This is a genomic window from Geobacillus sp. CCR (assembly GCF_052906625.1).
In genome coordinates this window covers 1-55771 of the sequence record NZ_JBREBQ010000015.1, presented here as the reverse complement: position 1 = coordinate 55771, position 55771 = coordinate 1, and the positions used below count along the sequence as shown (strand labels likewise).

At 54.7% G+C, this 55771-nt stretch carries 64 protein-coding genes (1 of these 64 cut by a window edge); 8 read left to right on the top strand and 56 right to left on the bottom strand.

Translation table 11 applies throughout. The annotated features are described in order from the left end of the window. Positions 1–260: the end of a YitT family protein gene (locus ACVBDQ_RS09680; RefSeq protein ID WP_011231672.1), read on the top strand. It extends 613 nt beyond the left edge of the window; only the last 260 of its 873 coding nucleotides appear in the window; the start codon falls outside the window, past its left edge; its stop codon occupies positions 258–260. Between the two features lie 137 nt (positions 261–397). Here ACVBDQ_RS09680 and ypjB read toward each other — a convergent pair whose 3' ends face one another. The 36 genes from ypjB to ACVBDQ_RS09500 all read right to left on the bottom strand — a co-directional run bounded on the left by ypjB (position 398) and on the right by ACVBDQ_RS09500 (position 33228). Continuing rightward, positions 398–1186 carry a sporulation protein YpjB gene (ypjB, locus tag ACVBDQ_RS09675; protein ID WP_015375261.1) on the bottom strand — a complete coding sequence of 263 codons (789 nt, stop codon included), beginning with the start codon at positions 1184–1186 and terminating at the stop codon, positions 398–400. Between the two features lie 349 nt (positions 1187–1535). Then, positions 1536–2156, bottom strand: a complete 621-nt coding sequence (locus tag ACVBDQ_RS09670; RefSeq protein ID WP_446663192.1) for a DUF1405 domain-containing protein — start codon at positions 2154–2156, stop codon at positions 1536–1538. 78 nt (positions 2157–2234) lie between these two features. Further along, positions 2235–2999: a menaquinol-cytochrome c reductase cytochrome b/c subunit gene (locus ACVBDQ_RS09665; protein WP_011231675.1), complete on the bottom strand. Its 765-nt coding sequence runs from the start codon at positions 2997–2999 to the stop codon at positions 2235–2237. A 49-nt stretch (positions 3000–3048) separates the two neighbouring features. Beyond that, positions 3049–3723 carry a menaquinol-cytochrome c reductase cytochrome b subunit gene (gene qcrB, locus ACVBDQ_RS09660; protein WP_011231676.1) on the bottom strand — a complete coding sequence of 225 codons (675 nt, stop codon included), beginning with the start codon at positions 3721–3723 and terminating at the stop codon, positions 3049–3051. A 3-nt stretch (positions 3724–3726) separates the two neighbouring features. Further along, complete coding sequence (locus ACVBDQ_RS09655) at positions 3727–4236, bottom strand: QcrA and Rieske domain-containing protein (RefSeq protein ID WP_011231677.1); 510 nt, start codon at positions 4234–4236, stop codon at positions 3727–3729. Between the two features lie 144 nt (positions 4237–4380). Beyond that, the gene (locus tag ACVBDQ_RS09650; protein WP_011231678.1) at positions 4381–4836 is read right to left on the bottom strand and encodes a YpiF family protein; all 456 of its coding nucleotides are present in this window, start codon (positions 4834–4836) and stop codon (positions 4381–4383) included. An 88-nt stretch (positions 4837–4924) separates the two neighbouring features. After that, positions 4925–5458, bottom strand: coding sequence for a ReoY family proteolytic degradation factor (locus ACVBDQ_RS09645; protein ID WP_013144907.1), 534 nt, complete (start codon positions 5456–5458; stop codon positions 4925–4927). Between the two features lie 56 nt (positions 5459–5514). Continuing rightward, on the bottom strand, positions 5515–6771 hold the full coding sequence (locus ACVBDQ_RS09640; RefSeq protein WP_031206411.1) for a tetratricopeptide repeat protein: 1257 nt from the start codon (positions 6769–6771) through the stop codon (positions 5515–5517). 271 nt (positions 6772–7042) lie between these two features. Next, on the bottom strand, positions 7043–8326 hold the full coding sequence (aroA, locus tag ACVBDQ_RS09635) for a 3-phosphoshikimate 1-carboxyvinyltransferase (protein WP_021322190.1): 1284 nt from the start codon (positions 8324–8326) through the stop codon (positions 7043–7045). 27 nt (positions 8327–8353) lie between these two features. Then, positions 8354–9457, bottom strand: coding sequence for a prephenate dehydrogenase (locus ACVBDQ_RS09630; RefSeq protein WP_013144904.1), 1104 nt, complete (start codon positions 9455–9457; stop codon positions 8354–8356). Positions 9458–9544: 87 nt separating this feature from the next. Beyond that, positions 9545–10642 (bottom strand): histidinol-phosphate transaminase, encoded by a 1098-nt coding sequence (gene hisC, locus ACVBDQ_RS09625; RefSeq protein ID WP_021322189.1) that lies wholly within the window; start codon positions 10640–10642, stop codon positions 9545–9547. Between the two features lie 31 nt (positions 10643–10673). Continuing rightward, complete coding sequence (gene trpA, locus ACVBDQ_RS09620) at positions 10674–11480, bottom strand: tryptophan synthase subunit alpha (RefSeq protein ID WP_025039234.1); 807 nt, start codon at positions 11478–11480, stop codon at positions 10674–10676. Further along, complete coding sequence (gene trpB, locus ACVBDQ_RS09615) at positions 11464–12678, bottom strand: tryptophan synthase subunit beta (RefSeq protein ID WP_013524128.1); 1215 nt, start codon at positions 12676–12678, stop codon at positions 11464–11466. The genes trpA and trpB overlap by 17 nt, the downstream gene beginning before the upstream one ends. 365 nt (positions 12679–13043) lie before the next feature. Beyond that, on the bottom strand, positions 13044–13688 hold the full coding sequence (locus ACVBDQ_RS09610) for a phosphoribosylanthranilate isomerase (RefSeq protein WP_025039233.1): 645 nt from the start codon (positions 13686–13688) through the stop codon (positions 13044–13046). Further along, on the bottom strand, positions 13675–14451 hold the full coding sequence (gene trpC / locus ACVBDQ_RS09605; protein WP_014196204.1) for an indole-3-glycerol phosphate synthase TrpC: 777 nt from the start codon (positions 14449–14451) through the stop codon (positions 13675–13677). Before trpC ends, ACVBDQ_RS09610 begins: the two co-directional genes overlap by 14 nt. Then, a complete protein-coding gene (gene trpD / locus ACVBDQ_RS09600) occupies positions 14444–15463 on the bottom strand; it encodes an anthranilate phosphoribosyltransferase (RefSeq protein ID WP_021322186.1) in 1020 nt (339 codons plus the stop codon). The genes trpC and trpD overlap by 8 nt, the downstream gene beginning before the upstream one ends. Continuing rightward, positions 15457–16983, bottom strand: coding sequence for an anthranilate synthase component I (gene trpE, locus ACVBDQ_RS09595; RefSeq protein WP_013524131.1), 1527 nt, complete (start codon positions 16981–16983; stop codon positions 15457–15459). Before trpE ends, trpD begins: the two co-directional genes overlap by 7 nt. 234 nt (positions 16984–17217) lie before the next feature. Next, a complete protein-coding gene (gene aroH, locus ACVBDQ_RS09590; protein ID WP_013144896.1) occupies positions 17218–17598 on the bottom strand; it encodes a chorismate mutase in 381 nt (126 codons plus the stop codon). Further along, on the bottom strand, positions 17595–18695 hold the full coding sequence (gene aroB / locus ACVBDQ_RS09585; protein ID WP_021322185.1) for a 3-dehydroquinate synthase: 1101 nt from the start codon (positions 18693–18695) through the stop codon (positions 17595–17597). The genes aroH and aroB overlap by 4 nt, the downstream gene beginning before the upstream one ends. Positions 18696–18697: 2 nt before the next feature. Further along, the gene (gene aroC, locus ACVBDQ_RS09580) at positions 18698–19864 is read right to left on the bottom strand and encodes a chorismate synthase (RefSeq protein WP_011231692.1); all 1167 of its coding nucleotides are present in this window, start codon (positions 19862–19864) and stop codon (positions 18698–18700) included. Between the two features lie 99 nt (positions 19865–19963). Next, positions 19964–20734, bottom strand: a complete 771-nt coding sequence (locus ACVBDQ_RS09575; RefSeq protein ID WP_011231693.1) for a CheR family methyltransferase — start codon at positions 20732–20734, stop codon at positions 19964–19966. Between the two features lie 72 nt (positions 20735–20806). Further along, on the bottom strand, positions 20807–21256 hold the full coding sequence (gene ndk / locus ACVBDQ_RS09570) for a nucleoside-diphosphate kinase (RefSeq protein WP_011231694.1): 450 nt from the start codon (positions 21254–21256) through the stop codon (positions 20807–20809). A gap of 98 nt (positions 21257–21354) precedes the next feature. Continuing rightward, entirely contained in the window at positions 21355–22317 is a 963-nt protein-coding gene (gene hepT, locus ACVBDQ_RS09565; protein ID WP_011231695.1) for a heptaprenyl diphosphate synthase component II, read from the bottom strand. Positions 22318–22332: 15 nt separating this feature from the next. Then, complete coding sequence (gene menG / locus ACVBDQ_RS09560; protein ID WP_011231696.1) at positions 22333–23037, bottom strand: demethylmenaquinone methyltransferase; 705 nt, start codon at positions 23035–23037, stop codon at positions 22333–22335. A 4-nt stretch (positions 23038–23041) separates the two neighbouring features. After that, entirely contained in the window at positions 23042–23821 is a 780-nt protein-coding gene (locus ACVBDQ_RS09555; protein ID WP_020278302.1) for a heptaprenyl diphosphate synthase component 1, read from the bottom strand. A 115-nt stretch (positions 23822–23936) separates the two neighbouring features. Then, positions 23937–24161, bottom strand: coding sequence for a trp RNA-binding attenuation protein MtrB (gene mtrB / locus ACVBDQ_RS09550; protein ID WP_011231698.1), 225 nt, complete (start codon positions 24159–24161; stop codon positions 23937–23939). Between the two features lie 12 nt (positions 24162–24173). Continuing rightward, positions 24174–24740: a GTP cyclohydrolase I FolE gene (gene folE / locus ACVBDQ_RS09545; protein WP_011231699.1), complete on the bottom strand. Its 567-nt coding sequence runs from the start codon at positions 24738–24740 to the stop codon at positions 24174–24176. A gap of 128 nt (positions 24741–24868) precedes the next feature. After that, positions 24869–25141, bottom strand: coding sequence for an HU family DNA-binding protein (locus ACVBDQ_RS09540; RefSeq protein WP_008879623.1), 273 nt, complete (start codon positions 25139–25141; stop codon positions 24869–24871). Positions 25142–25913: 772 nt separating this feature from the next. Further along, on the bottom strand, positions 25914–27392 hold the full coding sequence (gene spoIVA / locus ACVBDQ_RS09535) for a stage IV sporulation protein A (RefSeq protein WP_011231701.1): 1479 nt from the start codon (positions 27390–27392) through the stop codon (positions 25914–25916). A 156-nt stretch (positions 27393–27548) separates the two neighbouring features. After that, positions 27549–28271 carry a hypothetical protein gene (locus ACVBDQ_RS09530; protein WP_011231702.1) on the bottom strand — a complete coding sequence of 241 codons (723 nt, stop codon included), beginning with the start codon at positions 28269–28271 and terminating at the stop codon, positions 27549–27551. Between the two features lie 17 nt (positions 28272–28288). Continuing rightward, positions 28289–28492 (bottom strand): DUF2768 domain-containing protein, encoded by a 204-nt coding sequence (locus tag ACVBDQ_RS09525; protein ID WP_011231703.1) that lies wholly within the window; start codon positions 28490–28492, stop codon positions 28289–28291. 180 nt (positions 28493–28672) lie between these two features. After that, on the bottom strand, positions 28673–29707 hold the full coding sequence (locus ACVBDQ_RS09520; protein ID WP_011231704.1) for an NAD(P)H-dependent glycerol-3-phosphate dehydrogenase: 1035 nt from the start codon (positions 29705–29707) through the stop codon (positions 28673–28675). 331 nt (positions 29708–30038) lie between these two features. Beyond that, positions 30039–31349 carry a ribosome biogenesis GTPase Der gene (gene der, locus ACVBDQ_RS09515; protein WP_011231705.1) on the bottom strand — a complete coding sequence of 437 codons (1311 nt, stop codon included), beginning with the start codon at positions 31347–31349 and terminating at the stop codon, positions 30039–30041. Between the two features lie 208 nt (positions 31350–31557). Beyond that, positions 31558–31743: a capping complex subunit for YIEGIA gene (locus ACVBDQ_RS09510; protein ID WP_011231706.1), complete on the bottom strand. Its 186-nt coding sequence runs from the start codon at positions 31741–31743 to the stop codon at positions 31558–31560. Beyond that, positions 31733–32635 carry a YIEGIA family protein gene (locus tag ACVBDQ_RS09505; protein WP_011231707.1) on the bottom strand — a complete coding sequence of 301 codons (903 nt, stop codon included), beginning with the start codon at positions 32633–32635 and terminating at the stop codon, positions 31733–31735. The genes ACVBDQ_RS09510 and ACVBDQ_RS09505 overlap by 11 nt, the downstream gene beginning before the upstream one ends. Then, positions 32632–33228: a YphA family membrane protein gene (locus ACVBDQ_RS09500; protein ID WP_011231708.1), complete on the bottom strand. Its 597-nt coding sequence runs from the start codon at positions 33226–33228 to the stop codon at positions 32632–32634. The genes ACVBDQ_RS09505 and ACVBDQ_RS09500 overlap by 4 nt, the downstream gene beginning before the upstream one ends. Positions 33229–33353: 125 nt before the next feature. Here ACVBDQ_RS09500 and ACVBDQ_RS09495 point away from each other — a divergent pair, with 125 nt between their 5' ends. Beyond that, on the top strand, positions 33354–33488 hold the full coding sequence (locus ACVBDQ_RS09495) for a YpzI family protein (RefSeq protein WP_013524139.1): 135 nt from the start codon (positions 33354–33356) through the stop codon (positions 33486–33488). Positions 33489–33846: 358 nt separating this feature from the next. Here the strand turns inward: ACVBDQ_RS09495 and rpsA are convergent, their stop codons facing one another. From rpsA to ACVBDQ_RS09430, 13 genes are all read right to left on the bottom strand, one after another. After that, positions 33847–35010, bottom strand: coding sequence for a 30S ribosomal protein S1 (rpsA, locus tag ACVBDQ_RS09490; protein ID WP_021321978.1), 1164 nt, complete (start codon positions 35008–35010; stop codon positions 33847–33849). Between the two features lie 179 nt (positions 35011–35189). Continuing rightward, positions 35190–35783, bottom strand: coding sequence for a lysophospholipid acyltransferase family protein (locus tag ACVBDQ_RS09485; RefSeq protein ID WP_011231710.1), 594 nt, complete (start codon positions 35781–35783; stop codon positions 35190–35192). Then, positions 35780–36454: a (d)CMP kinase gene (gene cmk / locus ACVBDQ_RS09480; protein ID WP_011231711.1), complete on the bottom strand. Its 675-nt coding sequence runs from the start codon at positions 36452–36454 to the stop codon at positions 35780–35782. Before cmk ends, ACVBDQ_RS09485 begins: the two co-directional genes overlap by 4 nt. Before the next feature lie 99 nt (positions 36455–36553). Further along, positions 36554–36733 carry a YpfB family protein gene (locus ACVBDQ_RS09475; RefSeq protein ID WP_011231712.1) on the bottom strand — a complete coding sequence of 60 codons (180 nt, stop codon included), beginning with the start codon at positions 36731–36733 and terminating at the stop codon, positions 36554–36556. A 53-nt stretch (positions 36734–36786) separates the two neighbouring features. Beyond that, complete coding sequence (locus tag ACVBDQ_RS09470; protein WP_014196211.1) at positions 36787–37455, bottom strand: flagellar brake protein; 669 nt, start codon at positions 37453–37455, stop codon at positions 36787–36789. A gap of 153 nt (positions 37456–37608) precedes the next feature. Then, on the bottom strand, positions 37609–38952 hold the full coding sequence (gene ypeB / locus ACVBDQ_RS09465; RefSeq protein WP_446663189.1) for a germination protein YpeB: 1344 nt from the start codon (positions 38950–38952) through the stop codon (positions 37609–37611). Between the two features lie 15 nt (positions 38953–38967). Further along, positions 38968–39762 (bottom strand): spore cortex-lytic enzyme, encoded by a 795-nt coding sequence (gene sleB / locus ACVBDQ_RS09460; RefSeq protein WP_011231715.1) that lies wholly within the window; start codon positions 39760–39762, stop codon positions 38968–38970. Positions 39763–39852: 90 nt separating this feature from the next. Continuing rightward, entirely contained in the window at positions 39853–40530 is a 678-nt protein-coding gene (gene prsW, locus ACVBDQ_RS09455) for a glutamic-type intramembrane protease PrsW (RefSeq protein ID WP_096224979.1), read from the bottom strand. Between the two features lie 88 nt (positions 40531–40618). Further along, complete coding sequence (locus ACVBDQ_RS09450; protein ID WP_011231717.1) at positions 40619–41590, bottom strand: asparaginase; 972 nt, start codon at positions 41588–41590, stop codon at positions 40619–40621. A gap of 218 nt (positions 41591–41808) precedes the next feature. Next, a complete protein-coding gene (locus ACVBDQ_RS09445) occupies positions 41809–42801 on the bottom strand; it encodes a YpdA family putative bacillithiol disulfide reductase (RefSeq protein ID WP_011231718.1) in 993 nt (330 codons plus the stop codon). Positions 42802–42890: 89 nt separating this feature from the next. Next, positions 42891–44162, bottom strand: coding sequence for a Glu/Leu/Phe/Val family dehydrogenase (locus ACVBDQ_RS09440; protein ID WP_011231719.1), 1272 nt, complete (start codon positions 44160–44162; stop codon positions 42891–42893). Between the two features lie 160 nt (positions 44163–44322). Further along, positions 44323–44913 (bottom strand): genetic competence negative regulator, encoded by a 591-nt coding sequence (locus ACVBDQ_RS09435; protein ID WP_011231720.1) that lies wholly within the window; start codon positions 44911–44913, stop codon positions 44323–44325. 157 nt (positions 44914–45070) lie between these two features. Continuing rightward, on the bottom strand, positions 45071–45463 hold the full coding sequence (locus tag ACVBDQ_RS09430; protein WP_042380375.1) for a hypothetical protein: 393 nt from the start codon (positions 45461–45463) through the stop codon (positions 45071–45073). A gap of 103 nt (positions 45464–45566) precedes the next feature. Between ACVBDQ_RS09430 and ACVBDQ_RS09425 the strand changes: the two genes are divergently transcribed. The 3 genes from ACVBDQ_RS09425 to ACVBDQ_RS09415 are packed head-to-tail and all read left to right on the top strand — an operon-like array spanning position 45567 to position 46658. Further along, complete coding sequence (locus ACVBDQ_RS09425; protein WP_014196217.1) at positions 45567–45797, top strand: spore coat associated protein CotJA; 231 nt, start codon at positions 45567–45569, stop codon at positions 45795–45797. Further along, on the top strand, positions 45794–46054 hold the full coding sequence (locus ACVBDQ_RS09420; RefSeq protein WP_014196218.1) for a spore coat protein CotJB: 261 nt from the start codon (positions 45794–45796) through the stop codon (positions 46052–46054). The genes ACVBDQ_RS09425 and ACVBDQ_RS09420 overlap by 4 nt, the downstream gene beginning before the upstream one ends. A 34-nt stretch (positions 46055–46088) precedes the next feature. Continuing rightward, positions 46089–46658 carry a manganese catalase family protein gene (locus ACVBDQ_RS09415; RefSeq protein ID WP_011231723.1) on the top strand — a complete coding sequence of 190 codons (570 nt, stop codon included), beginning with the start codon at positions 46089–46091 and terminating at the stop codon, positions 46656–46658. A gap of 25 nt (positions 46659–46683) precedes the next feature. Here ACVBDQ_RS09415 and ACVBDQ_RS09410 read toward each other — a convergent pair whose 3' ends face one another. From ACVBDQ_RS09410 to ACVBDQ_RS09390, 5 genes are all read right to left on the bottom strand, one after another. Then, positions 46684–47130, bottom strand: coding sequence for a YpbF family protein (locus ACVBDQ_RS09410; RefSeq protein WP_011231724.1), 447 nt, complete (start codon positions 47128–47130; stop codon positions 46684–46686). Positions 47131–47228: 98 nt separating this feature from the next. Continuing rightward, complete coding sequence (locus ACVBDQ_RS09405; RefSeq protein WP_011231725.1) at positions 47229–47759, bottom strand: LysM peptidoglycan-binding domain-containing protein; 531 nt, start codon at positions 47757–47759, stop codon at positions 47229–47231. Further along, positions 47756–48340 carry a CPBP family intramembrane glutamic endopeptidase gene (locus ACVBDQ_RS09400; protein ID WP_011231726.1) on the bottom strand — a complete coding sequence of 195 codons (585 nt, stop codon included), beginning with the start codon at positions 48338–48340 and terminating at the stop codon, positions 47756–47758. The genes ACVBDQ_RS09405 and ACVBDQ_RS09400 overlap by 4 nt, the downstream gene beginning before the upstream one ends. Further along, on the bottom strand, positions 48324–49847 hold the full coding sequence (locus ACVBDQ_RS09395; protein WP_014196219.1) for a RecQ family ATP-dependent DNA helicase: 1524 nt from the start codon (positions 49845–49847) through the stop codon (positions 48324–48326). Before ACVBDQ_RS09395 ends, ACVBDQ_RS09400 begins: the two co-directional genes overlap by 17 nt. Further along, positions 49835–50881: a helix-turn-helix domain-containing protein gene (locus tag ACVBDQ_RS09390; protein WP_042380384.1), complete on the bottom strand. Its 1047-nt coding sequence runs from the start codon at positions 50879–50881 to the stop codon at positions 49835–49837. Before ACVBDQ_RS09390 ends, ACVBDQ_RS09395 begins: the two co-directional genes overlap by 13 nt. A 254-nt stretch (positions 50882–51135) precedes the next feature. On the opposite strand from ACVBDQ_RS09390, the gene ACVBDQ_RS09385 reads away from it, so the two are divergent. The 3 genes from ACVBDQ_RS09385 to serA all read left to right on the top strand — a co-directional run bounded on the left by ACVBDQ_RS09385 (position 51136) and on the right by serA (position 53848). Continuing rightward, on the top strand, positions 51136–51384 hold the full coding sequence (locus ACVBDQ_RS09385; protein WP_011231729.1) for a ferredoxin: 249 nt from the start codon (positions 51136–51138) through the stop codon (positions 51382–51384). Between the two features lie 164 nt (positions 51385–51548). After that, on the top strand, positions 51549–52052 hold the full coding sequence (locus ACVBDQ_RS09380) for an inorganic diphosphatase (RefSeq protein ID WP_011231730.1): 504 nt from the start codon (positions 51549–51551) through the stop codon (positions 52050–52052). 221 nt (positions 52053–52273) lie between these two features. Further along, on the top strand, positions 52274–53848 hold the full coding sequence (gene serA / locus ACVBDQ_RS09375) for a phosphoglycerate dehydrogenase (protein WP_012820732.1): 1575 nt from the start codon (positions 52274–52276) through the stop codon (positions 53846–53848). Positions 53849–54109: 261 nt separating this feature from the next. Here serA and ACVBDQ_RS09370 read toward each other — a convergent pair whose 3' ends face one another. Then, entirely contained in the window at positions 54110–54922 is an 813-nt protein-coding gene (locus ACVBDQ_RS09370) for a histidinol-phosphatase (RefSeq protein ID WP_011231732.1), read from the bottom strand. 421 nt (positions 54923–55343) lie between these two features. Next, a partial coding sequence (locus tag ACVBDQ_RS09365) for an RNA-guided endonuclease TnpB family protein (RefSeq protein WP_446663188.1) occupies positions 55344–55771 on the bottom strand: 428 nt, incomplete at its 5' end.

Below are 55771 nucleotides of genomic sequence, written 5' to 3'. Positions count from 1 at the left end.
TCTCAGAAAAAAGCGAAGAGATCGCCAACCGGATCTTGACAGAGATGGAGCGCGGCGTCACCGTGCTGAAAGGGCGCGGCTCGTATACGAAGCGCGACCGCGACGTCTTGTATTGCGTCGTCGCCAAAAACGAACTGCCGCGCTTAAAAAGTGTCATTATATCCGTTGATCCGCATGCGTTCGTCGCCGTCACCGATGTGCATGATGTGCTCGGCGAAGGGTTTACGCTCGATGAACAAAAGCGGCCGCTGGAACCATGAAAAGCCGCTGGCGCGAAAGCCCAACCGGGACAAGCCCGGCAAGCGCCGCTTGAAAGTGCCGGGGCGGTGCTTGCACAAAGCGACGGGAAAACAAAAAAGAGGGGGAAACGTTTCCCCCTCGCAAAAAGCGCCGGTGCTTAGTCTTCCGGCTGCCGCGCCCGCTTCTCTTCCTTTTCTCCTTTGTACTTCCGCCAGCCAACGTACGTCAGCGTCAACACGATCACTCCGCCAGTGGAAATCATCACCCAAATCAGCGACGGATCAGCTTCGTCCTTTTTCACCCCGGCAAACAGCGCTTCAAGATCTTGACGCGCATCGGCAAGTTGCTCGCGCTGCTCGTCTTCGCCGCGTTGCCAAAACGCGGCGGCCTGCAACGCCTCAAGATCATCATCGACCTTTGTCGCGATATCCGGCGGCACGTCGATTTTCACACTCGGCTCGATCAATGTATAGCGGTCAAGCAACTGGCGGAGGGCAGCGGCATACGCTTTCTGCTCGCCTTGTTGTGCCGCCTTTTCGACCGCGGCAAACGCCTCCATGACAGCCGGCTCCATCTCCGTCCAAAGCGGCTGGTATGTCGAATGGATGGCGTCAACAACAAGGCGAAACTGGGTGATCGCCGCCACTTTGTCTTCCGCGGAGATCGGCGCCGTCATCGCCTTGACTGCCTGCTCATGCGTCACGGTCACCGCCCGCAATTCATCGGCCGATTTCAACCGTTCTTTTGCCCCAAGGGCGAAAAACCGCTTGGAAAAATAGCGGAGCACTTCTTTTGCTTCGGCAAAACGACCGTTTTTCGCCAATTGCAGCGCCTCGTCGGAAATATCGTCCAACTGCTCCCAACCGTTTGTTTGTCCAGCCGCGCCAATGGGCGCTGGCCATAAAAAGGCGAGCGACAACAACATGGCTAGCCCGATTCGCTTCATCATCGTCCCTCCCTCATCCACTAGTACAATGTATGAAGGAGTGGACAAGAGTAGACCAGGCAACTGCTATATAGATGCAATTCGAAGCTTTACCATTTGCAGCTTTTACCGAGTATCTGATCGACTGTCGAGAGACCGAACAACGCCGCTTAAAGACCCATATATGGGTCTTTAGGGCAGGCGGTTGTTCGGTCTTCCGTCACGCCTTGGCGTGACGGAGGCAAGCCTGTGGCTTGCCTTCGACAGTCGAAAATGGACAAACCGCTTTTCCGTCAAGGATATGTTAAACTTCTTCGTTGCATCTATAATAGAAAGCTGCCGCCCAACGTTCCTCCTTGTGTTCAACGCTCTACTCTGATGCCTGCCGGAAAGACATGCCGCCCGGCAGAAGCGGCTGGCGCCGGAGGCGGACGCCAAGCTGATACGCAGCGGCAATCGATGCGATGCTCAACCAAAACGTAAAATAGCCGATTTCGTTGGCGTAGTCAGCCAGCACACTATAGCGCGGCATCATGCCAAAAACGTAGTCGATGACATCGTTATGCAGCGTCCACACGGCCGCCAGCATAAGGTGAAGGAAGCGGAATCGATAAAACCGGGCGTACAGCATTCCTTCGATCGCCATCGCCCCGTGCGAAACGATCAGCATCCACCCGGCCCAATCGAGCGTGCCGGTGACGCGCCAAACGAGCACATTCATAACGACCGCCCAAATTCCATACTTAACAAGCGTCACCAAAGCCAACGCTTCAAAAAGCGGCGTCGACCTGCCGAAAAGCCATGCCACAAGGACGACAAGAAAAAAAAGGCTCGCCGTCGGACTGTCGGGAACAAACGGCAAAAAGATGGGCGGCGTATCGGCAAGTTGATAACGATACCAATAATATCCATAGATGGTGCCGGCCGCGTTGACGAACAAGAGCAGCCAAACAACCGGCCGGGAAGCCAACAGCGCATAAAGCCATGCCATCATCTGCACCTCGCCTCGGTTTCATGTTGGCACGAAAAAAGCTGACTAACGCGAGTCAGCTTTTTCGTGTCGAAACGATTATTCCGCTTTCAGTCCAGCGATGAATTCGGACAGTTTTTTCAACTCTTCATCCGTGCCCTTAAAGACGCCGGGCGGCATGTTGCCTTTCCCTTCTCTCGCGATTTTCGCGATTTCTTCCGGTTTCAAGCCGGTGCCGATGAGCGACGGACCAGCACCGCCGGACAAGTTTTGTCCGTGGCACGATGTACATGTGTTCGCTTGGGCGATTTTATAGCCTTCCGCGTTCGTGTCAATTTTCACTTCCGCCCGAATTTTCCCTTGTTCAGCCGCTTTTTTCCAGTCGTGTGTGACGACCGCTTCCCATGTCAAATAAATCATCGCCGCAAGCGCCAACAGCATCATCCCGGTCGCGACCGGACGCTTCCAAGGACGGCGCTCTGGGCCGCGGTCCAAAAACGGCGCCAATAAGAGCGCGCCGAACGCCAACCCCGGGATGATGATCGCGCCGACGACCGTATACGGACCAGACGCATACGAATATTTGAGCAATTGGTATAAGAACAAGAAATACCAGTCAGGCAGCGGCACGTACGTCGTGTCCGTCGGGTCGGCGATCCGCTCAAGCGGCGACGGATGGGCGACCGTCAAGCATAAGAAACCGACGAGAAAGACCGATCCGACCAACCATTCCTTGAGCAGGAAGTTCGGCCAAAACACTTCCGTTTTCCCGGGATATTCCGAATAGTCCTTTGGAATATTCGGTTTTCTCACCGCGGGAACACGGGAATCGCCGACGAATTTCATTCCTTTTCCGCGATGCATTGCGTGGTTCCCTCCTTTTTTCTATCGCCTCTAAACGCGGGCCGACCGATCATAGCGGACCGGAAATGCCTTGTCTGCGAATCATTAAAAAGTGCGCTGCCATTAAGCCGAGCAAAGCGGCCGGCAAGAAGAAGACGTGAATGGCAAAAAAGCGCGTCAACGTTTGCGCGCCGACAATTTCCGGGTCCCCAGCTAACAGCGTCTTAATGGCCGGGCCAATGAGCGGCGTCGCTTCCGCGATTTGCAAACCAACTTTCGTCGCAAACAGCGCTTTCATATCCCACGGCAACAAGTAGCCGGTGAAGCCAAGACCCATCATCACCATAAAGATCAATACGCCGACGATCCAGTTCATTTCGCGCGGCTTTTTATAAGCCCCTTGGAAAAAGACGCGCAGCGTATGTAAAAACATCATGACGATGACCAAGCTCGCCCCCCAATGGTGCATGCCGCGCACAATTTGGCCGAACGCCACTTCGTTTTGCAAGTAATACACCGATTCCCACGCGTTTTTAATATCCGGGACGTAGTACATCGTCAAAAACATGCCTGACAAAATTTGAATGACCGTGACAAAAAACGTCAGCCCGCCGAAACAATAGACAAAGGCGGAAAAGTGATGGGCGGGGTTGACGTGCTCCGGAACTTCGTGATCGGCGATATCCCGCCATAAAGGCGTAATATCTAAGCGTTCATCGACCCAGTCATACAGCTTGTTTAACACGCATTACGCCTCCTTTCTTGGTTTCGCCTTGCCTAAATACAGCTTGCCGTCTTTCACTTTGTACTCGTAACGGTCAAGCGGAGCTTGCGGCGGCGTCCCCGGAACGTTCGTGCCGTCCTTCTCATAGCGCCCATAGTGGCATGGGCAGAAAAACTGGTTCGGATGCTCTTTGTCCGTGTTCCAGTCGACCGTACAGCCAAGGTGTTTGCAGATCGGCGACAGGGCGATGATCTCCCCTTTGTCCGTTTTATACACCCATGCTGATTTTGGCTCTTCCGACTCGTACCAAGCGTCTTTCACCTTCACTTTAAAGTCGAAGCGCTTCGGTTCGGTCGTAATCTCTTTGACGTCTGCTACCGCGACCATCTCCGTCCCTGCTTCATCCTTCAAGATCGGATCGAAAGCAAAACGGAGCATCGGCATCAGCATTCCTGCCGCCATAAAACCGCCGACGCCGGTCAGCGTGTAGTTTAAAAACTGACGTCTCGTTACACGATGTTTGTTGTCGCTCATCGTCTTCCCCCCTCTATGCAAAATCAAGTCCGCACCGGACGATTGTATGTATAACACATATGGAAAACTAGGACATTCTAATGATAGCTCAATTGCTGGACAAGGTCAATATCGCAGGCGGCAAAACGTCGGACTTTGCCGCGTCTACTCTTGCGCCCATCGACCGATGAGAAAGCGGAGCAACTCGGCGGCCTGCTCTCTGACAAGCTCGTGCTTGTACGATTCACCCATGCTCTCGAGCGGAACAACCGGAACGAACCAAACGCGGTCAGCTTCTTCGCCCTCTTGCCACGCACGGTCGCACGTCACATAAAACAGATGCTTCATTCCTTCCCGCTTAAGCCGGTTGGTCCAATCCGCCAGCCTTTCGGTAAGCAGCGCCCGCGGCTCATCGGCAAAATACACAAACGACGGCATCAAAAACAACCGGCCCTTCAGCTGCCGCTCGACCTCGGCCGCGATGAGCCCGACAAGCTCCCCGCCGGAAGCGAGCCGCTTCGCTCCTTGGCCGAAAGCCACCGGCAAAAGCGGAAGGAGCGCCGTGTCGATGTAGTCGCGCTCTCGTTCATAGAGGGCGACGTCCTCACCTGTCCACTTCATTCGTACTCTCCTTTTCCTCAAAGTTTCTTCCCTTCATCACCATACCATATTTTTCGGCAAAAGAAAAACCTTGCCGGCGGCAAGGTTTTTACAATTTGTTTAATTCATCGGTCAGGCGGCGGAACGCCTCTTCATCATGGCGGTCAAGCGCCTCATCGATCAGCTTCATGAGCCGCCCGCGCCGGAATTCGTAAATGGAGCGTTCCAAAAACTGCTCGGCGAGGCGCTGGTCGTTTTCGCTCACTTGCGCCTGCTTCGGCGCATACGGGTTTTCCTCAAGCACAGCGACATATTGTGGCGAGTGAAAAGAAGCGCGGAAATTCAGTTGAATGTAAATATCTTCGTCGCGGTTTAAACGGATGTCATGGAACGATTTCTCTGCATCGGTTGTCATCACATTGCCTTTGTAAAAACGGAACGGCACATCGTCGACGCAGTGAGTCGACATAATGATGCCGCGCGGGCAATATTGGGCATTCTCGACAAAATGCACCTTTTGCATGAGCTGGTCATGGCTCATCAAATAGTTTAAAATCCAGACACACTCGCGCCGCTTCAACTGATAGTGGCTTAAAAACCAACGGATAAACTCTTTTTTCTCATTGACGGATACGTGCGTCATTGTGCGCTTCCCCCTCGATCGGTTTCCAAGAAAGAGGTTGGGCCACCGCTTCTCCCCTACTCTTCGAGCTCAAGCAGCATCTCCGCCGCCTCCGTATGGGTTGGGTCGAGACGGACGATCTGTTGAAATATTTCTTTCGCCGCCGCCCGATTTCCTTCCTCGATGAGAAAATATCCGTACTCTTCGAGGAACTCGACATTGTGCTTAAAGAAATTATATGCCTCGCTGTAATGATTTAATGCATCGTCGTACATCTCAAGCCGATGTTTGGCGCGCCCAAGGTCCCATTCAAACTGCGGATCGTACTCGCCATCGGCCATCGCCTGCTCAAGAAGCGCCACGACATCCTCATAGCGCTGTTCGTTTAGCCAAAGCGCCGATAAAACCGTGAGCGCCTCGATGTACCCGCCATCGATCTCAAGCGCTTTTTTCAAATGTTCCTCTGCCTCCTCCGGCTTGTTCAGCTTGAGCGCCAGCTTGCCTGCGTAAAGACGGAGCTCTTTGTTCCATTCGTCGACGCCGATGCCCTCAAGCGCCGTCTCATAGCTTTGCACGAGCCGTCCTTCTTGTTCATACGCTTTCGCCAAATAAAGGTAAAGCGGAGTGTAGTCCGGATCGAGCTCTTTTAAAGCGCTGAGCTTATCGATGGCCGTTTGTGTATAGCCGGCCTGCAACGCGGTGAATCCGTAGGCGAACAGCGTCCGACTGTCCATTTTTTCATTGAGCGCCTCCTCATAATACGGAAGCGCCGCCTCGAATTCCCCGGAACGGCTGAGCGCCTCAGCGATCCGCTCAGTGATCAAGACGCCGGCCATCTCCTTATTCGTCTTCCGCACCTGTTCATAAAGCGGCACGCTTTTTGAGTATTCCCCGTGCGAAAAATACAACTCAGCCAACGCAAACTGCACGATCGGCTCATCTGGAGCTTTCTCGTACGCTTGACGCAGCTTCCGCTCGCTCACTTCCGCCAGCCCTTGCATTTCGTACAAATCGGCGGCAAGAAGGCACGCGCGGACAAACTGCGGATCGTCTTCGTCGATCTCCGACAAAATGGCGAGCGCTTCCTCTTCGGCTTCAAGCTCCGTATACACTTCCGCCAAAAACAGGCGAATGTCGCCGTCATCCGGATAGCGGTCAGCCAGCTCCTCAAGCAGCTCCTTCGCCTCTTCCGGCATTCCCCATCCGTACAAGCAGTCGGCAAGCGCGTATTTTTCTTCATCACTTCCATATTTTTTCACTTTCGGCACGAGCGCCAACGCTTGGTCGACGTTTCCGTTTTCCACTAAGCGAATGATTTGTTCGACGCGTGTCATCGTTTCGTCAGCCCTCTCTTGCGGCAGGCGGCCATCCGCCTTTGCCATTCAAATCGTTATGTACTGTTACAATGGGAACATGAATGATGATAATCGATCATGGCCGTTTCCGCAACCAAACCGCTCGCCGTCTGGAAGGTGCGTCGTTTTTTCATCCAGAAACAGGAAATGTATCCGCTTTCAAAAAAATACGGAGCCCTTCCTCTCACTGACAATATATGAACGAACAACGCAAAATATGACCGCCCGCCCGCTTGGGGCGGGAGGCCTTTTACAGCAGCGAACGGAGGTCGGCAAAAAACGCCGGATAGGAAACGGCGACCGCTTCCGAACGCTCGAGGCGGACCGTCCCTTTGGCGATGCAGGCAGCAACGGCGAGCATCATGCCGATGCGGTGGTCGCCATGGCTGTCGACAACAATCCCGTCGGCATAAAGCGGCGTTTTGCCGCGGATCATCATGCCGTCGTCGGTTGCTTCGATGTCAGCGCCGAGTTTTTTCAACTCGGTGACGACCGTATGGATCCGATTCGTCTCTTTCACCTTCAGTTCGCTCGCGTCTTTGATGACGGTCGTTCCTTCCGCCTGCGTCGCGAGCAAGGCAATGATCGGAATTTCGTCGATCAATCTTGGAATCAGATCCCCGCCGATTTCGACCGCCCGAAGCGTCGACGTGCGGACCGTAATATCACCGACCGGCTCGGTTTCCTCGTGGCGGACGTTGTCAATCGCAATATCCGCCCCCATTTGTGTAAGCACATCGATGATGCCGGTCCGCGTTGGATTTAAGCCGACGTTTTTCAGCGTAATTTCGCTGTTCGGCACAATGGCGCCGGCGACAAGGAAAAAGGCGGCTGACGAAATATCGCCGGGAACGTAAATGTGCGTCCCGCGCAAGCGTTGCGGACCGGCCACCGAGACGGTCAAGCCATCCACATTCACTTCACCGCCAAACAACCGAACCATCCGCTCGGTATGATCGCGCGAGCGGTGCGGCTCAGCAACAGACGTCACACCGTCAGCGAATAAGCCGGCGAGCAAAATGGCCGATTTTACTTGCGCGCTCGCCACCGGCGAAGTGTAGCGAAGCGGGCGAAGCGCGCCGCCGCGGATGGAAAGCGGCGTATAATTGCCGCCCTCACGCCCGTCAATACGCGCTCCCATTTCGCGAAGCGGTTTCGTCACCCGCCCCATCGGTCGCTTGGCGATCGATTCATCGCCGACAAGGCAGGCGTGAAACGGCTGGCCGGCCAAAATGCCGAGCAACAGGCGCGCCGTCGTTCCCGAGTTGCCGACATCAAGCACCGCAGCCGGCTCGCGCAGCCCGCCGGGGCCGGCTCCTTCGACAACGACTGTCGTCCCGTCCTGGCGAATGTCAACGCCGAGTTTCCGGAAACAGTCGATCGTGCTTAAACAGTCCGCCCCAGGCAAAAAATGGTCAATCACCGTCCGTCCAGAAGCAAGCGCCCCGAGCATGACGGCGCGATGGGAAATCGATTTGTCGCCGGGGACTTCGATCATTCCTCGGAGCGACGACACGTTGGTTGGCAACTGCATGCAAAATCCCTCCATTGTTTTTCCTTGCTACCCTTCATAGGTGGCATAGTTCGTATGTTTGGCGAGGCACGCTTTCGCCCGCGCCCGATCGTCTTCGCTTTGGAAGCTGAGGCGGAGCACGCCGTAAATTTCTTCGCGCGTCTCAATGATGCGGATGTTCGTGATGCTGATGTTTTCTTCGGCCAAATAGCCGGTCACTTCGGAGATGACGCCCGGATAATCCGGCACGTCGACATACAAATCGTAAAACGACGGAATCGCTCCTTTCGTTCTCGACGGCAGCCCGTCGCGAAACTGTTTCGCCTCCAAAAAGTAATGGTAAATAGCGATGCTGTTTTCTTCTTCGACAAACGAACGCAGCCGCTCCATTTCGGCGATCCAGCGGTCAAAGAGCGCAAGCAGTTCATGCTTGTTATGGATAAAAATATCGCGCCACATTTCCGGATTGCTCGACGCGATGCGGGTGATGTCGCGGAAGCCGCCGGCCGCCAGCCGGCTGACGAGGGCGTTTTCGCACTCGTATTCGCGCGCCTGATGAACGAGGCTCGCCGCAATCAAATGCGGAAAATGGCTGATTACGCCAGTGATGCGGTCGTGCTCTTTGGGCGTTAAGATGACAAACTGCGCTTTCGTTCCCGCAAGCCACTGTTTCAACGCCTCGACTTGCTGCGGCGGCACATCGTCCGTCGGCGTCAAAATGTAAAAGGCGTTTTCAAACAGATGAGCCCTTGCCGCCGCCACACCGCTTTTATGCGACCCGGCCATCGGATGGCCGCCGATGAACGCTACGCCGTGATCCAACAGGCGGCGGGCGCCTTGGACGATGCGCTGCTTCGTGCTGCCGACATCGGTAACGATAACGCCGCGCTTCAACCGCTCGAGCGGCATCGATGAAAGCAGCGCCTCCGTCTGCATGACCGGAACGGCCAGAACGATCAAATCCGCCTGTCCGTATCCGTCTTCGGGCGAACGGGCGGCTTCGTCGATCACCTTGAGCGAACGCGCCAAGCCGAGCTGCCGCTCATTGACGTCGTAGCCGATGATCATCGCCTCCGGATGCGCTTTTTTAATCGCCAATGCAATCGATCCGCCGATCAAGCCGAGGCCGACAATGAACACTTTTCCTTCCAATCGTCCCACCTACTTTATGTAAACGTGCGCCCGCTGCTTTTGAAAAGCAACGGGCCGATCTTTTCTATCCATCCCGCCGCTGAACGGTCAGGCGAGCTGTTTTTCCCGAAGCAGTTGCGAAACGAGTTCCAACACCCGGTCGTTTTGCTCTTTCGTGCCAACAGTCACACGCACGCCGGTCGGCAGCCCAAGCGCTTGGCCCGAGCGGACAATGACGCCGCGCTCCAGCAAATAGCGGAACACTTCGTCGCCATCCAACCCGAAATCAATGAACAAAAAGTTTGTCTGCGACGGGTAATACTTCAGGCCGTTCTCCTCGCAAAAGCGATAATACCGCTCAAGCTCGGCGCGATTTCGTTCGACGCAGGCGCGGATGAACGCTTGATCGTCAAGTGCGGCCGCCGCGGCCGCTTGGGCGATGGTCGACGTGTTAAACGGCTCGCGCGCCGGCTCGACGGCGCGGATGAGCGTCTCACTCGCCACGCCGTAGCCGACGCGGAGCGCAGCGAGCCCGTATGCTTTCGAGAACGTGCGCATGACGACAAGCTGCTCGTACTCGTTTAAAAGCGGCACCGTTTGCGGGTAGTCGGGCGCCGTCGCATATTCGTAGTACGCTTCGTCCACGACGACGAGCACGTGCGGCGGCACGCGATCCAAAAAGGCGCGCAGCTCGATGTCATTCACATACGTGCCCGTCGGGTTGTTCGGATTGCAAATCCAGACGATGCGCGTGTTTTCATCGATCGCCGCAAGCATCGCCTCCAAATCATGACGCCCATCAACAAGCGGCACTTCGCGCACCTCGGCCCGCTCGATGATGGCATTGTGCCGGTATTGCGGGAATGTCGGCGCCGCCATCACCGTATTCGCCCCCGGCTCTAAAAAGGCGCGGCAAAAAATTTGCACCACCTCATCCGAACCGTTGCCAAACAGAAGCTGTGTTTCCTTGACGCCAAGATGCTTCGCCACCTTTTCGCGCAACGTGCGGGCGCAGCCGTCCGGATAGACGGCGAGGCGGTCAAGCTCAGCGGCGATGGCCGCTTTTGCCGCTGGCGACGAACCGTACGGATTCTCGTTAGAAGCAAGTTTGATAATCTCAGGCAAGCCATATTCCCGCTTGACTTCTTCGATCGATTTTCCCGGCTGGTACGGAGAAAGACCCCGGAGCGATTCCTTTACTTGCATGATTGTCGCCAACTCCTTCAATTCGGAACTTTTAGCGCGAAGAACACGGCTCCCGAAGCGGCGCGGCAAGCGAACGGGCGTAGGCAGAAAACTCGGCGACGGCCGCTTCCCTTTCGTCCGGCGCCTGCAACCTCGGAGCCAGCTGCTCGACTTTTTGCACGAGTGCGCTGCCGACGACAACGCCGTCGCACACCTCTTTCAACATCGCGACTTGCTCCGGCGCCGAAATGCCAAAGCCGACGGCGACCGGGACGCGGCTATGCCGCTTCACTTCGCGGAGGAAATCGCCGAGCGTCTCCGGCAGCGTCTCACGCACGCCTGTAACGCCTAGCGAGGAGACGCAATACAAAAACCCTTGCGCCGCCGAAGCGATCCGCTCGATCCGCTGCTTCGACGTCGGCGCAACAAGCGAAATGAGCGGGAGACCAAACCGTTCGCCAAGTTCGCGGAGCGGACCGCTTTCCTCAAACGGCAAATCGGGAATGAGCACGCCGTCGGCGCCATTTTCCTGCGCTAAAGCAAAAAAGGATTCTTCTCCTAATTGTAACACAGGATTGTAATACGTAAAGAGAATAATCGGAATGTTTACCCCTTTTTTTCGCATCTCGCCAATAAGCTGAATGGCTTTCGGCAGCGTCATGCCCCCGTCAAGCGCCCTTGCGGCGGCGCGTTGAATCGTCGGTCCGTCAGCGAGCGGGTCGGAGTACGGCACGCCAAGCTCTAATATGTCAGCGCCGGCCTCCTCAAGCGCCAAGGCGAGATCGATCGTCACATCGGGAGCCGGATCACCGGCAACGATAAACGGGATAAATAGCGGCGGATTAACGGACAGTGGCAATGTCTTCACCTTCCCTCGCACCAAGATGGCGCATCATCGTTTGCACATCTTTATCTCCGCGGCCGGACAGGCAAATGAGCACCGTTTCATCCGGCGGCATCTCGCGGGCGAGCTCGACGGCTTTCGCCACCGCATGGGCCGACTCGATGGCCGGAATGATGCCTTCCGTTTGCGCCAACAATTGAAACGCAGCGACGGCCTCGTCATCGGTCGCGCTTTCGTAGCGGACGCGGCCAATGCTCGCCAAATACGCATGTTCCGGGCCGACGCCGGGGTAATCAAGGCCGGCTGAGATCGAATACGGTTCGAGAATTTGTCCGTACTCGTCTTGCAACAGGTAGGTCATCGCCCCGTGTATGACCCCTTTCGTCCCTTTTGTGATTGTCGCCGCATGGTGCGGAGTGTCGATCCCTTTGCCGGCCGCCTCGACGCCGACGAGGCGGACGTCATCTTGCAAAAACGGGTAAAACATGCCGATGGCGTTGCTGCCGCCGCCGACGCAGGCAACGATGACATCCGGCAGCTTCCCTTCACGGGCGAGAAACTGTTCTTTCGCTTCATCGCCAATCACGCGCTGAAACTCGCGCACCATTTTCGGGTACGGATGCGGACCGACGACCGAGCCGATCATGTAAAAATGGTCGTCGCAGTGGGCGACCCAATAGCGAATCGCTTCGTTCGTCGCATCTTTCAACGTTCGGTTGCCGCTTGACACCGGCACGACTTCGGCGCCCAACAGTTTCATGCGAAACACGTTCAGCTCCTGCCGCTTGATGTCTTCTTCGCCCATAAAAACGATGCAATCCATGCCAAAATGGGCGGCCACCGTCGCCGCGGCGACGCCGTGCTGGCCGGCTCCGGTTTCAGCGATCAGCTTTTTCTTGCCCATCCGTTTTGCCAAAAGCGCCTGGCCGATCGCGTTGTTGATTTTATGGGCGCCCGTATGGTTTAAATCTTCGCGCTTTAAATAAATTTTCGCGCCGCCGACTTGCCGTGTCAAATTCGGCGCGAACGTGAGCGGGGTCGGGCGACCGGAGTAATGCTGCAAAATGCGGATGTATTCTTGTTTGAACGATTCATCGGCAAGCGCTTTGTCAAGCTCCGCTTCGATTTCCTCAAGCGGAAGCATGAGCGTCTCAGGGACAAACTTGCCGCCGAAATCGCCAAACCGGCCGTATTCATTCGGAACGCGTTCCATCATCTAACCCCACCTTCTCCTTCATATAAAGTTGAAAGACGAAGAGCCGCATTTCTTCAGAGAGCCTGCGTTTGTTCATCGTCCGAGCGTCAGCGCCGTCTTTTGGCCCTTCGTTTTGTTATTTTTTTTATCAGGTGTGTTGATGAACCAATAAAAAGTCTGTCGAGAAGGCTCTAGTCCGAGCTTTTCTGCCGTAGTCGGCAAGCGGCTCGCTTGCCGACCGGGCATGCTGCCGCATGCCCCCTCGAACAATGAACGCTTTGCGGGCAAATGTCATTCGCCCGCCGGCGTTCTTGTTCGAGGGAAAAGGCAGAAAAGCTTGTGTTCAGCCATATCATTCTGTGTTTTTTCGTGCATAAAACGGATCATCGACACCCGTGATTCTTTATTTTTTCTTCGATTTGTTTCATCTTCGTTGGATCTTTGCGTCCGTCCGTTTCAATGCCGCTGCTGATATCGATGCCATCCGGGCGGTAGACAAGCAGCCGCTCGATATTGTCCGGAGTGATGCCGCCGGCGATGAAGCACGGCACGCCTTGGCGGGCCGCCTCTTCCAAATAGTGCGGCACCGCCTCCCAATCAAAAGCGACGCCCGTCCCCCCCCAGGCGCCGGCGGCGCGGCTGTCAACGACGTAGCCATCGGCAATGCCAGCGTACTGCCTCATCGCCGCAAGCGCACCGTCGCCATGGTGGATCGCCTTCCAGACGGAAAGCGGCACCGCCTCTTTCACCGCCGCCAGCTCCGCCGGCGTTTCACGGCCGTGGCATTGGATGACATGAAGCGGCAGCTCGGCGGCGACAGCGGCGATCCGCCTAACGGGGGCGTTGACAAAGACGCCGACAAGCTGCTTTGCGCCAAGCTTATGGGGCTCAAGCCATTGCTGCACTTCACTCGGAGAGACGTTCCGCCTGCTTTCGGCGAAAATAAAGCCGAGGTAATCAGCCTCGCTCGCGATAGCGGCCTGCACGTCTTCAGCCGAACGGTTGCCGCAATATTTAATTCGAATCATCCCCATCTTCCTCCCCAAACAGCCGGTAGACCGCTCGCTCCACATCATCTTGGCGCATGAGCGACTCGCCGACGAGCATGGCCTGCGCTCCGTACGATTTGACCGTCTTCACATCATTGAAGGAACCGATCCCGCTTTCGCTGACGATGACGCACGATGGCGGGATGAGCGGAGCGAGCGTTTTGGTCGCCTCAAGTGTTGTCACAAAGGTATGCAAGTCGCGGTTGTTGATGCCGACGATCTCCGGCGTAAACCGATCGAAAATCCGCTCGAGCGTCTCTTTTGCATGCACCTCGACCAGACATTCGAGCCCCAAGCTGTACGCTTCATGATAGAGCTCCTCGAGTGTTTCCGGCGGGAGCGCCTCGCCGATCAATAAAATCGCATCCGCCCCGAGTCGGACGCTTTCCTCGACTTGCCGCCGATCGATGATGAAATCTTTGCGCAGCACGGGAACGTTAACCGCTTCTTTCACCGCTCGCAAATAGCGGCGATGCCCTTGGAAATACCGTTCATCCGTCAGCACGCTGATCGCGTCGGCACCGGCGCGCTCATATGCTTTCGCGATGGCCACCGGGTCAAAATTCGGGCGAATGATGCCTTTTGACGGCGACGCTTTTTTCACCTCAGCGATCAAGCCAAGCATCCGCCGCGGCCGACGGAGCGCCGCCGCAAATGGCCGGCGCTTTCGCTCTGGCAATGGCGCCGGCAGCGTCAACGTTTCCACTTCTTCCCGTTTGGCTGCTAAAATTTGCTCAAGCATCATGAACCACTTCCTTCGCCCGCAGGCGTTGCAGTTGTTCGTATGCGGTTTTGGACAAAATGGCCTCTTTCGCCATCGCCACTCCTTCGGCAATCGTTTCGGCTTTGCCGGCGGCATACAGGGCGGCGCCGGCGTTCAGCGCAACGATATTGATGGCGCTCTCCGGCGCTGTTCCCGCCATCACCGCCTCAAGAAGCGCGGCGCTCTCTTCCGGATCGCGCACTTGCACATCGGCAAGCTCGCCGCGCGGCAAGCCGGCGTCTTCTGGTGCGATGACAAAGCGGCGGATCGCACCGTCTTTCAACTCCACGACATCCGTTTCTGCAGCGATGCTGCATTCATCAAGCCCATCGCGCCCGGTGACAAACAACACATGTTCCGAGCCGAGGCGGCGCATCGCCTCCGCCAATTTCTCAGCGTAGCAGGTCGAATAGACGCCGACGACTTGCCGCTTGCAGCGCGCCGGATTGGCGAGCGGGCCGATCAAGTTGAAAACGGTGCGGAAACCGATTTCCTTCCGCGGCCCGGCGGCGTGTTTCATCGCCGCGTGATAGAGCGGGGCGAACAAAAACGCCAGCCCTTTCGTTTCCAACGCCTGTTTGGCGGCCGACGGCGACGTTTGAATGTCGATGCCGAGCCGCTCGAGCACATCAGCGCTGCCGCTTTTTGACGAAACAGCGCGGTTGCCGTGCTTGGCGACTTTGACGCCAAGCGATGAAATGACGATCGCCGCGGCGGTGGAAACGTTGAATGTCGCCGCCCCATCGCCGCCCGTACCGCACGTATCGATGACATCATCACTAGCCTCAATGGCAGTCATCCGGTCGCGCATCGCCCGCACAAATCCGACGAGCTCATCGACTGTCTCTCCGCGCAGGCGGAGCATGGACAACAGACTTGCGATTTGACTGTCTGTCGCCTCGCCGGACATGATGATATTCATCGCCGCATACGCTTCGTCTTCCGTCAACGCTTTCCCTTCCGCACATTTCGAAAGCAGCTGCTTCAACATACGGCCCTCTCCCCTTTAGCAAATAGTCGTTCCGCTTGTTCAATCGCATTCATCAAGGCGCTCGCCTTATTGCGCGTCTCTTTCCACTCCAGTTCCGGAACGGAGTCGGCGACAATGCCGGCGCCGGCTTGCACATAGGCATAGCCGTCTTTCACGACCGCTGTCCGGATGGCGATGCACGAATCGATGTTGCCATCAAACCCGATATAGGCAATCGCTCCGGCATACAGCCCCCTCGCTGTCGGCTCGAGTTCCTGCAAAATTTGCATCGCCCGCACTTTCGGCGCCCCGCTCACCGTTCCAGCCGGAAAGGCGGCAAGGAGTGCATCGATCGGGTGGACGTTGTCGTCCAGTTCACCGACGACCTTGGAAATTAAGTGCATCACGTGTGAAAACTTGCCGATCTGAAGCAACACCGGCACCTCGACCGTTCCGTACTTGGCGACCCGGCCGATGTCGTTGCGCGCCAAATCGACAAGCATATAATGCTCAGCCCGTTCTTTCGGGTCGTGGTACAGCTCATCAGCCAGCCTCTCGTCTTCCTCCGGCGATCGGCCGCGCCGCCGTGTGCCGGCAATCGGATCGATTTCAACGCGCCGACGGTGCACTTGAATCAGTTTTTCCGGCGAACTGCCGACAATTTCCACACCGTCAAGCTGGAAATAAAACATGTACGGCGACGGGTTGATGTATCGGAGCAGCCGATAAATGGCAAAGCCTCCGGCTTGAACCGGCACGCAGAAGCGCTGCGACAGAACCGCTTGAAACACATCGCCGGCCGCGATGTACCGTTTCACGGCCTCCACATCGCGCAAAAACTGTTTTTTGTCATAGTTGGACACCGCTTTGGCAAACGAGGCGGTCCGCCCCGATTCGCTTTCCGCCGGCAAGAGCGGTTGCTCGGCTTGAGGGCGGGCCGCTTTCGCCGCGAGATCGGCCATGCGCCGTTCGGCCGCGCGGTACGCTTCGATTTTCTCTTCCTCCGTTTCGTTGCCGCTCAACCGAATATAGTGAATGACGAGCAACTCACGCTTTTTTTGGTCAAACGCAAACAGCGATTCACAAAACACGAAATAGGCCGTCTTCATAGGCACATCGCGGTTTTTGTGGCGCGGCACTTTTTCGATGGCGGAAATGAAATCGTAGCCTAAAAACCCAACTGCACCGCCTGTAAACGGCACCGTCTCGGCAAGCGGCTTGACGGCAAGCGTCCGCTCGACCCATTGAAACGCTTCTTTCAGCGTCGGTGCGGTGATTTGTTCGTTCCCGTTTTCGTCTTTCACCGAAAACGTTTCGCCGGTTTCGCTCTCCAGCGTCAAAAACGGCGCCACACCGATGAACGAATAGCGCGCCCACGGCGATTCGTCATCCTTGCTTTCAAGCAAAAACACGGCTTCCTCGCGCAAATTGGCAAACACGCCGAGCGGCTCAATGACATCGGCTACAAATTTGCGCACAATCGGGATGGTTCGAAATTCGTTCGCTTCCGCCAAAAAAGCGGCCAGCCCATCAGCAGACATCACTTCTCCTCCCTTCATGATCAGCGGGCGGAGAATGAGGGTTTATGAGGCGAAAAAAGAGAGGGAAAATAAAACGCCCAAAGACGACCGTCTTTGGGCAGATGTCGGCGAATGAAAAAACGCTCACCTCAGCTAAACTCGCTCATTCTCATCTACCCTACGCTCGCTCTCTGCTCTCGCTCAGCTTCTAACGCCCCCGATGTCTCAGGGGGCAAAGAGGTTATTTTAACTATATTACATTTCTGTTTTTTTTGTCAACGACAAATCCGGGCGCAGCACGACCGCCCCTTTTAAATACACGTGGCAGATCTCTTCTTGCTGTTTCTCAGTCGCCACCGTCATCATGACGCGAATGCAGCGCGGCAATGAACCGGGCACCGGAATTTCCCTCGTGCACATGACCGGCACATATGTCCAGCCGTCCAAACGGCGCAGCGCCTGCGCCGGAAACGCGGCGGTGATGTCGTCGGTGACGGAAATGAGCACAAACGACACATCAGAAGCGGCGACATCGTTTGCGCGGATCATTTCACGAAGCAACGTTTCAGTTGCCGCCACGATTTCCTCGGCGTCATTTCGATCCACTGTAATCGCTCCGCGAATGCCGCGAATCATTCTTTTCCCCCCTGTCTGGCAAACTCGTCCAGCCACGTGAGCAGGTTGTCGTCTTCGAGTTCCACCACTTCCACGTCGCCGATCTCACAGAGAAGCACCATCCGCACTGTTCCGGCGTACGCTTTTTTGTCGCCTTTCATCTTCTCAAGCAGGCGGGGCGTCTGAACCGTTGTCGGCAGCGACACCGGGAAGCCGTATCCGGCGAACCAGTCGGCCAATCGATGCTCAGCGAACGACCGGCCGTAAAACCGTTCGCTGACAAAGACGGCAAACAGCATGCCAACCGCAACCGCCTCCCCGTGAGTGAGCGCGCCGTAGCCTAACTCGCTTTCCAGCGCATGGCCGAGCGTATGGCCGAAATTCAAATGGGCGCGCACCCCGGTTTCTTTTTCATCCTCACGCACGACGGACGCCTTAATGTCAATGCCCTTTTCAATGCAATAGGCGAGTTTCTCGCCGCGCAAGTCGGCGAGCGTCTTGATTTCCGCGCGCAGCCAGTCGTAAAAGCGGCGGTCGCGGATCAGCGCATGTTTGATCACTTCGGCAAACCCGGACCGAAGCTCGCGCTCGGGCAGCGTGCGCAAAAAGGAGGTGTCATACACAACTGCTTCCGGCTGGTGGAAGGCGCCGATCATATTTTTGCCGAGCGGATGGTTGATGGCGACTTTGCCGCCGACGGCGCTGTCATGGGCCAAGAGTGTCGTCGGCATTTGAATGTAACGGATGCCGCGCATATAGGTGGCGGCGACAAACCCAGCCAAATCGCCGACAACGCCGCCGCCAAGCGCAATGATGACCGAGCGGCGGTCGAGGCCGCACTGCAATGCCGCTGTCTGGCAAGCGTAATAATGATCAAATGACTTGGCCGCCTCCCCGCTTGGAATGACGTAGGCGTACACGTCATACTCAGCGGCGGCGAGCAACGCCCGCACCTCATCCAAATAAAGAGGCGCCACAGTATCGTCGGTAACGATGAAAAGTTTTGTCCCTGGCGGACAGGAGAGCGACCGAAGCAAGCTTGGCAGCACGCGGGCCGCCCCATCGCCCAGAAGAAGCGGATAGCGCTTCGTCGCCGTTTCAATCGTCCGTTCGATCATCGTCAAAACTCCTTTGCATAGCGGCGGGCGCGTTCCACATTTTCCTTAATCAAGTCCATCCGATCCTGCCCAAACTGCTCAACGATCGCCGCCGCCACTTCCCAGGCGACAACGGCCTCAGCGACGACGCTCGCCGCCGGCACGGCGCAGCTGTCCGATCGCTCAATGCTTGCCGCAAACGGCTCTTTCGTCTCGATATCCACGCTTTGAAGCGGCTTGTACAGCGTCGGGATCGGCTTCATCACTCCGCGCACGACGATCGGCATCCCGGTCGTCACCCCGCCTTCAAAGCCGCCCGCCCGGTTCGTCCGGCGCGAAAAGCCTTGTTCTGGGCTCCAAATGATTTCATCGTGCACTTCGCTTCCCGGGCGGCGCGCCGCCTCAAAGCCGATCCCGAATTCAACGCCTTTAAACGCGTTGATGCTGACGATCGCGGCCGCGATTTTCGCATCAAGCTTTCGGTCGTAATGGACGTAGCTGCCGACTCCGGCCGGAACGCCTTCAACGATCACCTCAACGATGCCGCCGATCGAATCACCGTTTTTCTTCGCCCAATCGATCGCTTCCATCATTTTTTGCCCCGCCTCCGGGTCAAAGCAGCGCACCGGTGATTCTTCCGTCACTGCCTGCAATTCTTCAAGCGAACGATAATCGAGCTTCTTTGCGCGCACGCCGCCGATTTCGATGACATGCCCGGCGACGCGGATGCCGACCTCCTCCAAAATGCGTTTTGCCACCGCTCCAGCCGCCACGCGCACCGTCGTTTCACGCGCCGACGAGCGCTCCAGCACGTTGCGCATATCGCGATGTCCGTATTTCAGGGCGCCGTTTAAATCGGCATGCCCTGGGCGCGGACGCGTCACTTTCCGCTTCACTTCCGCTTCGTCATCAATCGGCTCAACCGCCATAATCGTTTGCCAATGTTTAAAATCACGATTCTCGACAACGAGCGCAATCGGCGAGCCGAGCGTTTTCCCGTGCCGAACGCCGCCTGTGATTTTCACTTCATCTTTTTCAATCTGCATGCGGCGGCCGCGTCCGTATCCTTTTTGCCGGCGCGCCAGCTCTTTATTGATGTGCTCGGCGCGCAGCTCAAGCCCGGCCGGCACTCCTTCCAAAATGGCCGTCAATTGCGGCCCATGCGATTCCCCTGCCGTCAAATACCGCATGTTTGTCTCTCCCTTCAGGTCTTTAACGCGTTTAAGTAAAAATATATCATAAATTCGAAAAATGAAAATAGTTTCAGGAAAAAAAGAAGCCGGCGCGAGCTATTTTTTTCGGTAAAAAAACGTCTCTTCGACTTCAAAACCGTACAGGCCGGGATTGAAAATCTGCTCGGTGCTGCCGACAAACAGCACGCCTCCCGTCCGGAGCGCGTCGTGAAATTTGCGATACAGCATCCGCTTCGCCTCTTCCGTAAAATAAATGAGCACGTTGCGGCAGACGATCAAATCCATGTTGCGCGGAAACGGATCCGCGAGCAAGTTGTGTTTTTGAAACTTGACCGTTTGTTTAATCTTTTCGTCTATTTTATAATACTCGCCTTCTTTCGTAAAAAACTTTTTTCTCATTTCCTCGGGCAGCTCTACAAGCGACCGTTCGCTGTACAAACCGAGGCGCGCGCGGGCGAGCGCATTATCGTCAATGTCGGTCGCCAACACCGACACGCGGTGAAGCGGCAATCGTTTTGCGAGCACCATCGCGAGCGTATACGGCTCCTCGCCGGTTGAGCAGGCAGCGCTCCACACGTTCGGGCGCGGGTTTTCCGCCAATAGCCGCGGCAAAATGGTGTGCTCAAGCACCTCCCAACGCTTGGCGTTCCGGTAAAACTCCGAGACGTTGATCGTCATCCGATCCAAGCATTCATGCCATAGCGCCGGCTCTTTTTCCATCGCTGCAAACAGCTCGGCAAAGCTCTTTAGCCCTTTTTTCATGTACAACGACGCCAAACGCCGCCTCATCTGGGCTTCCTTATATAGCGATAAGTCAATGCCTGTTTTTCGCTTCACTTTGGCAATGAACTGCGCATAATCGTCCATCGTCGCCTGTTCCTCTCCCCTGTCAATGTACAAAAACGGCAAAAACCGGCCGAATGGCGGCCGGTCTTCGCATCAGTACAGCCATGCATTGATCTGTTTGGAATAGCTGACGAGCTCTTCTTCTTTAAAGAACAAGCTGATTTCGCGTTTGGCGCTTTGCGGCGAGTCGGAGCCGTGGATAACGTTTTTGCCGACCGTCAAGCCGAAATCGCCGCGGATCGTGCCAGGGGCAGCCTCCTGCGGATTCGTTTTCCCCATCATTTGCCGGGCGGCCGCGATCACGTTCTCGCCCTCCCACACCATTGCAAACACTGGCCCCGAGGTGATAAAGTCGACAAGCTCGCCGAAAAACGGGCGCTCCTTATGTTCAGCGTAATGTTGCTCAGCGAGTTCGCGCGACACTTGCATCAGCTTCGCGCCGACAAGCTGGAAGCCTTTTTTTTCAAAACGGGCGACAATCTCGCCGATCAAATTGCGCTGAACCCCGTCCGGTTTCACCATGATGAATGTCCGTTCTGCCATTCGCTCTCCACCTCTACTGTCGTATGTACTGGGAAACGGATTCCCACCCATCATAGTATCATTGTTTTCCGCCGTTGGCAACAGCGTCCTTGAAAGCGCTAATAATCCCTTTTCCCAATATAGAGGGCGAGATCATGAAGCAGCGTGCGCGCTTCGTTGGCCGGCAGCTCGCCAAGCAGGCGGAGCGCCTTTTCCAAATAGCGATCGCTTAGCGCATACGATCGTTCGATGGCGTCCGTCTGTTTAATGGCCGCTAGCACCGCCGCCATCTCCTCGGCATCCGTGTCCGCGTTGACGGCCGTAATTTTTGCCCGCACCTGTTCATCACAAAGGGCATACAGCACGGGGAGGGTGACGTTTCCTTGCTGCAAGTCGCTTCCAGCCGGCTTGCCGAGCTGCTCTTCCGTGCCGGTGAAATCGAGAATGTCATCGGTAATTTGAAACGACATGCCGACGCAATGGCCGAACCAATACAGCTGGTTGGCCACCGCCTCCGGCGCGCCGGCGGCAAGGGCGCCAAGCTGGCAGCTGGCGGCGATCAATAGCGCCGTTTTGCGGCGGATGCGCCGCAAGTACGTGCGAAGCGGCTGGTCAAACCGGTATTTATCCTTGATTTGCTCGATTTCCCCGTGGCACACTTCAACGATCGTTTTCGCCAGCACTTGATGAGCGCGGGGGCTGTCAAGCTCCGCCATCCGCTCAAGCGAACGGGCGAAGAGGTAATCGCCTGTATACATGGCAAAGCGGTTGCTCCATCTCGCCTTGATCGTCGGCCGGCCGCGCCGCACGTCGGCGTCATCGATGACATCGTCGTGAACGAGCGATGCCATATGGATGAGTTCGAGCGCTACGGCTACATGTTTAATCCGTTCGAAATCATAATGACCAAAGCGGGCGGACAGCAAGACAAAAACGGGACGGATCCGCTTTCCGCCCGCTTGCAATAAATGGAGCGCCGCTTCCCCGAGCGGCCCGTATTCGGATCGGACCGTCCGCTCCAGCTCCTCTTCGACCGCCGCCAAATCATCGTTTAAAAACGAATACATCGCCTTTAACTTCATGGTGTTCACCTTGACTCATCGTTTATAGCCTAAATGCATCGCCGCTACGCCGAACGTGTACGGTTTGACCTCGACATCAACGAAACCGGCTTCGCGGAACATCTCAGCCAGCTCGTCCCGCCCTGGAAATTCGCGCGCCGACTCCTGCAGCCACGAGTATTCCTCATAGCTTTTCGCCAACAGCTTGCCAAACAGCGGCATAATAAACCGAAAATAAAAATAGTAAAGCTGGCGGAAGCCAAACAGCGTCGGCTGCGACGTTTCCAGACAGACGGTCATGCCGCCCGGCTTGGTGACGCGGTGCATTTCCTTAAGCACCGTCATATAATCAGGAACGTTGCGCAAGCCAAAGCCTATCGTCACATAATCGAACGAATTGTCGGGAAACGGCAGCTGCATGGCGTTGCCGTGAATGAGCTTGACATTGCCGAGGCCGCGCGCCTTCACCTTTTGTTCGCCGACTTTCAGCATGTTTTCGCTGAAGTCAAGGCCGTACACTTCCCCCTCCGGCCCGACCGCCTCAGCCAGCGCGATCGCCCAGTCGGCCGTTCCGCAGCAAACGTCGAGCGCCCTTTTCCCTTTTTGCACATTCATCCTCCGCATGACGTCTTCGCGCCATTTCAAATGGCGGCGGAAGCTGATGACAGAATTCATCCGGTCATAATGTGCAGAAATTTTTTCAAATACGCGATGGACTCGCTCTTCTTTCGATTGATGCATCGTTCTACCCTTCTTCCACCGACTTTTTGACGATGGCTTGAAATCCGCCGGCAAGTTCCGCCATGCGAAACCGCAGCAGGTCGTTCATCGGCAAATTCGCCGCCAGCAGCGCTTCCTTGCAATGGTCAATATAACGCTCGCAAAGGCGAAGCAAATGCCGCCTTTGTTCTTTCGTCAGCCCTTTGGCCCATGGAAAGGCGATATGCGCCATTTGCTCAAACAGCATGGATGACCCCGTGCGGACGAACGCTTCCTGCTCGAGCAGCAAGCGCCGCAACAGCAAGTAATGGCCGGAAAATCGCCCCCATTGCGGCGCCCCGATGCGCTCGGCAAGCTTCGCAAGCAACGCCGACTCGATCGTGCCGACCGCGGCGAACAGCGTCTCGATCCGCTCCACCTTTTTTTCATACAGCCGCACTTTTTGCTCATTAATCTCGCGGACCGCTTCGGCGAACAAACGGATGAGCGCAACATCGCCCGAGCGCGCCAGCAAGTCGTAATAAAGCCCGCTGTACAAGTCGCCGGCCAAAACGACAAGCTGCCGCGTCCGCAAATCGCCGCCGCGGTCTGTCACCTGATCATGGGTGTCAAGGGCGATTTGCATGAGCATCATGGCGATGATGCACCGGTCCGGCTCATTTGGCGCCGCCGGAGCATCAGTCATCATCGACAGCGAAAGCAGCAGCCGGTCTTCATCAACAGCCGGCGCCGGCACATGCGCGCGCAAATACGGATGGTCAAGCAGCCGTTCGATTTGTTCCTTCAATGACGCCAATTTCACCATGATGTCATTCACTCTTCTCACCCTTGTCCCCCAAAAAATATCCGCACCGCCATGACGGACTCAATTATAACATAATTTTGTCGAAAACGCTCTAGTTTGCTAGAAATTTGCTGGTTTACTTTTTCCCTTCCGATTCAACCACACCGTGGCGCGTTTGAATATACGCTTTTCCTCTCACTTTGATCGCCGACGTATGTTCCGTGAACTGAGCAATCAACACTTCGCCTTTGTCAAGCTTTTCCGAATGGTGAAATCTTGTGTCCGCGCCGCGCGTCAGCCCGATGACGTTCACCCCGTCTTCGAGCGCTTTAATGACGACAAAATCGCTGTTTGTGTACATCCTCTTCCCTCCTTACGCTTTGATTAACGAAAGCACTTCAGCGCGGGCGTTGGCATCTGTTTCAAACACGCCGCGCACCGCTGTCGTCACTGTTTTGGACCCCGGTTTTTTCACCCCGCGCATCGTCATGCACATATGCTCCGCCTCAACGACGACCATCACCCCATGCGGCTCAAGCGCCTCGACGATCGAATCAGCGATCGTTGCCGTGATGCGCTCTTGCAGCTGCGGGCGGCGCGCCACCGCCTCAACGGCTCGAGCGAGCTTGCTCAGCCCGGTCACTTTCCCTTCCCGCGGAATATAGGCGACGTGGGCAGCGCCAAAAAACGGCACTAAGTGGTGTTCGCACATCGAATAAAACGGAATATCTTTGACGAGCACAAGCTCCTCATGTTCCTCGCTGAATACGGTTTGAAAGTGCTGCTTTGGGTCTTCCTGCAGCCCAGCGAACACCTCGGCGTACATTTTCGCCACCCTCTTCGGCGTATCGACGAGCCCTTCGCGGTTTGGATCTTCCCCGATCGCCTCAAGAATGAGGCGGACCGCATATTCAATTTGCGCAAAATTGATCTCTGGCATACAAACAACATCCTCCTGCATCATAAAAGCTGCATGTAATCCGATTCTAGCATAGGGAGCCAAAAAAAACAAAAAAGAAGGGCCGGTGGATCACCTGCCCTTCCCTCCTGCGCTCCTGCTATGTAGGCTTACTTGACGGCATCTTTCAATGCTTTGCCCGGTTTGAATGCAGGAACTTTGCTTGCCGGAATTTCCATTTCTTCGCCCGTTTGCGGGTTGCGTCCTTTCCGGGCGGCGCGCTCGCGCACTTCAAAGTTTCCAAAACCGATTAATTGCACTTTATCGCCTTTTCGCAGCGCTTCTGTAATCGAATCAAACACCGCATCAACGGCTTTTGTCGCATCTTTTTTGGAAAGACCGCTTGTTTCAGCGACCGCGTTGATCAATTCCGTTTTGTTCATGCCATTCACCTCCTCCCAAGGGGCTGGTCTTGTTTACTACCATTTGTGCACACTTTTCTGCTTTTCTATACATAGACATCCAATTCCAGCGGCAAGAAGGCCCGCGCGCCGCGCCGGCGCAGCCAATCATTCTATGTTTGCCTCGCGACAGTCCGCAGGAGATGCGCCTATGCCGCCGGCTGAAGCCCCTTCCCAACAGTTTGGGCTCCTCCTGTTTTCGCCGGGCGCAAACGAAGCCAAGGGCGAGGAAAGCCGCCTTCTTCCCGCCAACAGGCGGTGACATGCCTAATCTTAACCAATTGACCGCGGAAATTCAACATCTTTTTTCGCAAAAACGGCCAATTTTAGGCATATTTCACCAAAACAACGATTTCAGATAAAAGATTACCATAACGCCATGCCTATAATCAAGTGCCAATCCTGATTTCTCAAGGGTTTTGGCGATTTTTTCCCTTTGCCGCTTAGCAACTGAAAAAATGGCATCAAAAAAAGCTCCCTTGTCGGGAGCTTGGCGCGCGGCCTCCGCTTTTCTTTCTGTCTAGCTGCAGCCGCTAGCTCCCTTCCGCAAAATAACCTCCGCCCTCGAAGTGCAAGCACTTCTGCGGGCGGAGAACATTTTGCCTCGGGAGCTTGCGCGCGGCCTCCGCTTTTCTTTCTGTCTAGCTGCGGCCGCTAGCTCCCTTCCGCAAAATAACCTCCGCCCTCGAAGTGCAAGCACTTCTGCGGGCGGAGAACATTTTGCCTCGGGAGCTTGCGCGCGGCCTCCGCTTTTCTATAAAATAATCGCGATGAGGCCGCCGGAGCCTTCGTTGATGATGCGCTCAAGCGTTTCTTTCAGCTTGTAGCGGGCGTTTTCCGGCATGAGCGCAAGTTTTGCTTGGATGCCTTCACGGACGATGGAGCTGAGCGAGCGGCCGAAAATGTCAGAGTTCCAAATCGACAGCGGATCGTCTTCGAAGTCTTGCATTAAATAGCGGACGAGCTCTTCGCTTTGCTTTTCCGTGCCAATGATCGGTGCAAACTCCGATTCGACGTCAACTTTGATCATATGAATCGACGGCGCCACAGCTTTCAAACGGACGCCAAAGCGCGACCCTTGGCGGATGATTTCCGGTTCGTCAAGACTCATGTCAGACAAAGCGGGCGCAGCGATGCCGTAGCCGGTTTGTTTGACCATTTTCAGCGCGTCGGCGATTTGGTCATATTCCGCTTTCGCATGGGCGAAGTCTTGCATGAGCTGAAGCAGATGGTCTTTGCCGCGAATCTCGACGCCGACGATTTCTTTTAAAATTTGATCGTACAGCTCATCCGGTGCATACAAGTCAATTTCGGCGATCCCTTGCCCCATTTCGATGCCGGCAAGCGCCGCTTTTTCGATGAAATCGTACTCGGCAAACTGCTGCACAACCCGGTCGACGTCGCGCAGCCGTTTGATGTCTTTGACGGTGTCGCGCACCGCTTCTTGATAGCTTTCGCGCAGCCAATGATCTTCGCGCAGCACCATCACCCAGCTCGGCAAGTTGACGTTCACTTCAAGCACCGGGAATTCATATAATGCTTCACGAAGCACGTTATACACGTCGGCTTCGCGCATGCTTTCCACGCTCATGGCGAGCACCGGAATGTCGTACTTTTCGGCGAGCTCGCGGCGAAGCGCCTCGGTTTCCGGATGGTGCGGCCGAACGGTGTTGACGATCATAATGAACGGCTTGCCGACTTCTTTGAGCTCGCTAATGACCCGTTCTTCCGCTTCGACATAGTCTTGGCGCGGAATTTCCCCGATCGTGCCGTCCGTCGTAATGACGACTCCAATCGTCGAATGTTCTTGGATGACTTTTCTTGTCCCGATTTCCGCCGCCTCTTGGAACGGGATCGGCTCTTCATACCAAGGCGTGTGGATCATCCGCGGCCCGTTTTCGTCTTCATACCCTTTTGCGCCGGGCACGGCGTAGCCGACGCAGTCGACAAGACGGATGTTGACTTCAAGCCCCTCATCCACTTTCACCGTCACCGCCTGGTTTGGCACGAACTTCGGTTCTGTCGTCATGATCGTCTTGCCGGCGGCGCTTTGCGGCAGTTCATCTTGGGCGCGCGCTTTATCGGCTTCGTTTTTAATGTTCGGAATCACGACCAACTCCATAAACCGTTTAATAAACGTCGATTTTCCGGTGCGGACGGCGCCGACGACCCCTAAATAAATGTCGCCGCCGGTCCGCTCGGCGATATCTTTAAAAATATCGACCTTTTCCAAATAACTCCCCTCCAGTCCTTCGGTCGTTATAAGAAACAGTGGAATGAGCTAGCATAGTCGGACACTATATGCATATGATGTTGTCCGATTCGGTTATGACTAAAATAGAAAAAATCCCTTCTCTAGAATGTATTTTCCTAGAGAAGGGAAGATGACTCATTTTGTAAAAAAAATCGGTTCATTCGTCTTGGCGTCGATCGTATAGGGCAACGAATACGCCGGCACAAACAGCGAATGGTCGGTCAAAATCGGGCGAATATCGTCACCCGGCTTGTAGTGGTGCGGATATTTTTTCAACGCCGCATACAAATCAGAACGGTAGTCAATGTAAATTTCTCCATTCCCGTCGATGACAAACGGCAAGTTGTTGCCGGAAAACGGGCTGACGACATAAGGCGGCTCTTTATAGCCGAGCTTTTTGTAATCGAGCGTAAATACGCCCGGCGCAACGACGTCTTGAAACGGCGGATATTTATGCTTGTCCGTGTACATGCTAAGCCGCAGCTTCAGATCACGGATGCGTTCGGCTAAGCGCAGATCAAGCAGCTTGACCGTCGGGTTCGTTTCCGCATCGATGATCATATACTGGAAGACGCCCCCGCTTTCATAGGCGTTTCCCGGCGGCTCCTGCATATAGCGGGGAACGAGCTTTTGAAAATCGACTGGATACTTCAAATACATCGGCGTGTTCATGTCGCGTGTTTTAATCGGCAGAAGCCCGCCGGTCGCCTTCCGGTACTCATCCACCGCCGATTGGACGGCCGCCACTTGGTCTTTGTAAGGAATTTGGTTTTGTTTCAGCCGCTCTTGTGGATACAAGCAGCCGGAAAGCAGCGCCAAACATATACATGACAACAACAAGCGAGCGATTCGTTTCATCTTTCCCACCTTTTTGCCTATTGCGGTGTCGGTCCGCTGAATACGACGAAAATGATGATGATGCCGGCGAAAATCAAAAGAATGTAGGCGACGAGCGCCAACAGAAAGCGAAGCCATTTCATCTTGACTTTGTAGCGGCTTAAGTAAATGAAGCCGACGGAAATAAACATAAACACCATCGAGGCGATGGCGATCCACATTTTCGCTAACGCCGGTGACATGGACGCTCCTCCTTTTTTCGACAACTATAATTATAGCATTGGCAAAAAAAAAGCTGAAGTAAAGCGGGGCTTTCTTTACTTCAGCATCCCCTCATACCCTTCCGGAAGCTCAAGCCGATGATGGTTCGCCATATTGTATGCAGAACGAAGACGACTTGTACCGCCATTGGCCTATTTTCATCATTCTTGTTCGGCAAAAATGTTGTTTAAGTCATCCATTTCCTCTTTTTTTCCGCGCGCCATGAGCGAATCGACCGCCTCTTTCGGGTCTTTTCCCGCAAACAATACGTCATAGAGAGCTTCGGTGATCGGCATCTTCACACCAAGCTCTTTCGCCAGCTCATAGGCGGCTTTTGTCGTTCGCACCCCTTCGACGACCATCCCCATGCTCTCAAGCACCTCGTCCAGCTTTTTTCCTTGGCCGAGCATGTAGCCGGCCCTCCAGTTGCGGGAATGGACGCTCGTGCACGTGACAATCAAATCGCCGACTCCCGTCAAACCAGCGAATGTCAACGGATTAGCGCCGAGGGCGCAGCCGAGGCGGGCAATCTCGGCGAGCCCGCGCGTGATGAGGGCCGCTTTGGCGTTATCCCCATAGCCAAGCCCGTCGCTGATTCCAGCGGCCAAGGCGATGATATTTTTCAGCGCCCCGCCGACTTCGACGCCGATTAAATCCGGGTTCGTATACACGCGAAAATAGTGATGGTTCATAAAGATGTCTTGAATGCGGCGCGCCGCTTCCATATTTGGCGACGATACCGCCACGGTCGTCGGGTGGCGGAGCACGACTTCCTCGGCATGGCTCGGCCCGGAGAGAACGACAACATCTGCAAGCCATTCCCCCATTTCCTCGGCGACCATTTCCGACACCCGCTTATGCGTCCCTGGTTCGATTCCTTTGCTGACGGCAACAATGGTGATCGGCTTGGCCAAGCAGGCGCGCACGTCCGCAAGCACCGAGCGGATCGCTTTAGTCGGCACGGCGAGCACAACGATCGCAACGCCGTCAAGCGCAGCGCAAAGGTCGTCATAGCCGATAATGGCGTCCGGCAGGCGAACGCCTGGCAAATATTTTTCATTTGTCCGCTTTTCGTTGATTTCGCTGATCTGCTCGGTCCGATGACCCCAGAGCCGGACGTGGTGCCCATTGTCAGCCAGCACGAGCGCCAACGCCGTTCCCCAGCTTCCAGCCCCCAATACGGCGATGTTCTCCATCGTTTTCCACTTCCTTTATCCGATTGTCGCAACCTTGAAAAATAGCAATCGCGCCGCCTCTTCGCTCCTGTTCGTCCGACTTTCGCGGCGGCGACACATGGCTTACGCTCCTGTGACACCACCCACACAGAACCAAGCTTTCCTTGGTTCGAGCCTCTTCGCCGGCCTCGCAACGCGTATCGCCGATGGGCGCGCGGCCTCCGCTTTTCTTCCTGTCTAGCTGCGGCCGCTAGCTCCCTTCCGCAAAATAACCTCCGCCCTCGAAGTGCAAGCACTTCTCGGCGCGGAGAACATTTTGCCTCGGGAGCTTGGCGCGCGGCCTCCGCTTTTCTTATTTCCGCGGGCGGGCGATGATTTTAATCGGCGTGCCTTCAAAACCGAATGCATCGCGGATGCGGTTTTCCAAAAACCGTTCATATGAAAAATGCATCAGTTCCGGGTCGTTGACAAACGCGACAAACGTCGGCGGTTTGACGGCGACTTGCGTCATGTAATAAACTTTCAGACGCCGCCCGTTATGCGTCGGCGTCGGATTCATCGCCACCGCATCCATGATGACTTCATTGAGCACATTTGTCTGGACGCGCATCGCATGATTGTCGCTCACAAGCCGGACGAGCGGCAAGAGCTTATGCAGCCGCTGCTTCGTTTTCGCCGATACGAACAAAATCGGCGCATAGTCCAAAAACGGAAAATGATCGCGAATCTTCCGCTCAAATTCGACCATCGTTTTGTCGTCCTTTTCAATCGCATCCCATTTATTGACGATAAGAATGACACCGCGACCCGCTTCATGCGCGTATCCGGCGATTTTTTTGTCCTGCTCGATGATGCCTTCCTCAGCGTTTAACACAACAAGCACGACGTCCGAGCGCTCAATGGCCCTTAACGCGCGCAAGACGCTATATTTTTCCGTGCTTTCGTAAATTTTTCCTCGTTTGCGCATCCCTGCCGTATCAATGATAACATATTCCTGCCCTTCGCGCACAAACGAGGTGTCGACGGCGTCCCTCGTCGTACCGGCGATGTCGCTGACGATGACCCGCTCCTCACCTAAAATGGCGTTGACAAGCGACGATTTGCCGACATTCGGCCGGCCAATGAGGCAAAACTTAATGACGTCTTCTTCATACTCTTGTCCACCGCCCTTTGGAAAATGACGGACAACAGCATCAAGCAAATCGCCAAGCCCTGTCCCATGAGCTCCGGAAATCGGATACGGCTCCCCAAAGCCCAGAGCGTAAAAGTCGTAAATCAAATCACGCATTTCCGGATTGTCGATTTTGTTCACCGCGAGCACAACCGGCTTATTCGACCGGCGGAGCAGCTTGGCCACCTCTTCATCAGCCGCAGTCACACCGTCCCGGCCGTTCGTCATAAAGATGATGACATCCGCCTCATCGATGGCGATTTCCGCCTGCTGGCGAATTTGCACAAGCAGCGGCTCGTCGCCAATGTCAATGCCGCCGGTATCGATCAAATAAAACGAATGGTTCAGCCATTCGGCTCGGCTGTAAATGCGGTCGCGCGTCACTCCAGGCACGTCTTCGACGATGGAAATGCGTTCCCCGACAATGCGGTTGAAAATCGTCGATTTTCCTACATTTGGACGGCCGACAATGGCCACGACTGGATTTGCCATGCTACCACCCTTTATCTTCGTTTTCTCCTTACCTTTGTCGCTGAAAAAAAACGCCCTTTTCGGAAGGGCATCGGTCCATCAACGCCAAGGGCACTTGACTGCGAGGCTAGGAAGGAAATGACTTTTTACCAATCAAGTGCATCTTTTAGCGATGAACCAGGGTAGGCTACAACTGCTTTATTTTATCAAAAAGCGAAACGCTCAACAACTAATGTTTGACGATAATAAGAAGCCCCTCGCCCACTTCATGGGCGATGCCATCCAAAATCGCCTCTAAATTCGCGGCGATCTGTTCCATTTCCTCTTTCGTTTGGCAAATAAAGATCGGCGCACCGCCGGCGACGCGCCCGCCGTTCATCGTAATGACGGCCAAAATTATTTTTTCATGCGTCATCGCCGCTCCACCCCTTCCGCTTCCAACGCCGTTTCTTCGGCATGCGGATGGCGCTCTCAAGCACCGGCACGTTTTCGATGACAGCCTTCGCCTTCTCGACATCCTCGACTTGCGGCAAAATAAAAATGCCGACGCGTCCGTCATTCAAATCGCGCTTGGCGAGCGGCACGAGCGCCGGCGTTCCCGAGTCGCGGTAAATGCCGAGGGCGGTCGATACATCATGCAAAATCGCCTGCCGCTGCCCAAGATTGGCGATCGTCGTGCGGGCGTTGAAATTTTTCGGCGTTAAAATAAACCCCATTCCATAGCGCAAAATTTCTTCGCGCCGCGCCGGCAAGCCGATGTTCATGATATAGATGTTGTCAACATACAGCCCTGCCCCTTCAAAATGCGGCTTGACATATTGGACCTCGGCAATGTCTTTCAGCCGGCTTCCGCTCATAAACCGCCGCGCCGTCATAAGGCCGATGATACTGGCGGCAAGCGCGGCCCAAATGTCCCATACTAAATAAAAGAGCGTCGATAAAAAGGAGACGAAAATGACTAAATAGTTCCGCCCTTCAAACACAATCGCGATGCCTTCGATGTATGTTTTTCCTCTCGGCACCAGCTCATACTGATCCAACTCGTTCAACGTATTGCGCTCCATATTGCGTACGTCGCGAAATTGTGAGGCGGCCAAGGCCAAAAACGTGATCGCTGCGAACTCTTTTTCCATAATCGCCGGCACGGCGACCGTTCCCAAGCCGGCGGCAATGGCCCCTAAGGCGATATGGATTGTCCGACCGTGCAAATACGTCGGGTATTGCCGGTAATCGGTGCGCAACAAATAAATCCGCGTCAACACCCCAGCGGCAACACCGTATAAAATCGGAAACGTGTATTCGTTCACGGCTGCCTCGTCCTCCTTACAGGCCGTTTTTCCTCAAGCTGCAGCGAGAAGAAGCGGATCGATTCCCAAACGAGCAAAGATGATGCGCTAATGGCGAGCGCATCCAAAAAGGAAAACGACCCAAGCACATAACCCGGCGCCATGCGCAAGATGGACATGGCGTACACCACTTCCCCTTGACAGCCGCCGAGCGCCAGACAAAGAAGGCGGGCGGATATGCGGCGGTGGAACAGACTGCTGATCAAGGCCATCCACCAGCCAAGCATCCATTGGCCATCAAGCCAAATCCAGACCGGATCAAACAAGGCAAGCAGACGAAAAGCGGCATAGGCAAACGCCAAGCCGGACGCTGACAGCGCCATCCGCAGCCATCCGCATGGCCGCTGTGTGACCGCCACGTAACAAGAGGAGAAAAAAAGCACAAAAAAGGACGCCGCCATATGAATGGGACTGATCTTCACCGTCATCGAGGCCGAACTGATCATGAAAAGCGAAAATGCAGCCAGCTTCGTCCGCTCGACGGTCTTTTTCATCAAAAATGTCGCTGCAATCCATAACGCCCAAAAAAAGAAATAAAAATAAGCTCCTTCCATCTTTTCCACTCCTTATTATGTTCATTATGTCATCTTTTATGAACGTTCATTCCCGTATAGAAAAAACAGCATTCGTTCATAGTAAAAATGATCGCTGTACCGAAGCAGAAAGGAGCCATGGCGAAATGGGAAAAGATCGACAGGAAAAAAAGCTGAAGCAATCGCGGCGCGTCGAGTCAGATCGAGATCAGTCCCTCTCCTATAAAGGAGCGGCTCGGCTCGACACGCCGGAGGAAGCGCGGGAACGGAACGAGCACTAAAAATGACGAAAGGCCTTTCTCTACAACCACTCTGTTCGTTTGATTCCAAAAAAACGGCATTTCCATTGCCAATGATGAAAAGCTAGCCGCGCCAATAAGGACGGCTAGCTTTCGTTTACGGCGAAAAAACGATTTCGAACGAAAAATGGTCTATTCTCCTCTATGTGTCAAGGATCTTCCTTAAAGATTGAACATTCGTTTTTCGGTGTAGTCTACCGCAACCTCCTTCCCGATGCAAAACAAACAACTTCTGTTGATGGCAGGTTCAACTAGATAGAACAAGGCATCAACTTTTGGCTAAACAAAAAACCCCACCTTGATGGCGGCTGCCACCAAAATGGGGTTGCTTCACAGTTCGTCATTTCAATTTTTTCAGCTGCTCGCCAATCACTTCGCCGAGCTGAAAGCCGCGCGTTTCCGACGTTCTTGTGTATTGGCTGTAATCCTCGGCCGGCGCGGCCGCCTCTTCCTCAAGCAGCGCGCGGATGCTGAGGGAAAGGCGGTGATCCGCTTCGTTGACGTCGAGCACTTTCGCCTTCACCACGTCGCCTTCTTTCAGCACTTCATGCGGCGAGCCGATGCGGCGGTTGGCGATTTGCGACACATGCACCAATCCTTCGACGCCTGGGAAGACTTCCACAAACGCGCCGAATGAAGCGAGCCGTTTCACCGTCCCGGTGACGACATCACCCGGTTTCACTTTTTCGCCGAGGCCTTCCCATGGGCCCGGCAGCGCTTCTTTGATCGACAGCGACAGGCGGCCTTGTTCCGGGTCGACAGCCAACACTTTCACTTTCACCGCATCGCCTTCTTTCACCACTTCCGACGGATGAGCGACGCGCGTATGGGAAAGCTGGGAAATATGTACGAGCCCATCAAACCCGCCGACATCGACAAAGACGCCGAAATCGGCAATGCGGCGGACGACGCCATCCAACACTTGCCCCGGCTCAAGGCGGGAGAGCAGTTCTTTTTGCTGCCGCGCTTGTTCTTCCTCAACGACCGCCCGATGCGACAAAATGACGCGGTTTTTCTCGCGGTCAAGCTCGACGACTTTCACGGCGAGCGTTTTTCCTTTATAATCGGAAAAATCTTCGACGTAATGCGGTTCGACAAGCGACGCCGGGATGAAGCCGCGCACTCCGACATCGGCGACAAGACCGCCTTTGACGATGTCTTTAATGACTGTTTCAAATGTTTCGCCGCTTGCAAATTTGCGCTCAAGATCTTCCCACGCCCGCTCGGCGTCCACCGCTCTTTTCGATAAAATGAGCAACCCTTCTTCCCCGTCTTTTCCTTCTTCCACTTTTTTGACTTTGGCCGTCACTTCATCGCCGACAGTGACGGCATCGCTCGGTTTTTCAATATGCAAGTTCGACAGCTCGCTGATCGGAATGATGCCGCTTTGCTTGCTGTTTTCCACCTCGACCAGCACTTGCTTGTCCTCAAGCTTCACCACTTTGCCGCGGACGATATCGCCCACTTCATACACATTGACTTGCACATTCATCTCTTCTGTCATCGCAAAAACCCTCCTTCATCGACTGACAACTGTCAAAAGCGCGCCTCGCGCCGAGGCCGCGGCCGGCTGTCGGCAAAATAAGGACGCTTTTCTAGTTAGTATACCATATTTTCTCAATCAACATGTACTATAATGCTCATTGAGGCGGCGGAAGGGATGCCTCGAACAGCATATTCCTTTCATGCTCGCTGATGCTCTTCCAGCAGCCGGCGGATATGATCCATAATGTAATCGGCCGCTTCTTCCGGGCTCGCTTTCCGCGCGCGCAGCGGCGCCATATCGATCGGCGCTCCGTACACAACCTTAAGCGGCACAAACGGACGGTACGGGCCGACAATGGCGCACGGGACAACGGCGGCCTCGGTGCGCAAAGCGAAAAAGCCAACGCCGGGCAGCGCCTTTTTCAGCCGGCCGTCTTTGCTGCGCGTCCCTTCCGGAAAAATGCCGAGCACTTCGCCTTGCTTCAGCACCTCAAGCCCCGTGCGCAGCGCCTGGCGGTCGTTCATGCCGCGCTTGACCGGAAAGGCATGCAAGCTTTTGACGAGCGTTTTCACGACCGGAGCACGAAACAGCTCTTCTTTCGCCATAAACCGAATCGGCCGCGGCGCCGTAATGCCGATGACCGGCGGATCTAGGTTGCTGATATGGTTGGCGCAAAGAAGCACGCCGCCTTCCTTTGGAAATTGTTCAATCCCGATCGTTTGAATGCGGTAAAAAGGGGTGAGCACTCCCTTGACGATCCCCTTGGCGAATGAATAAAAGTCCACCGTCATCCAATCCTTTCGTTGACAATCTCCATAATCCGCTCCACCACTTCCTCAACCGACAGCGATGTCGTATCGATTTCCACCGCATCCGGCGCCTTGCGAAGCGGCGCTGTCTCCCGTTCCGAATCGAGCCGGTCGCGGCGGGCGATCTCTTCTTTCAGCTTTTCAAGATCGGATGGAAAGCCGCGCGCGAGATTTTCCTCATGCCGGCGCCGCGCCCGCTCCTCGACCGAAGCTTTCAGGAAAATTTTTACTTCGGCGTTCGGCAGCACATGCGTTCCGATATCGCGCCCGTCCATGACGACGCCGCCCCCTTCCGCCAAGGCACGTTGGCGGGCGACCATCTCCTCGCGCACAAGCGGATGCTTCGCAACAAGCGACACCGCATTCGTCACCGCCTCACCGCGGATGATGTCGGTCACATCGTCGCCATTGACTAGGACGATCTGTCCATGCGGCGACGGTTTCAACTCAATCGATGTATCGCGAAGCAGCGACAGGAGCGCCTGCTCATCATGGATGTCGACGCCGCATGCAAGCGCCCGGTACGTCAGCGCGCGATACATGGCGCCGGTATCGATGTATACGTAGGAAAGCCGCTCAGCGATCCGTTTGGCGACCGTGCTTTTCCCCGCCGCGGCGGGTCCGTCGATTGCGATGCTGATTCGTCGTTTCATCATTTCCTCCTAGCTTTACCGAAAATCGCTTGATGAGTGCACAAAGAAAAATGCAGGAAAACCCTGCATGTCTCCATGTTCATTGTACCATATCCGCCGTCAACGGTCGACGGCCGTTTCAACTGTTTTCGTTTTTTCTGGCTTGGCTACACCTTCGTATTCATACACCTTGCCGATATACAACGCCGCTGGCGTGTACAACACAAGCCATTGGGCGATCAACAGGCAAATCGTCTGGATGACGACAAGCTTCCACAACAGCTGTTCGATCCGTTTCATGGCGCAAGCCTCCTGCTTTCCCATTTTTTCTAGCAGTATTCCACGCGCCCAGCTCATTTATTCTGTTCGTTCTCCCATTTTCTCTCCTCAAGCTGCCGTTCAAAGCTGTAGCGAATGAGCCGAACGCGGTCTTGGGGGGCGAGGTTTGTGAACTCCACCGACATTTTCGCCATGCCGCGTTCGTCATCAGCCATGCGCACAATCGACGCCTTCGTTTGCACGTAATGGTATTCGCCGGAGCGCATCGCCAACACGAGCCAAAGCTCGACCGCCATGCCGGGGCGAAGAAGCGGAGCGTGCGCCGGCGGCACAAGGAGGGCGGCACCGCCGGCGCTGATATCCACCGTCATCGTCACAAACGGAGCGAACTCGCTGTCAGACGGATGGACGGCCGCATCGACATTGGCTTTCACCCGTACATAACGGCGGCGCTGGATGCGCACGACGTATTCCTCGCCCGGGTAAGCCAAGACGACCATCGGCAACGGATCGCGGATTTTCCCCTTCACTTCGGTATCAAACATGTATAAACCGCCGTCTTGCCCGACAAAAGTCGCTTTAAACTGCATCCCGTTCAACAAATAGACGGTTTTTCCGCTCTGTTCATCGATCGGATAGCTGATATGAACCGCCCCGTCAGCAACAGCGAGCGCTTTGCTTCGGTATTGCCGCGCTGAGCCGTCCGACGGCTCAAGCCGGATCGAATCTCCGATTTTGATCATCATGTTTCCTTTTCTCCTTTTCAGTCAGCTGCCGAACCGGCGATCGTTTCGCTGACCCGCATGATGTCCCATGACGATTATACCATACCGCCCGACTGCCTTTGACCAAAAAAAGAGGAAAAGCCGACAGCGCCAGCTTTTCCTCCCTTGTTTTCATCTGTAATTCGGCTCCACGCTTTCGAGCTTCTCGACTTTTTCTTCAAGGCCGGTTGCGGCGTTAATGAACAGTTGATACGTTTCATCGCCAAGCGTTCCTAAAAACTCATAGCAAAGCACCGGTTTTTGCAAATCGTTCATAATGACCGCCTGGCGCTCTTCCATCACTTTCAAATGTGGGTTTAACTTTTTCTTCGCCGCCTCGACGGTGAGCGTCGGTTTGGGCAACGGACGCGGAATGGACGATGACAAATAGTCGCGCGCCGTAAAGCCGACGACATGGCCGTTGTCAAGCGCCACTTTCATTTGGATCGCTTCCGGGTAAATGCGGACGCCGTTTTCGCTTTTGACAAACGTCAGCATGGCGACATTATCGTATTGCGTGCTGTCGTACAACTCAAAGCCGGTGAATTGATGCCGTCGCAAAAACGCCATCCCACGGTTGGCCGCCTCATGCAAGCTGACCTTCGGCTTGCCGATTGGCCGGCTGTTTAACGCCCAAATCGGATATCCGCCGTTTTTCGTCACATCCATATAAATGTCGCCCTTTGTTTTCGGATCGTGAATCGTTAAACTGTAAAAACGCTCATCCGCCCCATTGCCGCTGTCCGTCACCTTGATTTTCTCTGTTCCTTTTAAGCCGAGAAACTCGCGGGCGATCCGTTTCGCCTCGTCTTTGGAAATCGGGCGCCCTTTCGCGCGGACAAAGCCTTTTTCCTCGTTGGCGAGGCCGATGAACGACGGGCCGAACTCGGACGAACTTGAGAATGTATCAACATTTTTCTCCACCGCTTTTAAGCCGTCAATAATGATGTTGTCGCCTTTCTCGTCGTTCGTCGCCAGCGCCAGTTCGACGTCCATCCAGCGCAAATTGTTTTCCAGCACTAAATGCTGCACGTTGCGCAATTCTTGGCGGATCGCGCCGGCGCTTTTGTACAGCGCCTCGAGCGTCTTGTGCTCTTCTTCGGTCAACGGCTCTTTTTCCAAATCGCGCACGGCCGTCCGGTAGCTGAACTCGCCGATTTTCGATAAAAACTCTTGCGTCTTGTTAAACGGCAAAAGCGACAGCGGCAGTTGGCCGACATCGGAATGGGCTTCAGATGCGATTTTCCACACTTCGGCGAGCGCCGGCGACAATGAGGCGTGCGAATTCATCGCCAGCGTCGCTCCAAGCTTGTCATGCAGCAAATCGATCTGGTAGGCCAAATCGTGGAACGCGCGCTGGTAATTGTTTTCCGCATGAATTAAGATCGCGTTTTTTTCCTGATGCTCCCGGTAGCCCCAGTAACCAGTGCCGACGACAGCGACGACAAGCGCTGCAATCAGTAAGTTTCGCACCATCTCGTCTCCCTCCTTTTATTTGCAAAAAATATGGTTTCCAATCCGCTTGATTTGCGGGCGGCTCCAAATCCAAGCGCTCGTCGCCGTGGCTGGGTTAAAGTAGTAAATCGCTCCGCCGGTTGGGTCCCAGCCGTTGATCGCATCAAGCACCGCTTTTTTCGCCGTTTCATTCGGCGTCAGCCAAATTTGCCCATCGGCGACCGCGGTAAACGCGCCTGGCTGAAAGATCACCCCGGCGACCGTATCCGGAAACGACGGATGCTCCAGCCGATTTAAAATAACGGCGGCAACCGCCACTTGTCCGATGTACGGCTCCCCGCGCGCTTCCCCGTAAACGGCGTTTGCCATCAGCCGAATATCGTTTTGCGAAAACCCTTTCGGCACGTTCGACGCCGTCGTTTTCGCTGCCCGCGACGATCCTCCGCCGCGTTTTTTCACCTGCTGGCTGAGCGGAATGCCGCCGTAATGGGTGAAATCGTTTCCTTGGCGGATTTGCTCTTTCACAAACTGCTCGTAATATTTTGAAGCGTTCACAAGCTTCCGTTTCGTCTCCGATCCGGCTAGTCCATCGACCGGCAAGCCGTATTCGTATTGGAAATTGCGCAGCGCCCAATACGTTCGCCAGCCAAACACGCCGTCAATTTTGCCGTTGTAAAACCCAAGGTATTGCAGCCGCGCCTGCAGTTCAATGACATCATCGCCAACTGCTCCACGCTGAATCACTTGCGGGGAAAACGCGAAAGCATGGCCTGATGGGTAAATGCACGTCCAAACAGCCAATGCGATGAATAGAACCCATTTTCTTGCCATATGTGAACCTCCCGTCAACACTCACCGTTTTTACCCCTATTTTCCTTCCGTTTCCCTTTTTTATGCGAAAAAAAGAAAAAGCCAAAGCTTTTACGCTTGGCTTTTCACAGGCGGCACCGCTTGAGGGCGGGCGTATCCTTTCGCTTGTTTTACTTTGCGCAACGCCGCCCACCATAAGGCGAGCATAAACAACCCCATGTAATAGCCCCATCGCTCTTTGGCGAGCAACAGCCAGTCATAGACGCCATGAAGGAAAAACGGCAACAAAAACGACGCCCATAAATAATAGCGGCGCTTTTTTACGGCAAACTTCGCCTTGCCGAAATAAAACCCCATGATGACGGAAAAGAGCGCATGACTGGACACCGGCAAAAGCGCACGGGCAATGGCCGTCTCCACTCCGTTGGCCAACAAGTACAAAATGTTTTCCAGCGTCGCGAACCCAAGCGAGACGCTGGCGCTGTACACAATGCCGTCATACGGCTCGTCAAATTCGTCGTGGTCATACACAAAAAAATAAACGACAAACCATTTGACAAACTCCTCAAGGAGCGCAGCGGAAAGAAACGCCTCGGCTGCCGGCGACGTGACGATCCCTTCTGCCGCCAGCACGTATTGGATGAACATGATCGGAAACACAAGCAAGACGCCGAACAAAAACATGCGCAACACAAACGAAAGCGGCTCAGCCTCATACTCGTCCTTTAAATAAAAATAACTAAGCAGCGCCACCCCGGGGGCGACGCCGGCGGAAATCAACGAAAACATCCTCGATCCCCGTTTCTTTGGCATTTTTAACTTCATCGTACCACGAAACAGGGGAGAAAAAAAGAGGAATTGCTGGGCCGCTTGTTGCCTAATAAGCGAACAAGCCATCAACGGCGGCGTCGGCAGCAAGAGCGACAGCGAGCTTGATGCGCGCCTTTTTCGCATCGTAGTCGCTGCCAAGAATAACCCCTTTCTTATGCAAATCGTAGGCGCTGCCGGGGTAATCGTACGTTGTATACACCGCCCCTTCCTCGGCGCTCGTCGTCACAACGACTTTAATCCCCGCTTCGATGGCTTTGACGATTTCATCGACCATTTTTGGCGCCACTTGCCCGCGGCCGACCCCTTCGAGCACAATGCCAGCGACGCCGCTTTCTCGAGCCGCTTTAATGAACTTGCCGTCCGCCTCCAAGTAGCATTTCACAATGTCCACCGGCGGAAGCGGGCGCACAAGCTTGTAATATTCGCGTCGGATCGGCTTTTGGTACACGTACACCTCATCGTTGTCAATGATGCCTAAATAGCCGAAGCCGAAAGCGTTGAATCCTTGAATGTTCGAGGCGTGTTCTTTTTTCACGTATTTCGCGGCAAAAATGCGTTCATTGAACACAACGACCGCCCCCGCCCCACGCAACGACTCGGCGCACGCGGCGTAAATGGCATGGCGGATGTTGATGTACACATCGCTGCCCAAATCAGACGGCGCCCGCTGCGAACCGGTGACGACGATCGTCCGCGGGTCATCGATCGTCAAATCAAGGAAATAGGCCGTTTCTTCGAGCGCATCGGTTCCGTGAGTGACGACGATGCCATCAACGGATGGATCGGTGAAATGCGCCTCAATCCGTTTTTTCAGCTCAAGCCAATGCGAAAACGTCAAATGCATGCTTGGCAATTGAAATACGCTTTCCACGATGATTTCAATTTCTTTCGGCAAATGGCACATCGCCGCAAGTTCTTCACCGCTTAGCGCCCCGGCCCGCAGGCGGCCGGAGCGTTCGTTTCGCTTGCTCGCAATCGTGCCGCCGGTTGTCAGGAGCACCACTTTCCGTTTCGTCACGCAAGCCACCCTCGCTTTCTCGCTTTAGCATCATTACACGAATGTTGATTATCCATTATTTTACTAAAAAACAAAGAATGGTATGGCTGAACACACGCTTTTCTGCCTCTTCCCTCGAACAAGAACGCCGGCGGGCAAATGTCATTTGCCCGCAAGGCGTTCATTGTTCGAGGAGGGCATGCCGTCATATGCCCAGTCGATGTATTGGCCAAGAAGCGCTACTGCAGCTGCTTGGCCGACCCCTCCCGTTCGCGCTTGGCGATGCAGGCGGCAATAGCGTCTCCATGGAAGCGGCCGTTTTCGATAAAAATTTCATTCGCATCGTTGCCAGCGGCGATCACCCCGGCGATAAACACCCCCGGCACGTTTGTTTCCATCGTCTCTGAATCATAATGCGGCCGGCCGCTTTCCGGGTCGATCTGCACCCCGATGTTCATCAAGAAGCGATGATCCGGATGGTAGCCGGTCATGGCAAACACAAAGTCGTTTTTGATTGTTTTCGTTTCCCCGTCCACTTCATACACGACCGCATCTTCGGTAATTGCTTTCACATGTGCGCGAAACTCCATGCGGATGACGCCTTTCTTCACAAGAGAGTCAAACTCCGGCAAAATCCACGGCTTAATGCTTTTCGAATACTCGTTGCCGCGATACAGCACTGTCACGCGCGCCCCAGCTTTCACAAGCTCCATCGCCGCGTCGACGCTCGAGTTTTTCCCGCCGATGACAACGCAGTCGGTGTTGAAGTACGGATGCGCTTCTTTAAAGTAATGCATCACTTTCGGCAGCTCTTCCCCCGGCACGTTCATATAGTTTGGATGGTCGTAATAGCCGGTGGCGATGACGACGTACTGCGCGCGGTACGTCCCTTTTGTCGTTTCAATAAGAAATGCTCCATCTTCCTGCGGCTTGACGGTTTTCACTTCTTCAAACGTATTGACGCGCACTTGCTTGCGAACCACGACTTCCCGGTAATAAGCGAGCGCTTGATTTCGCGTCGGCTTCCGGTTTTCCGTGATAAACGGCACGCCGCCGATCTCCAACCGGTCGCTCGTGCTGAAAAACGTCTGATGCGTCGGAAAACGGTAAATCGAATGGACGATGTTTCCTTTCTCGATCACCAGCGGCGAAAATCCTGCGTCTTGCAAAGCAATCGCCGCCGCCAGCCCGCACGGACCGCCGCCGACAATAATGATTTTCTCCTCTTTCATCGTTTTTGCCACCTCGCATGAAGCAAAAAATCCCCTATCTTATGATAGGGGATTTCACCAAAGCTTGCAAACATCGGCGCTTGCTCGCCTCACACCCAGCCGCGGAACCGGCACGCTTCCGCCATTTTGCGGACGCCGACCATGTAGGCGGCAAGGCGCATGTCGACGCGGCGCGTCTGCGCCATTTCATACACGTTGTTGAACGCTTTGACCATCACTTTTTCAAGCCGCTGTTCCACTTCTTCTTCCGTCCAATAGTAACCTTGGTTGTTTTGCACCCATTCGAAGTACGACACAGTCACGCCCCCAGCGCTTGCAAGCACGTCCGGAACGAGCAAAATGCCGCGCTGCGTCAAAATTTCCGTCGCCTCAAGCGTCGTCGGCCCGTTCGCCGCCTCGACGACGATGCTCGCCTTAATGCGCGGAGCGTTTTCGGCCGTAATTTGGTTTTCGATGGCCGCCGGCACCAAAATATCGCAATCGAGCTCAAGCAGCTCTTGATTCGAAATCGTATTTTTAAACAGCTTCGTCACCGTGCCAAAGCTGTCGCGCCGTTCAAGCAAATAGTCGATGTCGAGCCCGTTCGGGTCGTACAGCGCGCCGTACACATCGGAAATGCCGACGACTTTCGCCCCGGCGTCGTGCATAAATTTGGCCAAATAGCTGCCAGCGTTGCCGAACCCTTGAACGACGACGCGCGCTCCCTTGAGCGACAAGCCGCGTTTTTTCGCCGCCTCGCGGATGCAAATGGTCACTCCTTTGGCCGTCGCTGTTTCCCGGCCGTGCGAACCGCCGAGGACAAGCGGCTTCCCGGTGATAAACCCTGGCGAATCAAACTCGCGAATTCGGCTGTACTCATCCATCATCCACGCCATAATTTGCGAGTTCGTAAACACATCCGGCGCCGGAATGTCTTTTGTCGGTCCGACGATTTGGCTGATGGCGCGCACGTAGCCGCGGCTTAGCCGCTCGAGCTCGCGGAACGACATCGTGCGCGGGTCGCAGACGATGCCGCCTTTGCCGCCGCCGTATGGCAAGTCAACGATGCCGCACTTTAAGCTCATCCAAATCGACAGCGCTTTCACTTCTCGTTCCGTCACATCAGGATGGAAACGCACGCCGCCTTTCGTCGGACCGACCGCATCGTTATGCTGCGCGCGGTAGCCGGTAAAAATTTTCACCGACCCGTCGTCCATGCGCACCGGAATGCGGACTGTCAACACGCGGATCGGCTCTTTTAACAGCTCATACACTTCTTCCGGGTAGCCGAGCTTTTCCAACGCTCTATGTATAACAATTTGTGTCGACGCCAGCACGTCGTATTGTTGTTCTTTCTCTTCCGTATGCTTATCGGCTGCCATACGTAAACCTCCTATAAGCTCGCTATAGTAATTTGTCGCCTTTCATGTCATAGTATACACCTTCTGTGGCCGGATGCAAAGGAAAAATGGCGAAGCGGCGTCGAACAGTTGGCGCAAAAAAATAGACTCCTTGTCCATTTCAAGGAGCCTTTCTATACCTTTAATTGGCGCGGAAATAACGAACGAGCTGTTCGATCGCGCGGCGTTCAATCAGCCGCTTCCCATATTCTTGCACACGATGTATCGTTATCGTAGCCGGGTTGCCAAACTCGGCCAGCAAGGCGACAAAGTTGTCGAGCGGAATTGGGGGCTCTTCGGGAACATGCAAGTAAAAGCGGCCTTGATAGGAATAAAGCGTGCCGTCGAGGCAACCGACCGCATGCAGGCGATGAGCGAGCTGGATGACATCTTCAAACGTTTGGAATTCGTAAAATATGTCATCGCTCTCATCGAGCGTTACTTGCATTTCGATATAATCGTCGGCGAATTCTTCTTCCATGTCGTCGTAGTCGCCTTCGTTCGTAACGATAACGACCATGCCCTGCGCCGGTAAAGAGTACACTTCGACCGCGATCGATCCGTTCACTTCAAAACCGAGCTCTTCGCTTGCTTCCTCGATCATATCGCGGAACAGCTGATGGACTTTAAACGTATCTTTCCATAAATCGTCTTTCGTCAACCCGCGGTCCAGCAAATCGTCAAACGTCAGGAAAATTTTGATTTTGTTGTGGGTCAAGCGCTCAAGACGCATCGGCACCCCTCCTTACCTACAGAGCCATCTCTTACCGTTATTGTATGACGCAAGCGGCAATTGGTTCGTTTGTTGTTATTAATGAGTTTACATCGTTTTCCCCGTTTTAGACAAGCATTTTTTCTCGGTTGCTCCCCGATCAGCATACTTCCTCCTGTCATGGCCAGCGATGCGGCATCGTCTGGCGGCTTCTCAACGTCATCATACCATAAAAAAAGGAAAAAACGAAAAAAAGCGCCGCCAGCCGCCAATGGAACTGAAACGCCCAATAAAAATGGCCGAGCGCCGCCAAGCTGAACAACCATTGGCCTAAGCGGAGCCGCCGGCCGGACAACAAACGCACCGTCCCGGTTACAGCGATGCTAAGAAGCGCCCCGTTGGCAGCGACGCCGAGCAAAAAACAAGCAAAAGCAAGCCATGTTCGAAACGGGGAAAACAACAGCTGCGTCAAAAACAAGGTTGGGGAAAACGGCTCAAGGGGCGGCAGCCAGCGAAAAAACAAATACGTGCACAAGACAGCGACAAAGGCGATCATCCATAGGCGGCCCATTTTTTCCTCCTTATTATTGCCATGATTCGCCATGACAAACAGGCATGAACGGTACTGCTCTATCATAATATAGACTGAACTTTGCCAAAAAAGGAGGGGTTTCATGTTTACAACGCGCAAACAATATGAGCCGTATACAAGCCCGTTTGACCCATGCCCGCCGATCCGCGTGAAAACATACGTCACCGCACCAAACTTATACGTCGGATTCCAGCCGCCCAACTTGCCGCAATTCCCTCTTCGTGAAGCGTTGATGAAAGGGACGCTTTGGCAAGTGTTTTACGATCCGTACTACAGCCCTTACGAAACAAAGACAAAAGGTGATGGCTCATGAAACAAATGCCAAAGGAGTATTATGAACAGCTTGAAGAGCTGCAAGCCGTCGACTTTGCCCTCGTCGAACTGACACTCTACTTGGACACCCATCCGACCGACTATCAAGCGATTCAACAATTTAATCAACTCGCCAAAAAACGGAAACAGCTGAAAAAACAATTTGAAGCCGCCTATGGTCCGCTTGAACAGTTTGGCCATAGCTATTCCAACTACCCGTGGAACTGGGACGACACGCCTTGGCCTTGGCAAGTGTAGCCGATCCATCACGAACGCAAGGGGGGAACGGATCATGTGGATTTATGAAAAAAAATTGCAATACCCGGTCCGCGTCAGCACGTGCAATCCGCGGCTGGCAAAATATTTGATCGAGCAATACGGCGGGGCAGACGGGGAGCTGGCAGCGGCGCTCCGCTACTTAAACCAGCGCTATACGCTGCCGCCGAAAGTCATCGGGCTGCTAAACGACATCGGTACGGAAGAACTCGCCCACCTTGAAATGATCGCAACGATGGTGTACAAACTGACGAAAGACGCGACGCCTGAGCAGCTAAAAGAAGCCGGGCTGGAGCCGCATTACGTCGACCATGAGCGCGCCCTCTTTTACCATAACGCCGCCGGCGTTCCATTCACGGCGACGTACATCCAAGCGAAAGGCGACCCGATCACCGACTTGTATGAGGACATCGCGGCCGAAGAAAAAGCGCGCGCGACATATCAGTGGATCATCAATATGAGCGACGACCCGGATTTAAACGACGGACTCCGCTTTTTGCGCGAGCGGGAAATCATCCATGCCCAACGGTTCCGTGAAGCGGTGGAAATTTTAAAAGAGGAGCGCAACCATAAAAAGGTTTTCTAAGCCAGCAGCTGAGCGGAACCCCCGCTCAACTTTGTTCATAATAAAGATTGATGCCATACTCCCGCTTCATCCATTCAAACAGCCGATGGCGCCCGTTCCACTGTTCTTGGTCCTGCCATAAATCGATGCTTTTTTGAATGATCTCACAGCGAAGGGCGTGAAAATCGTCTTCCGCCTTTTCGCTTTTTCCTTTGTAGTAGACGGCTGCCCAATAAACGGTGCTTAAAAGAAGCAGAATCAACACATGGGCAGGCGCAGCGAAAAACCAGGCGATCCGCTCTCCCCACGTCCCGAAAGCCGCCGCCTTGGCCAAAAGATAAAGCAGGAAAACGGCCAAACCGGAAAACGCGGCCGCCTGCAAGAGCAACGTCCGCTTTTCGAGCCGCTCCCATTTTTTCTTTTTTTCGATGACGGCCATCAACATTTCCTTCGCCACTTCATCGAGGGGAAATTCATCTGGAAAATGGACCATCTCCTCTCCCCCTTGTCCTGTTTTTATTGTCCATCATATGCCGCAGAAGGCAGCATTAGAACAAAGAAAGGGGAGCGGCAGACAATGCTTTGTTTCGCTCAATGGTTTTCGTCAAGCGGAATGCGCAGCGTTTGCCCTGGCTGAAGGCGGCCCGTCGACAAGCCGTTTTCCTTTTTAATGAGATCGATCGCATCAGGCGTGCCGTAATATTTCATGGCGATGCTGTAGAGCGTCTCATTGGCTGCGACGACATGGGTGATGATTTTTCCTTGTTCATCATCGGTCTTCTTTTCCCGGCCGCCGACGCTTCCTCGGTCGGCGGCGCTCTTCTGCTTCGATTTGGCCGCCTGTTCTGTCCTCTTGACTTCGTCGTCTTGAATAATGCGCACCGTCTCGCGGCCGCTTTGATCTTCATGACGAACGACTGTGACCGTGTCGGACTTCGATTGGACATGGTGGATGGCCAGCACGACTGCCGGCAACGCCAAAAACAAGAACACGAGCAGGCGGGCCGGGACGTATTTTCGCTTTTGTTCTTCTTTTTCCCTCCGCCGTTTGATGCGCGAGGACGGCGCGCTCTCATCGATCCGCAAGCGCCGCCCAGCTCGGCGCTCCTGTGTTCCTTTCATCGCTTCACCCCTTCCTCCCGCTGCAACCGAATATGCAAAGCGAGCACCACATCGATCAAAAAGTGGGCGACAACCGTCACCCATAAACTCCCGGTCTGTTCGTAAAGCGCACCGAGAAACAAACTGATGAGCACAACCATCAGAAACAAAAACCATTTTTCCAAATAGCGCACATGCAGCACAGCAAAAATGACGCTTGCCGCTCCAAGCCCCCAATGCGTCTGCACAACACCGCGAAACAGCCATTCTTCCGTCACAGCGATGAGCGCACATAAAAAAAAGAGATGCGGAATCGAGCGGCCGCGGAATATTTTTTCGTTCACCCCGCCGTCGTCATGCCAATCATCCGGCAAATAGCGCATGGCCAAAAAATCGACCGCCAGCACGAGCGCCGCCCCGCCCGCTCCGTATAGCAGCACATCGGTGAGATCGAACCGCCAAAGCCGGCGCCACTCCGCCCAATCGAACAAAAAGAGCGAACAGCCGCCGGCGGCAAGAAGCAGCAACCCTTGCGTTACATAAAGATGAAAAAGCAGCTCGCGCTCTGTCATCTGCCGGATTTGTTCACTTTGCCGTTTCATTCGTCCGCCCCCCGCCAAAAAGCATGTCCCACAACTCCTCGCGCCAATGGCGAACCGGCGCCTCCTCCGGACGGCGGACGGCTCGTTCATAGCCGTCAAGCGAAAGCCCGCAGCGATCGCAGCAGACATTCTGCTGATCCGTCAGCTCCTCGCCAAACGCGCGGACAAGCGCTTGACGCCGGCACGAAGACAAGTGCACCCATTCATCCATTTCCTGCAGTTTTTTCCGCTTCCAGCGCCGCCGCGCCTCGATGGCGGCTGCCATCCTGCCGTACAGCCGCTCTTTTGCCTCCGCTGTCAGCCAACCAGGCATCGCCCGTTGTTCCCGTTCTAAAAAATACGCCAACAGCCGCTTTTGTACGTCGGTGAATCCGGCAGCCTCGAGCGTCGCCATCGCCGCTTCCCATCCGGCTCCTTCCGGCAGCCGCCAACACCACTCACGCAGCTCGCGCGGACTTAACAGCTCGGCCTCCGCCACCGCCTGGGCCATGGCCCGGTCGCCGTCCGCATAAAATAACACAGCAAGGCTTGGCGCTCCGTCGCGCCCCGCGCGCCCGATTTCCTGCACGTACGCCTCGAGCTGGGCCGGCATATGAAAATGAAGCACAAATCGGACGTTTTCTTTGTTCACGCCCATGCCGAATGCGCTTGTACAACATACGATGTCAAGCTGACCGTAGACAAATTGCTGCTGCACGAGCAGCCGTTGCTCCCCGTCCATGCCGGCATGGTAATAGGCGACCCGCCCCGCGCCGCACTGTTCGAGCCGGCGCGCCATCTCTTCCGCCCATTGACGGCTCGAAAAATAAATGATTCCCGGGCCTTCGAGACGCTTGGCATAATCGGCCAAGCGCGCCGCTTTGTCCTCCGTTGATGAACAATGCTCCACGCACAAGGCGATGTTCGGACGATCGACGGAATGAATATGGCGGCGGGCACCATCCATCCCGAGCGTGCGAATAATATCCTCCTGCACCTCGGGCGGCGCCGTCGCCGTCAACGCCAAACACGGCGGGGCCCCGAGCGCGCGCCGGATCTCCCCAAGCTTTAAAAAGTCCGGGCGAAAGTCATATCCCCATTGAGAAATGCAGTGCGCTTCATCGACGACAAAAAGCGAAATGCATACGCGCCGAAGCGCCGTTAAAAATTTTGCCGACTGCAGCATCTCCGGCGACGCGTAAATAAAGCGAAACTCCGCAAGCGAAGCGAGCGCCTGCCATTTTTCTTCGGCATCAAGCAGGCTGTGAAAAGCAATCACTCGCTTTTCCCCGCGCCGGCGCAACTGCTCGACTTGGTCCTCCATGAGCGACACAAGCGGCGAAACGATCAGCACACTGCCTTGAAGCAAATACGCTGGCAGCTGATAGCAAAGCGACTTGCCGCTTCCGGTCGGCAGCATCGCCAGCACGTCGCGCCCAGCAAGCACATCTTCCGCCACTTCCCGCTGACCCGGGCGGAATGAAGCATGTCCGAACTTCATGCGCAGCGTTTTCGTCAACTCGTCCAACGTCCCACTTCCTTTGCCAACACGAGCCGAATTTCGAAATAGCTGACTTTGCCATCAAGCGCCTCGCGAATCTCTTTCAATTTCCTCGTCCTAAGCGCCTGCGCCGCCGCTCGAATGGCCGCCGCCTTTTCATCGTCGACAAACGGGGCGATCGAAAAACCGGACACATTGGCAGCGATTTCGACAACGTGATCCTCAATCGTGCTTCGCTTCAAGCGGCGAAGATTGGAAATATCTTCTATCGTTTTTCCTTTCCGCAGCCATTCGTACGTTTTTTGCGCCGATTGTGTCAGCACCGCCGGCGCCAGTCCGCTCATCAATTCGGCCATCATCGGAACGCGTCCAGCCTCAGCTTCCGCCATGATGTAATGAAGCACGTTGCGGAATTGAAACTGCACGTAGAGCGCGTCCTTTTGCAAATAGGCCGCGATTTGCTCCATCGTCCAGCCGATGCGGACCGCGCTCGTCAAACGCAGCGTAAAGATCACCGCCGCCTCCTCCGAAACCGCTTCAAGCAGCCGGATGAGCTCTTGATACAGCGTCTCGGCCAACATTTGGCGCGATCCTTTTGCAAGCAAATATTGCTTCACCCATTGAAGCGTCCGCTCGTCGCGGCAAATCGGTGCAAAACGCCGCCCATAGACGAGGTTTGACAATGTCTGCCCGATCAAGGAAAGACGCTGCCAAAACAGCGGTTCCGCCTCATGATAGCGCCAGCCGTTCAGATGGCGGGGGAAAAGCGCTGCTTGCTCGGCAAGCCATTCTTCCCCTGCCGCGGTCAACGTGTATGTCCGCTGTTTCGCGGATAAAGCGAGTCGCTGTTCGACAAGCGCCATTGCCGCTTCCTCGAGCGCCGCCAGCGTCACATTCTTCCATGTGCCAAACAGCGGCTCAAGCTGAAACCATTTGCTGTCTTGGAGCGTCTGCGCCGATTTTTTTCCCGAAAATAAATGATACACCGCCGCCAGCGTCCGTTCGCCGTTGAAGCGGCGCAAGCAATGGGCGAGCAAAAATGAGGCATAGCCATGCCGCATCCTGCGTTCCTCCCTCGCCTCTATTGTAGCAAAAATCGCCCAACCGGTCGGCAGAAAAAATCGATCGGTTGACAGTTCCGCCATATGATAACAAAACTAAATAAGATGCATATGTGTAAAAATACAAGAGAGCGATTTTTTTGTTGAAAAGCCGGCCGTACGGTCTTATTATTAAAAGTGAAAAGTTCATTTCCGAGCAGGCAACACGGAGATGGCCCGTCCGTTTCCAATAAACTTGGGGAGGTTCGATTTTTATGCCAAAGTATACGATTGTGGATAAAGAGACTTGCATCGCCTGCGGAGCTTGCGGCGCCGCCGCTCCCGACATTTACGACTACGACGAGGACGGCATTGCCTACGTCACCCTTGATGACAACCAAGGCATCGTCGAAGTGCCGGAGATTTTGATTGACGATATGATGGACGCCTTCGAAGGCTGTCCGACTGAATCGATCAAAGTTGCTGACGAGCCGTTTGACGGCGATCCGAATAAATTCGACTGACATTCCCCCTCTTGCCTTGCCGGCAAGAGGGTTTTTTGATGCAAGCGTGAAATCACAAGTGGCGCATCTTGAACGAACGTGCTACAATAAGATTGGCTTGTCCGCCGCGCCTGCTGGGTGGACAAGTTTTCATGTATACATAACCAACAAAGGAGGAACGGGTTATGGCATTCGAAAATAAAATTGTCGAAGCGTTTATCGAAATTCCAACCGGGAGCCAAAACAAATACGAATTCGACAAAGAACGGGGCATTTTCAAGCTCGACCGCGTCCTATATTCACCGATGTTTTATCCGGCTGAATACGGCTATTTGCAAAATACGTTGGCGCTGGATGGCGACCCGCTCGACATTTTGGTCATCACGACAAACCCGACGTTCCCGGGCTGCGTCATCGACACGCGCGTCATCGGCTATTTGAACATGGTCGACAGCGGCGAAGAAGATGCGAAATTGATCGGCGTTCCGGTCGAAGATCCGCGCTTTGACGAAGTGAGATCGATTGAAGACCTCCCGCAGCACAAACTGAAAGAAATCGCCCACTTCTTTGAACGCTACAAAGACTTGCAAGGGAAACGGACGGAAATCGGCACATGGGAGGGGCCGGAAGCAGCCGCCAAATTGATCGACGAATGCATCGCCCGCTACAACGAACAGAAAAACAAGTAATCCGTCCAACATCTCATTTCACCAGACGCCGTTTTTCTATTTCCGAACAATTTTGCCCATGTCGTTTGATATGGGCGCTTTTCTTTTTCAAACCCCGAACATTCCTGCTCAAAAAAACGTTTTCATTGGTATGACTTCTTTTTCCCCCATTGACAGAAACCGCTTTCGCATGTTAAATTATCAGAAATTTAACATCCTTGAAACAGAAAGGGGCACCCACTGTGTTTCGCGTACTCGTTTCCGACGCCATCAGTGAAGAAGGTTTGGCGCCGCTCTGCGCATCGGCGCAGATCGACATCGTGCAAAAGAAAACAACCGAAGCGGAAGAGGAATTGCACACCTTTGACGCTTTGCTCGTGCGCAGCGCCACCAAAGTGACGGAAGAACTATTGGAAAAAATGCCGAACTTAAAAATTATCGGCCGCGCCGGGGTGGGCGTCGACAACATTGATGTCGATGCAGCGACGAAACGCGGCATCGTCGTCATTAACGCGCCAAACGGCAATACGATTTCGGCCGCTGAGCATACCTTTGCCATGATGGCCGCCCTCGTCCGACGCATCCCGCAGGCGCACATTTCCGTCAAATCGAGGGAGTGGAACCGCTCGGCGTTTGTCGGCAACGAGCTGTTTGGCAAAAAATTGGGCATCATCGGCTTCGGCCGCATCGGCTCGGAAGTCGCCAAACGGGCGCGCGCCTTTGGCATGAGCGTGCACGTGTACGACCCATTTTTAACGAAAGAACGCGCCGAAAAACTCGGCGTCTCGATTCACTCGCTTGACGAAGTGCTGGCCGTGGCTGACATCATCACCGTTCATACGCCGCTCACGAAAGAAACGCGCGGGTTGCTTGGCACGGAAAACTTGGCGAAAACGAAAAAGGGCGTCTATTTGATCAACTGCGCCCGCGGCGGCATCATCGACGAACAGGCGCTCATCCCGTTCTTGGAAAGCGGGCATGTCGCCGGCGTCGCCCTCGACGTCTTTGAACAAGAGCCGCCAGGGGATCATCCGCTTTTAGCGTTTGACAATGTGATCGTTACGCCGCATTTAGGGGCGTCGACCGTCGAAGCGCAGCTGAACGTCGCCACCCAAGTCGCGGAAGAGCTGCTCCACTTTTTTGAAGGACGGCCCGTCACCTCATCGATCAACTTGCCGGCGTTGTCGAAAGACGTCTATGAAAAAATTCAAGCATTCTATCATTTAGGCCGGAAGCTCGGCTTGATTGCATCGCAGTTTATGAACATCCCGGTGCAAGAGCTGTCGGTCACCTACGCCGGCACGGTCGCTGATCTGGAGACGACGTACATCACCCGCAGCCTGCTCGCCGGCTTCCTGCGGCCGCGCGTCGCCTCAACCGTCAACGAGGTGAACGCCGCCATGGTCGCCAAAGAGCGCGGCATCACATACGGCGAAAAATTTTCCGATGAAACGCACGGCTATGCGAACTGCATTTCGCTCACCGTCCATGGCGAAAACAAAACGTTCACCATCAAAGGGACGCACGTGCCGAACTACGGCGACCGCATCGTCCATTTTGACGGCGTCGCCATCGACTTTGCCCCGGAAGGCCATCTCCTGTATATCCAGCACCAAGACCGGCCGGGGATGATCGGCAAAGTCGGGAACGTGCTTGGGGCGCACGATGTCAACATCGCCACCATGCAAGTCGGCCGCCAAGAAGCGGGGGGCAAGGCGATGATGATCTTATCGCTTGACAAACCGGTTGATGATGAGGTATTGCAGGCGTTGGCGCAAATTGATGACATCGAAACGGTGAAGCGGCTCGAAGCGTAACCACCCGCTTCTGCGGGCAGATCATACAAAAAACGCAGGCCTTCCCAGAAAGGAGCCTGCGTTTTTCGTTCGAGCAAGCCCCACAGCAGCCATTCGCATCGTATAGTTCCCTCTTGCGAAAAGGCGATGATCATGACCCAAAAGGTTGTTTTTCCTTAAACCAAACACAATGCATCGTTTCTTCATGATTGTTTTACGCCTACATACTAAGAAAGGGTGTCCCGATCCTTTTGGGACACCCTCGTGTTTTGTCAGTTCCGTTCAGCCGAGCGGCACCGCCTTCCGCTCGCCTTTCGAGAACGTCATCAGCTCGGTGTAGCCGACACTGCGGGCGAGTTCCACCGCCTTGTCAAAATCGGCGCCGACATGCTCAGGCACGTGCGCGTCGGACGACAACACAATCGGAATGCCTTTGTCATAGCACATTTGGAGCAGGCGCGGATCCGGATACAGTTCGCCAACCGGCTTGCGCAGCCCGGCGGTGCTGATTTCGACGCACGTTTTCGAATTGGCGAGCGCTGTTGTCGCCCGGTCGTATTGTTCAAGCAAAAATTCCTCATCTTCCGGGACGTATTTAAAAATTTTCACCAAATCGAGGTGGCCGATAATGTCAAACAAATTCGACTCGGCGAGCGTCACGACTTGATCGAAATATTTGCGGTATGTATCGTACAAATCGCGCCGTTCCCACTCGTGGCGATATTCGGCTAAGTCGATGCCGAAATCGTCGACCCAATGGATCGAACCGATGACATAGTCAAACTCGTATGAGCGGATAAAGGCGGCCATTTCCTCGTGTTTGCCCGGCGTATAATCCATTTCGATCGACATTTTCACATCGAGGCCCGCATCCCACGCTTCGTGGAACAGCCGGACATAATCGTCCATATCGTAGCAGCGGCGCGCGTCGACCCACGGGTTGGACAAAATGTTTTTCGTTTGGTAAAAATGGTACGCGTGCTCGGAAATGCCGAAATGCTGGATGCCTTTTTTGACCGCTGCATCCGTGAACTGGCGCAAATAATCAAGCGTCAACGCCCCTCGTTCCAAATGGTTATGATAATCGGTCAACATCGGTGTTTCTCCTCTCCTGCTGTTTTTCTCATTATAACGCATTACCGCAAGAAAGGACAACCGTTTTGCGAATATTCATCCAATCATCCGTTGGCGCCGACAAGAAACAACAGTCCGACGCATACCGCCACACCAGCCACCGCCAAGAGGCGTCTCATCACATCGCCCATTTCCATCCCTCCTTGCCTATGTCGCACCATATATGTCTTATGTCAAAACGAACGCCGATAGAACGGCCTCGCGTCGACATTACCAAAAATTTGACACTCCGCACGGCTAAAGCCGTGGGATTCTTGGGTCGCTCACGTCCTCATCCATTTCTGGTTCAGACCACGCCCAAGATCAGGGGTGTGTCATCACCCCGTCCCATCGGGTTAGAATGTACCCCGATGGGCGGCGCACCTGTGACCAGTGCGCTAGGTTAGGCGGCGAAGCCCGAAATCGCTTTGGCGATGTTGATGGCGCCATTCAAGTCGGCGTGGAGGGTGTATCCGCACTTTTGGCATCGGAAGCGGATGCCGTTTCGATTTGCTTTCTCTCGATGCCCGCATCGGCATGCTTGGCTCGTGTAGGTCGGCTTCACCCACTCCACCCGAATGCCCGCCATTTCCGCTTTATAGGCGATCATCGTTTGCAGTTGATGAAACGCCCAAGCATGAAGGCTTCGCCCCGCTTCTTTTGCGGAAGTTGCTCGTTTCCGAATCCCCGTCAACTCTTCCATCCGAATCACGCCAACACCGTTGGCGAGCGCAAAATTCACGATTTGACGGCTGATTTTGTGATTTTGATCCTTCATCCAGCGGGACTCTTTACGGCCGATTTTGCGAATCATATGGAGCTTCTTGGCTT

Coding starts and splice junctions, on each gene's coding strand:
- ypjB (WP_015375261.1), bottom strand. CDS start 1,186: ATGAAGCGAATCGGGCTAGCCATGTTGTTGTCGCTCGCCTTTTTATGG.
- ACVBDQ_RS09670 (WP_446663192.1), bottom strand. CDS start 2,156: ATGGCATGGCTTTATGCGCTGTTGGCTTCCCGGCCGGTTGTTTGGCTG.
- ACVBDQ_RS09665 (WP_011231675.1), bottom strand. CDS start 2,999: ATGCATCGCGGAAAAGGAATGAAATTCGTCGGCGATTCCCGTGTTCCC.
- ACVBDQ_RS09655 (WP_011231677.1), bottom strand. CDS start 4,236: ATGAGCGACAACAAACATCGTGTAACGAGACGTCAGTTTTTAAACTAC.
- ACVBDQ_RS09650 (WP_011231678.1), bottom strand. CDS start 4,836: ATGAAGTGGACAGGTGAGGACGTCGCCCTCTATGAACGAGAGCGCGAC.
- ACVBDQ_RS09645 (WP_013144907.1), bottom strand. CDS start 5,458: ATGACGCACGTATCCGTCAATGAGAAAAAAGAGTTTATCCGTTGGTTT.
- ACVBDQ_RS09640 (WP_031206411.1), bottom strand. CDS start 6,771: ATGACACGCGTCGAACAAATCATTCGCTTAGTGGAAAACGGAAACGTC.
- aroA (WP_021322190.1), bottom strand. CDS start 8,326: ATGCAGTTGCCAACCAACGTGTCGTCGCTCCGAGGAATGATCGAAGTC.
- hisC (WP_021322189.1), bottom strand. CDS start 10,642: ATGCAAGTAAAGGAATCGCTCCGGGGTCTTTCTCCGTACCAGCCGGGA.
- trpB (WP_013524128.1), bottom strand. CDS start 12,678: ATGGAACGCGTTCCGAATGAATACGGCCGGTTTGGCGATTTCGGCGGC.
- ACVBDQ_RS09610 (WP_025039233.1), bottom strand. CDS start 13,688: ATGATTCGAATTAAATATTGCGGCAACCGTTCGGCTGAAGACGTGCAG.
- trpC (WP_014196204.1), bottom strand. CDS start 14,451: ATGCTTGAGCAAATTTTAGCAGCCAAACGGGAAGAAGTGGAAACGTTG.
- trpD (WP_021322186.1), bottom strand. CDS start 15,463: ATGTTGAAGCAGCTGCTTTCGAAATGTGCGGAAGGGAAAGCGTTGACG.
- trpE (WP_013524131.1), bottom strand. CDS start 16,983: ATGTCTGCTGATGGGCTGGCCGCTTTTTTGGCGGAAGCGAACGAATTT.
- aroH (WP_013144896.1), bottom strand. CDS start 17,598: ATGATTCGCGGCATTCGCGGAGCGATTACAGTGGATCGAAATGACGCC.
- aroB (WP_021322185.1), bottom strand. CDS start 18,695: ATGATCGAACGGACGATTGAAACGGCGACGAAGCGCTATCCGCTTCTT.
- aroC (WP_011231692.1), bottom strand. CDS start 19,864: ATGCGGTATTTGACGGCAGGGGAATCGCATGGGCCGCAATTGACGGCC.
- ACVBDQ_RS09575 (WP_011231693.1), bottom strand. CDS start 20,734: ATGGACGATTATGCGCAGTTCATTGCCAAAGTGAAGCGAAAAACAGGC.
- ndk (WP_011231694.1), bottom strand. CDS start 21,256: ATGGCAGAACGGACATTCATCATGGTGAAACCGGACGGGGTTCAGCGC.
- hepT (WP_011231695.1), bottom strand. CDS start 22,317: ATGAAGTTAAAGGCGATGTATTCGTTTTTAAACGATGATTTGGCGGCG.
- menG (WP_011231696.1), bottom strand. CDS start 23,037: ATGCATCAATCGAAAGAAGAGCGAGTCCATCGCGTATTTGAAAAAATT.
- ACVBDQ_RS09555 (WP_020278302.1), bottom strand. CDS start 23,821: ATGGTGAAATTGGCGTCATTGAAGGAACAAATCGAACGGCTGCTTGAC.
- mtrB (WP_011231698.1), bottom strand. CDS start 24,161: ATGTACACAAACAGCGATTTTGTCGTCATTAAAGCGCTCGAAGACGGG.
- folE (WP_011231699.1), bottom strand. CDS start 24,740: ATGCCAGAGATCAATTTTGCGCAAATTGAATATGCGGTCCGCCTCATT.
- ACVBDQ_RS09540 (WP_008879623.1), bottom strand. CDS start 25,141: ATGAACAAAACGGAATTGATCAACGCGGTCGCTGAAACAAGCGGTCTT.
- ACVBDQ_RS09530 (WP_011231702.1), bottom strand. CDS start 28,271: ATGAAACGAATCGCTCGCTTGTTGTTGTCATGTATATGTTTGGCGCTG.
- ACVBDQ_RS09525 (WP_011231703.1), bottom strand. CDS start 28,492: ATGTCACCGGCGTTAGCGAAAATGTGGATCGCCATCGCCTCGATGGTG.
- ACVBDQ_RS09520 (WP_011231704.1), bottom strand. CDS start 29,707: ATGGAGAACATCGCCGTATTGGGGGCTGGAAGCTGGGGAACGGCGTTG.
- der (WP_011231705.1), bottom strand. CDS start 31,349: ATGGCAAATCCAGTCGTGGCCATTGTCGGCCGTCCAAATGTAGGAAAA.
- ACVBDQ_RS09510 (WP_011231706.1), bottom strand. CDS start 31,743: ATGACGCATGAAAAAATAATTTTGGCCGTCATTACGATGAACGGCGGG.
- ACVBDQ_RS09500 (WP_011231708.1), bottom strand. CDS start 33,228: ATGGAAGGAGCTTATTTTTATTTCTTTTTTTGGGCGTTATGGATTGCA.
- ACVBDQ_RS09495 (WP_013524139.1), top strand. CDS start 33,354: ATGGGAAAAGATCGACAGGAAAAAAAGCTGAAGCAATCGCGGCGCGTC.
- rpsA (WP_021321978.1), bottom strand. CDS start 35,010: ATGACAGAAGAGATGAATGTGCAAGTCAATGTGTATGAAGTGGGCGAT.
- ACVBDQ_RS09485 (WP_011231710.1), bottom strand. CDS start 35,783: ATGACGGTGGACTTTTATTCATTCGCCAAGGGGATCGTCAAGGGAGTG.
- cmk (WP_011231711.1), bottom strand. CDS start 36,454: ATGAAACGACGAATCAGCATCGCAATCGACGGACCCGCCGCGGCGGGG.
- ACVBDQ_RS09475 (WP_011231712.1), bottom strand. CDS start 36,733: ATGAAACGGATCGAACAGCTGTTGTGGAAGCTTGTCGTCATCCAGACG.
- ACVBDQ_RS09470 (WP_014196211.1), bottom strand. CDS start 37,455: ATGATCAAAATCGGAGATTCGATCCGGCTTGAGCCGTCGGACGGCTCA.
- ypeB (WP_446663189.1), bottom strand. CDS start 38,952: ATGGTGCGAAACTTACTGATTGCAGCGCTTGTCGTCGCTGTCGTCGGC.
- sleB (WP_011231715.1), bottom strand. CDS start 39,762: ATGGCAAGAAAATGGGTTCTATTCATCGCATTGGCTGTTTGGACGTGC.
- prsW (WP_096224979.1), bottom strand. CDS start 40,530: ATGTTTTCGTTGATTTCCGCCGGCGTCGCCCCCGGGGTGGCGCTGCTT.
- ACVBDQ_RS09445 (WP_011231718.1), bottom strand. CDS start 42,801: ATGAAAGAGGAGAAAATCATTATTGTCGGCGGCGGTCCGTGCGGGCTG.
- ACVBDQ_RS09440 (WP_011231719.1), bottom strand. CDS start 44,162: ATGGCAGCCGATAAGCATACGGAAGAGAAAGAACAACAATACGACGTG.
- ACVBDQ_RS09435 (WP_011231720.1), bottom strand. CDS start 44,913: ATGCGTCTTGAGCGCTTGACCCACAACAAAATCAAAATTTTCCTGACG.
- ACVBDQ_RS09430 (WP_042380375.1), bottom strand. CDS start 45,463: ATGGGCCGCCTATGGATGATCGCCTTTGTCGCTGTCTTGTGCACGTAT.
- ACVBDQ_RS09425 (WP_014196217.1), top strand. CDS start 45,567: ATGTTTACAACGCGCAAACAATATGAGCCGTATACAAGCCCGTTTGAC.
- ACVBDQ_RS09420 (WP_014196218.1), top strand. CDS start 45,794: ATGAAACAAATGCCAAAGGAGTATTATGAACAGCTTGAAGAGCTGCAA.
- ACVBDQ_RS09415 (WP_011231723.1), top strand. CDS start 46,089: ATGTGGATTTATGAAAAAAAATTGCAATACCCGGTCCGCGTCAGCACG.
- ACVBDQ_RS09410 (WP_011231724.1), bottom strand. CDS start 47,130: ATGGTCCATTTTCCAGATGAATTTCCCCTCGATGAAGTGGCGAAGGAA.
- ACVBDQ_RS09405 (WP_011231725.1), bottom strand. CDS start 47,759: ATGAAAGGAACACAGGAGCGCCGAGCTGGGCGGCGCTTGCGGATCGAT.
- ACVBDQ_RS09400 (WP_011231726.1), bottom strand. CDS start 48,340: ATGAAACGGCAAAGTGAACAAATCCGGCAGATGACAGAGCGCGAGCTG.
- ACVBDQ_RS09390 (WP_042380384.1), bottom strand. CDS start 50,881: ATGCGGCATGGCTATGCCTCATTTTTGCTCGCCCATTGCTTGCGCCGC.
- ACVBDQ_RS09385 (WP_011231729.1), top strand. CDS start 51,136: ATGCCAAAGTATACGATTGTGGATAAAGAGACTTGCATCGCCTGCGGA.
- ACVBDQ_RS09380 (WP_011231730.1), top strand. CDS start 51,549: ATGGCATTCGAAAATAAAATTGTCGAAGCGTTTATCGAAATTCCAACC.
- ACVBDQ_RS09370 (WP_011231732.1), bottom strand. CDS start 54,922: ATGTTGACCGATTATCATAACCATTTGGAACGAGGGGCGTTGACGCTT.